At 64.6% G+C, this 55789-nt stretch carries 50 protein-coding genes; 24 read left to right on the plus strand and 26 right to left on the minus strand.

Features of this window, described 5'->3' with window-relative positions; translation table 11 throughout:
- Window positions 1-158 precede the first annotated feature (158 nt).
- The 3 genes from VSX60_RS14990 to VSX60_RS15000 all read right to left on the minus strand — a co-directional run bounded on the left by VSX60_RS14990 (window position 159) and on the right by VSX60_RS15000 (window position 2844).
- Complete coding sequence (locus VSX60_RS14990; protein WP_327625050.1) at window positions 159-1469, minus strand: MFS transporter; 1311 nt, start codon at window positions 1467-1469, stop codon at window positions 159-161.
- Window positions 1470-1549: 80 nt separating this feature from the next.
- The gene (locus tag VSX60_RS14995; protein WP_327625051.1) at window positions 1550-2449 is read right to left on the minus strand and encodes a uracil-DNA glycosylase; all 900 of its coding nucleotides are present in this window, start codon (window positions 2447-2449) and stop codon (window positions 1550-1552) included.
- A gap of 65 nt (window positions 2450-2514) precedes the next feature.
- The gene (locus VSX60_RS15000; protein ID WP_327625052.1) at window positions 2515-2844 is read right to left on the minus strand and encodes a DMT family transporter; all 330 of its coding nucleotides are present in this window, start codon (window positions 2842-2844) and stop codon (window positions 2515-2517) included.
- Window positions 2845-3064: 220 nt separating this feature from the next.
- On the opposite strand from VSX60_RS15000, the gene VSX60_RS15005 reads away from it, so the two are divergent.
- Window positions 3065-4726 carry an electron transfer flavoprotein-ubiquinone oxidoreductase gene (locus VSX60_RS15005; protein ID WP_327625053.1) on the plus strand — a complete coding sequence of 554 codons (1662 nt, stop codon included), beginning with the start codon at window positions 3065-3067 and terminating at the stop codon, window positions 4724-4726.
- Window positions 4727-4772: 46 nt separating this feature from the next.
- On the opposite strand, the gene VSX60_RS15010 is transcribed toward VSX60_RS15005, so the two are convergent.
- The 5 genes from VSX60_RS15010 to VSX60_RS15030 all read right to left on the minus strand — a co-directional run bounded on the left by VSX60_RS15010 (window position 4773) and on the right by VSX60_RS15030 (window position 8244).
- Window positions 4773-5111: a type II toxin-antitoxin system HicB family antitoxin gene (locus VSX60_RS15010; RefSeq protein WP_327625055.1), complete on the minus strand. Its 339-nt coding sequence runs from the start codon at window positions 5109-5111 to the stop codon at window positions 4773-4775.
- Window positions 5108-5362: a type II toxin-antitoxin system HicA family toxin gene (locus VSX60_RS15015; RefSeq protein WP_327625057.1), complete on the minus strand. Its 255-nt coding sequence runs from the start codon at window positions 5360-5362 to the stop codon at window positions 5108-5110. Before VSX60_RS15015 ends, VSX60_RS15010 begins: the two co-directional genes overlap by 4 nt.
- A gap of 98 nt (window positions 5363-5460) precedes the next feature.
- Entirely contained in the window at window positions 5461-6501 is a 1041-nt protein-coding gene (locus VSX60_RS15020) for an endonuclease/exonuclease/phosphatase family protein (RefSeq protein ID WP_327625058.1), read from the minus strand.
- Window positions 6502-6508: 7 nt separating this feature from the next.
- Window positions 6509-8011, minus strand: a complete 1503-nt coding sequence (locus tag VSX60_RS15025; protein ID WP_327625059.1) for an AMP nucleosidase — start codon at window positions 8009-8011, stop codon at window positions 6509-6511.
- A 44-nt stretch (window positions 8012-8055) separates the two neighbouring features.
- Window positions 8056-8244 (minus strand): hypothetical protein, encoded by a 189-nt coding sequence (locus VSX60_RS15030; protein ID WP_327625060.1) that lies wholly within the window; start codon window positions 8242-8244, stop codon window positions 8056-8058.
- A 183-nt stretch (window positions 8245-8427) separates the two neighbouring features.
- Here VSX60_RS15030 and VSX60_RS15035 point away from each other — a divergent pair, with 183 nt between their 5' ends.
- Window positions 8428-9141, plus strand: a complete 714-nt coding sequence (locus VSX60_RS15035) for a glutathione S-transferase N-terminal domain-containing protein (protein ID WP_327625061.1) — start codon at window positions 8428-8430, stop codon at window positions 9139-9141.
- 92 nt (window positions 9142-9233) lie between these two features.
- Here VSX60_RS15035 and VSX60_RS15040 read toward each other — a convergent pair whose 3' ends face one another.
- Window positions 9234-9572 (minus strand): DUF2147 domain-containing protein, encoded by a 339-nt coding sequence (locus tag VSX60_RS15040; protein ID WP_327625062.1) that lies wholly within the window; start codon window positions 9570-9572, stop codon window positions 9234-9236.
- A 133-nt stretch (window positions 9573-9705) separates the two neighbouring features.
- Entirely contained in the window at window positions 9706-10053 is a 348-nt protein-coding gene (locus tag VSX60_RS15045) for a DUF2147 domain-containing protein (protein ID WP_327625063.1), read from the minus strand.
- A 366-nt stretch (window positions 10054-10419) separates the two neighbouring features.
- Here VSX60_RS15045 and VSX60_RS15050 point away from each other — a divergent pair, with 366 nt between their 5' ends.
- Window positions 10420-10692, plus strand: coding sequence for a sel1 repeat family protein (locus tag VSX60_RS15050; protein ID WP_327625064.1), 273 nt, complete (start codon window positions 10420-10422; stop codon window positions 10690-10692).
- Window positions 10693-10701: 9 nt separating this feature from the next.
- Here the strand turns inward: VSX60_RS15050 and VSX60_RS15055 are convergent, their stop codons facing one another.
- From VSX60_RS15055 to ku, 4 genes are all read right to left on the minus strand, one after another.
- A complete protein-coding gene (locus VSX60_RS15055) occupies window positions 10702-11817 on the minus strand; it encodes a pyridoxal phosphate-dependent aminotransferase (protein WP_327625065.1) in 1116 nt (371 codons plus the stop codon).
- Between the two features lie 124 nt (window positions 11818-11941).
- The gene (locus VSX60_RS15060; protein ID WP_327625066.1) at window positions 11942-12478 is read right to left on the minus strand and encodes a gamma carbonic anhydrase family protein; all 537 of its coding nucleotides are present in this window, start codon (window positions 12476-12478) and stop codon (window positions 11942-11944) included.
- Window positions 12479-12550: 72 nt separating this feature from the next.
- On the minus strand, window positions 12551-15136 hold the full coding sequence (ligD, locus tag VSX60_RS15065) for a DNA ligase D (RefSeq protein WP_327625067.1): 2586 nt from the start codon (window positions 15134-15136) through the stop codon (window positions 12551-12553).
- Between the two features lie 11 nt (window positions 15137-15147).
- On the minus strand, window positions 15148-16098 hold the full coding sequence (gene ku, locus VSX60_RS15070; protein ID WP_327625068.1) for a non-homologous end joining protein Ku: 951 nt from the start codon (window positions 16096-16098) through the stop codon (window positions 15148-15150).
- 207 nt (window positions 16099-16305) lie between these two features.
- Between ku and VSX60_RS15075 the strand changes: the two genes are divergently transcribed.
- From VSX60_RS15075 to VSX60_RS15085, 3 genes are all read left to right on the plus strand, one after another.
- Window positions 16306-17427: a metallophosphoesterase family protein gene (locus VSX60_RS15075; protein WP_327625069.1), complete on the plus strand. Its 1122-nt coding sequence runs from the start codon at window positions 16306-16308 to the stop codon at window positions 17425-17427.
- Between the two features lie 3 nt (window positions 17428-17430).
- A complete protein-coding gene (locus VSX60_RS15080; RefSeq protein WP_327625070.1) occupies window positions 17431-20073 on the plus strand; it encodes an AAA family ATPase in 2643 nt (880 codons plus the stop codon).
- 319 nt (window positions 20074-20392) lie between these two features.
- Window positions 20393-21640, plus strand: a complete 1248-nt coding sequence (locus tag VSX60_RS15085) for a porin (protein WP_327625071.1) — start codon at window positions 20393-20395, stop codon at window positions 21638-21640.
- Between the two features lie 722 nt (window positions 21641-22362).
- Here the strand turns inward: VSX60_RS15085 and VSX60_RS15090 are convergent.
- A complete protein-coding gene (locus VSX60_RS15090; protein ID WP_442873107.1) occupies window positions 22363-24417 on the minus strand; it encodes a lytic transglycosylase domain-containing protein in 2055 nt (684 codons plus the stop codon).
- A gap of 452 nt (window positions 24418-24869) precedes the next feature.
- Between VSX60_RS15090 and dapA the strand changes: the two genes are divergently transcribed.
- The 3 genes from dapA (at window position 24870) to VSX60_RS15105 (ending at window position 27044) form a co-directional block, all read left to right on the plus strand.
- Window positions 24870-25751, plus strand: coding sequence for a 4-hydroxy-tetrahydrodipicolinate synthase (gene dapA, locus VSX60_RS15095; RefSeq protein ID WP_327625109.1), 882 nt, complete (start codon window positions 24870-24872; stop codon window positions 25749-25751).
- An 88-nt stretch (window positions 25752-25839) separates the two neighbouring features.
- Window positions 25840-26313: an SsrA-binding protein SmpB gene (gene smpB, locus VSX60_RS15100; RefSeq protein ID WP_327625073.1), complete on the plus strand. Its 474-nt coding sequence runs from the start codon at window positions 25840-25842 to the stop codon at window positions 26311-26313.
- Between the two features lie 170 nt (window positions 26314-26483).
- Window positions 26484-27044, plus strand: coding sequence for a peroxiredoxin (locus VSX60_RS15105; RefSeq protein WP_327625074.1), 561 nt, complete (start codon window positions 26484-26486; stop codon window positions 27042-27044).
- Between the two features lie 37 nt (window positions 27045-27081).
- On the opposite strand, the gene VSX60_RS15110 is transcribed toward VSX60_RS15105, so the two are convergent.
- Together VSX60_RS15110 and VSX60_RS15115 are read right to left on the minus strand one after the other, a co-directional pair.
- Window positions 27082-27735, minus strand: coding sequence for a uracil-DNA glycosylase (locus tag VSX60_RS15110; protein ID WP_327625075.1), 654 nt, complete (start codon window positions 27733-27735; stop codon window positions 27082-27084).
- A gap of 35 nt (window positions 27736-27770) precedes the next feature.
- Window positions 27771-28367 carry a LabA-like NYN domain-containing protein gene (locus tag VSX60_RS15115; RefSeq protein WP_327625076.1) on the minus strand — a complete coding sequence of 199 codons (597 nt, stop codon included), beginning with the start codon at window positions 28365-28367 and terminating at the stop codon, window positions 27771-27773.
- Window positions 28368-28623: 256 nt separating this feature from the next.
- Between VSX60_RS15115 and rpoZ the strand changes: the two genes are divergently transcribed.
- Both rpoZ and VSX60_RS15125 read left to right on the plus strand, forming a co-directional pair.
- Entirely contained in the window at window positions 28624-29034 is a 411-nt protein-coding gene (rpoZ, locus tag VSX60_RS15120) for a DNA-directed RNA polymerase subunit omega (RefSeq protein WP_327625078.1), read from the plus strand.
- A gap of 109 nt (window positions 29035-29143) precedes the next feature.
- On the plus strand, window positions 29144-31363 hold the full coding sequence (locus VSX60_RS15125; protein WP_327625080.1) for a RelA/SpoT family protein: 2220 nt from the start codon (window positions 29144-29146) through the stop codon (window positions 31361-31363).
- A 98-nt stretch (window positions 31364-31461) separates the two neighbouring features.
- Here the strand turns inward: VSX60_RS15125 and VSX60_RS15130 are convergent, their stop codons facing one another.
- Window positions 31462-32160 carry a CBS domain-containing protein gene (locus tag VSX60_RS15130; protein ID WP_327625082.1) on the minus strand — a complete coding sequence of 233 codons (699 nt, stop codon included), beginning with the start codon at window positions 32158-32160 and terminating at the stop codon, window positions 31462-31464.
- A gap of 436 nt (window positions 32161-32596) precedes the next feature.
- Between VSX60_RS15130 and VSX60_RS15135 the strand changes: the two genes are divergently transcribed.
- From VSX60_RS15135 to VSX60_RS15195, 13 genes are all read left to right on the plus strand, one after another.
- Window positions 32597-33322: a hypothetical protein gene (locus VSX60_RS15135; protein WP_327625083.1), complete on the plus strand. Its 726-nt coding sequence runs from the start codon at window positions 32597-32599 to the stop codon at window positions 33320-33322.
- Window positions 33312-33707 (plus strand): phage holin family protein, encoded by a 396-nt coding sequence (locus tag VSX60_RS15140; RefSeq protein WP_327625085.1) that lies wholly within the window; start codon window positions 33312-33314, stop codon window positions 33705-33707. Before VSX60_RS15135 ends, VSX60_RS15140 begins: the two co-directional genes overlap by 11 nt.
- Window positions 33704-34777 (plus strand): DUF3618 domain-containing protein, encoded by a 1074-nt coding sequence (locus VSX60_RS15145; RefSeq protein ID WP_327625087.1) that lies wholly within the window; start codon window positions 33704-33706, stop codon window positions 34775-34777. The genes VSX60_RS15140 and VSX60_RS15145 overlap by 4 nt, the downstream gene beginning before the upstream one ends.
- 171 nt (window positions 34778-34948) lie before the next feature.
- On the plus strand, window positions 34949-36385 hold the full coding sequence (locus VSX60_RS15150) for a coniferyl aldehyde dehydrogenase (RefSeq protein ID WP_327625089.1): 1437 nt from the start codon (window positions 34949-34951) through the stop codon (window positions 36383-36385).
- 132 nt (window positions 36386-36517) lie between these two features.
- Window positions 36518-37564: a histone deacetylase family protein gene (locus tag VSX60_RS15155; protein ID WP_327625091.1), complete on the plus strand. Its 1047-nt coding sequence runs from the start codon at window positions 36518-36520 to the stop codon at window positions 37562-37564.
- Between the two features lie 219 nt (window positions 37565-37783).
- Window positions 37784-39220, plus strand: coding sequence for a UbiA family prenyltransferase (locus tag VSX60_RS15160; RefSeq protein WP_327625092.1), 1437 nt, complete (start codon window positions 37784-37786; stop codon window positions 39218-39220).
- A complete protein-coding gene (locus tag VSX60_RS15165; RefSeq protein ID WP_327625093.1) occupies window positions 39213-40529 on the plus strand; it encodes an FAD-binding oxidoreductase in 1317 nt (438 codons plus the stop codon). Before VSX60_RS15160 ends, VSX60_RS15165 begins: the two co-directional genes overlap by 8 nt.
- Window positions 40530-40710: 181 nt before the next feature.
- Window positions 40711-41148 (plus strand): transporter, encoded by a 438-nt coding sequence (locus tag VSX60_RS15170; RefSeq protein ID WP_327625094.1) that lies wholly within the window; start codon window positions 40711-40713, stop codon window positions 41146-41148.
- Window positions 41145-42158 (plus strand): NAD-dependent epimerase/dehydratase family protein, encoded by a 1014-nt coding sequence (locus VSX60_RS15175; RefSeq protein ID WP_327625096.1) that lies wholly within the window; start codon window positions 41145-41147, stop codon window positions 42156-42158. Before VSX60_RS15170 ends, VSX60_RS15175 begins: the two co-directional genes overlap by 4 nt.
- A 17-nt stretch (window positions 42159-42175) precedes the next feature.
- Complete coding sequence (locus VSX60_RS15180; RefSeq protein WP_327625097.1) at window positions 42176-43630, plus strand: aspartate aminotransferase family protein; 1455 nt, start codon at window positions 42176-42178, stop codon at window positions 43628-43630.
- A 64-nt stretch (window positions 43631-43694) separates the two neighbouring features.
- Window positions 43695-44915, plus strand: coding sequence for a hypothetical protein (locus VSX60_RS15185; RefSeq protein ID WP_327625098.1), 1221 nt, complete (start codon window positions 43695-43697; stop codon window positions 44913-44915).
- An 80-nt stretch (window positions 44916-44995) separates the two neighbouring features.
- Window positions 44996-47509, plus strand: coding sequence for a GcvT family protein (locus VSX60_RS15190; protein ID WP_327625099.1), 2514 nt, complete (start codon window positions 44996-44998; stop codon window positions 47507-47509).
- A gap of 110 nt (window positions 47510-47619) precedes the next feature.
- Window positions 47620-48516, plus strand: coding sequence for a DUF1194 domain-containing protein (locus VSX60_RS15195; RefSeq protein WP_327625100.1), 897 nt, complete (start codon window positions 47620-47622; stop codon window positions 48514-48516).
- 26 nt (window positions 48517-48542) lie between these two features.
- On the opposite strand, the gene VSX60_RS15200 is transcribed toward VSX60_RS15195, so the two are convergent.
- From VSX60_RS15200 to VSX60_RS15235, 8 genes are all read right to left on the minus strand, one after another.
- Entirely contained in the window at window positions 48543-49538 is a 996-nt protein-coding gene (locus VSX60_RS15200) for a GlxA family transcriptional regulator (RefSeq protein WP_327625101.1), read from the minus strand.
- Window positions 49539-49770: 232 nt separating this feature from the next.
- Window positions 49771-50103 (minus strand): hypothetical protein, encoded by a 333-nt coding sequence (locus VSX60_RS15205; RefSeq protein WP_327625102.1) that lies wholly within the window; start codon window positions 50101-50103, stop codon window positions 49771-49773.
- 21 nt (window positions 50104-50124) lie between these two features.
- Entirely contained in the window at window positions 50125-50493 is a 369-nt protein-coding gene (locus VSX60_RS15210; protein ID WP_327625103.1) for a DUF6481 family protein, read from the minus strand.
- Between the two features lie 106 nt (window positions 50494-50599).
- Window positions 50600-52669 (minus strand): ASKHA domain-containing protein, encoded by a 2070-nt coding sequence (locus tag VSX60_RS15215; RefSeq protein ID WP_327625104.1) that lies wholly within the window; start codon window positions 52667-52669, stop codon window positions 50600-50602.
- A gap of 111 nt (window positions 52670-52780) precedes the next feature.
- Entirely contained in the window at window positions 52781-53140 is a 360-nt protein-coding gene (locus VSX60_RS15220; RefSeq protein ID WP_327625105.1) for a hypothetical protein, read from the minus strand.
- 175 nt (window positions 53141-53315) lie between these two features.
- Window positions 53316-54269 (minus strand): methyltetrahydrofolate cobalamin methyltransferase, encoded by a 954-nt coding sequence (locus VSX60_RS15225; RefSeq protein ID WP_327625106.1) that lies wholly within the window; start codon window positions 54267-54269, stop codon window positions 53316-53318.
- Between the two features lie 52 nt (window positions 54270-54321).
- A complete protein-coding gene (locus VSX60_RS15230) occupies window positions 54322-55221 on the minus strand; it encodes a methylenetetrahydrofolate reductase (protein ID WP_327625107.1) in 900 nt (299 codons plus the stop codon).
- Window positions 55218-55517 carry a virulence factor gene (locus tag VSX60_RS15235; RefSeq protein ID WP_327625108.1) on the minus strand — a complete coding sequence of 100 codons (300 nt, stop codon included), beginning with the start codon at window positions 55515-55517 and terminating at the stop codon, window positions 55218-55220. The genes VSX60_RS15230 and VSX60_RS15235 overlap by 4 nt, the downstream gene beginning before the upstream one ends.
- Window positions 55518-55789: the final 272 nt, after the last annotated feature.

A 55789-nucleotide genomic window follows, 5' to 3' on the forward strand; every position in this document is an offset into this window, starting at 1 on the left:
AAATCTGATGAAACAGCCTTTCCCATGAAGCACCTCCTGCTCACAGAGAATCAAACCGAACATCAAATGGGAACCCGTCGATTCAAATTATTCGCCGGATGCTCTAATCGCGTATTTCGCCAAGGTTGAATGGGGGCGGCTCGCAGGGGCCGCCCTTTTCATTTGACGGGCAAGGGCTCGGCTTCGTCGAATTCCTGTGGCGCCTCGGCGCGCGGGTCGAGCGCAAAGCTCGTCGGAGTCTGCGTGCGGGCGAGCGGCGTCGTCTGGAAGTCGGCCCGCTCGTCGGCCGGCAGCGAGACCCGCCGGAAAGTGCGATAGAACGCATAGGCGGCATAGAGTGCCGCAGCCGTTCCGATCGACTGGAAGATGCCCCGCGGGCCGAAGGTCTCCATGAGATAGGCGGCGTAGAGCGGTCCGATCATCGTCCCGATCCCATAGAGGATGAGCAGGCCACTGGAGATCTTCACGAAGTCCTCGTCGGCGGCGTAGTCGTTGGCGTGGGCAACGGCGAGCGAATAGGTCGGGTAGATGATGCCGCCGAGGACGAAGGCGACGACGAAAAGCGCGATGGCCCCGGCGTCTGCGACGTACACGCCCGCCGTTGCACCCGCGACGCCGATCAGCCCGGCGGCGGACATGACATAACGCCGGTCGACCATGTCCGAGATACGTCCGAGCGGCACCTGGAACACGATGCCGCCAGCCATCGCCGCGACGACGAGAGTGGCGATCTCCGTCGTGGAAAGACCGGCCTTCTGGCCGAACACCGGCGCCATATTGTTCCATGCGCCGGAAAGAACGCCAGCCAATAACACACCGATGAAAGCCACCGGCGAATTGCGGAAGATCAGACGCAGATCGATTTTCACGGTGGTCAGTGGCTTCGGGGAGGGGGCCTGCGACATGGCCGTCGGGATCACCGCCAGTGCGAACAAAATGGCGCAGAGCATGAAAGGAATGGCGAGTTCGGGTCGGCTCAATGGCATGACGTATTGACCGCCCATCATCGCCGCCATGGTGACGATCATATAGACCGAAAAGATCGTCCCTCGGGTCTCGTTGGTGACGCGCTCGTTAAGCCAGCTTTCGACGACCATGTAGGTGCCGGCCAAGGCAAAGCCGGCGAGGGCGCGAAAGAAGATCCAGGCGATTGGATCGAGGAAGATTGCGCATAAGAGTACCGAGATCGCCAGCAACGCGGCGAGACTCGAGAAGGTCCGCACATGCCCGGCCCGGCGCACGATCAGCGGCATCACGAAGCAGCCGAGCGTGAAGGCGATGGCGTAACTGGTGCCGAAAGCGCCGATTTGATAGCTCGACCAGCCCTCGATCGAGCCGCGAACCGGCAGGAGGATGCCCATCAAACCCGCGCCCGCCATCAGAAAGAAGGTCGAGAGAAGCAGCGAGACGATCGGCAGGATCTGGACGGGCACGGGCATGGGATTGGCCTTGGCTTTGCGTGTCGGCACGGCGTCGCGCTTTGGCCGGACAGCTAGGCTTCTGGAGGTGATTTGGCGAGTGCCATTTGCGACATTTGTCCAACTGGCGTTCACCCCGCCCCGCGTTCCTCCGCAAGCCGGGTTTTCAGCGTCAGCAAGTCACGCCAGCTCAGTCGCTTTTGCGCGGGCTGGCGCAGCAGATAGGCGGGGTGAAGCATCGCCGTCGCGTCGATGGCCTGGTCGGCCTCGACTCCGAAACTATAGCGCGTCCATTGTCCACGGATGCGCAGAATACCCTCCTGCGAGCCAAGGAGCGCCTTGGAGGCGGGCGAACCGAGGCAGACGAGGATCTTCGGTTGCACCAACTCGATATGGCGCTGCACGAATGGCAGGCAGATCAGCGTCTCGGCGGGTGTCGGTGGCCGATTGCCGGGCGGGCGCCAAGGCACGGTATTGGTCACCCGGACGGCTTCCCGCTCCAGTCCGATCGCCGCCAGCATCCGATTGAGCAGCTGGCCCGAGCGGCCAACGAAGGGGACACCCGCCGCGTCCTCCTCCCGGCCGGGGGCCTCTCCGACAAACATCACGTCGGCGGTCTCGCTGCCGTCGCCGAAGACGGTCGACTTCGCGGTGATACGCAGATTGCAGCCGTCGAAGGCCTCGAGCGCGACCTGCAGCTCGGCGAGGTCGGCGGCCGAGCGCGCGCGTTCCCGGGCGTCGGCAACGGCGACATCGTCCGGCACGGCGACCCGCGGGGTTGGAAACGCGGCGCTGTCCGACGGGCTCGCGACGGGCTTCGCGATGGCCGCCGGCGTGCGAGCGGGGCCGGCGGATTCGGGCCGGGTCTGTGGACTTGCGTTGCGCGCGCGTCTCGCTTCGATCTCGACTTGGGTCTCGGCGAAACGGTCGCGCGGCCGCTCGTCCAGAACGACGTCGATCCCGGCCGCGCGATACCATTCGAGCAGGGCGATGGCCGCGTGGTTGTCGGTCGATTGAATCTCGGCGCTCATGGCGTCTTCCTAGCCCATTCGGGCACGCGGCGCGACGGCTTGCCCGGGAACTTGCGCGCGTGCTCTCAATGGCCGACGGTCTGCGAAAACACGTTGATGACGATGACGCCCGCGAGGATCAGGGCCACACCGGCGAAGCCGGCGAAATCGATCGACAGCCGGAACCAGAACAGGTCGATGAGCGCCAGAAGCACGATTCCGGTGCCCGACCAGATGGCATAGACGATGCCAACCGGCAGGGTGCGAAGCGGCAGCGACAGGAAATAGAAGGCCAGCACATAGGCGCCGACCGTTACCAGCGACGGCACGAGGCGGGTGAAGCCAAAGGAAGACTTCAGCGCGGTCGTTCCGATGATTTCGCAAACGATCGCAACACTCAGATAGAGAAAATTCAAATCCGCCCCCCGCGCGATCGACACCGCTGTCTAGCACCGCCACGCGCGCTGCGGTCAAGCGGGACGGAGCCCAATAGAGCTTCGCATCACCGGATTGACGTCAAGGGCGATCACGATAGAACTCGTCCGGACACGCGGGAGCGCTAGTGTAGGGCGATCGGTGCGGTCGCTGGCCATGCAGCCGCAGCGATCGGCGGGAACCGGGACAAGGGATGAGACGATGAGTGAAGCCGAAACTCTGCCCGAACGCGAATCGATGGACTTCGACGTGGTCATCGTGGGAGCCGGTCCGGCCGGATTGGCGGCTGCCATTCGCCTGAAGCAGCTCGATCCCGAACTGACGGTGGTGGTCCTGGAAAAGGGCGCGGAAGTTGGCGCTCACATTCTGTCCGGCAACGTTCTCGACCCGTCGGCGCTGGATCGTCTGTTGCCGGAATGGCGACTGGAAGAGACGCCGATCAAGACCGAAGTAACCGACGACCGATTCTATTTCTACGGCCCGCAAGGCTCGATCCGCCTGCCGAACTTCCTGATGCCGAAGCTGATGGGCAATCACGGCAATTTCGTCGTTTCGCTCGGCCTCGTCTGCAAATGGATGGCGGAAAAGGCCGAGGCGCTCGGCGTCGAGATCTATCCTGGCTTCGCCGCGTCCGAGATTCTTTATGACGAGTCGAACGCGGTGATTGGCGTCGCGACCGGCGACATGGGCGTGACACGCGAGGGTCAGCCCGGACCAAGCTACCAGCGCGGCATGGCGCTGATGGGCAAATACGTGATGATCGGCGAAGGCGTCCGCGGCTCGCTCGCCAAGCAGCTGATCAAGGCCTATGGGCTCGACGAGGGACGCGAACCGCAAAAGTTCGGCATCGGCTTGAAAGAGCTCTGGGAGATCGAGCCGTCGAAGTCGAAGCCTGGCCTCGTCCAGCACTCCTTCGGCTGGCCGCTCGACGGCGGCACCGGCGGCGGATCGTTCCTCTACCATCTCGGCGACAATCAGGTTTACGTCGGCTTCGTCATGCACCTGAACTACAAGAACCCGTATCTCTCGCCTTTCGACGAATTCCAGCGGTTCAAGACCCACGCCGACGTGGCCAAGCTGCTCGAGGGCGGCAAGCGCATCGCCTATGGCGCCCGCGCGATTACCGAGGGCGGGTGGCAGTCGGTGCCGAAGTTGGTGTTCCCAGGTGGCGCGCTGATCGGTTGCTCGGCCGGCTTCGTCAACGTGCCGCGCATCAAGGGCGCCCACAACGCCATGACATCCGGCATGCTGGCGGCGGAAAAGGCGGCCGAGGCGATCAAGGCCGGCCGTTCGCACGATCGGCTGGCTGCGTATGAAGACGAGTGGCGCACGTCCCCGATCGGCGACGACCTGAAGCCGGTCCGCAACGTCAAGCCGCTCTGGTCGAAATACGGCACGATGCTCGGCATCGCGCTCGGCGGCCTCGATATGTGGACCAATTCGCTGTTCGGATTTTCCTTCTTCGGCACGCAAAAGCACGGCAAGCCGGATTACGCCTGCCTGGAGCCGGCGGACAAGCACGAAAAGATCGCATACCCGAAACCCGATGGCGTCTTGACCTTCGACAAGGTCTCGTCGGTCTATCTGTCCAACACCAATCACGAGGAGGACCAGCCGGTCCACCTGCAGGTGAAGGATCCGGCGCTGCAGCATTCGTCCGAATGGGCGGTCTATGCCGGCCCGTCGCAGCGCTATTGTCCGGCCGGCGTCTATGAATGGGTCGAGGAGAACGGCGCCGAGACGTTCGTGATCAACGCCCAGAACTGCGTCCACTGCAAGACCTGCGACATCAAGGATCCCAACCAGAACATCAACTGGGTTCCGCCCCAGGGCGGCGAGGGGCCGGTCTATCAGGTGATGTGAGGCGAGGCTGACCTGGTCGCGATCCTGCGGCTACTTTTCTGGTCGATCAGGCGGCAATTTCCGAGGCTCTGCGCAAGACCTCTTCCGCCCACTGGTTGAGGCTCTTGCCGGAAAGCTCCGCGGCACGCGCCGCCTTGGCGTGGATCTCCGGCGATATGCGGAACATCACGCGACCCGAATAGGGCTTTTGCGGCGCCTTTCCGATTTTCGCGCAAGTTTCGACATAGTCATCCACGGCATCGTGGAAAGCCGCCTTGAGTTCTGGAACGGTGTCGGCGTGAAACGTCACACCGTCATCGATCCCGGCGATGCGGCCGAAGAAAATCTCGTCCGCATCGTCGTATTCGACACGGGCCGCGTAGCCTTTGTAGGACATCGTGTTCATGGCTCGATTCCAATCTTGATGAGGTAATCGCGGGCCGCTCGTATCTGGTAACGTTTGGCTTCCTTGGCGGGGTGCGGCCGATGAAATGTTGCGACGGCGCCGTCGGAGTTGAACCGCACGCGCGACCCGGAACCTTCAACCAACTCACATCCGACGGACATGAGAAGCGCTTCGATGGACGCCCAATCCAGGGAACCGGAAACGGGCTCCGCGAAGATGGCGACCAGCGTCCTGCGATGCTTGCTATTCATGCAAGCAATATCGTGCTCGGTGCGATGGAATGCAAGCGGAAAATGCTAGCATGAAAGGGGAGGGCATACCGCGCAAATGCGACGTCGACGAGGCCGGATCAATCATCCAGAGCGCGTCGTTCCACTATCGATCGCTGCGGTTCGACAATGCCGGGCAGGGCGCTGTCGACACCGAAGGTCACCAGCAGCGGGAGATGGTCTGAGCCGGTCGCCGGTTGCCGCGCGACGTCGAGAATGTCGATGCCGGGCGAAGCGAGAATATTGTCGATCGGCAGTCCCGCATAGGGCGCGAGCCGTCTGGTGAAGGGCTGGAAGAACCAACTTGGCCCGACATTCGGCACGATGTCCGTGCCGCTCGCGGCGGCGTAGGTCCTGAGCGCAGCGCTCCAGGGGGCGGCGTTGAAGTCGCCGGCAATGAGGACGGGCGTCCCGAGCCGGCGAAGTCGCCGGAGACGGTCTTGAAGCTGCCCGAGCTGGCGCCACTGCTTTCCCGGCCAGGGCCAGGTCAAATGTTGGGTGGCAATGGTGAGCGCTTGTCCGTTGAAATCGACGGTTCGGCTGGCGAATGTCCCGGGACGATCGCAATCCCCCGGATCGTCGCTCGCGAAGGGCCGACGCGACAGGATGACGACGTCGAAATAGGCGCGGGGGCCGGTGCAATCGAACCGGTAGGGATATCGCGCGGAGAGGGATTGCAGCAGCGGCCGCCACTCTTTCCGCGCCTCCTGCAGGGTCACGACGTCGGGTGAAAGCTCCCCAATGAGCCGAATTGCCGCTGTGCGATCGGTGGCGCTCCAGCGCAGATTCATTTGCAAAAGCGTGTAGCGAGCCGTGCCGCCGGGCGCCGACGCCAATGAGGCGGCGGGCAGCATGGTCGGATAAACCGAGAAAAGACCGAACGCGCCGAGAATGATCGCCGCCAGACCCGCCGTGACAGGTCGGATGACAAGCAGCGCGAGCCCGGCGAGCAACAAGAGCACGGCGAGATGCGCGCGAAAATGGGCCAGCGTATCGAAGAACGGGACGATGTCGCCGAAATAGCCGCTGGCGAACGCCAAAGCCGCGGCAAGCGCGAGCGCCTGGGCAAGGGCGCGGCTGACGCGGCGCCGGTCGGAGGGGCGGGGGCGAGCGGCCGACATGAGGCGCCTACTGGAACGCGGTCTCGAAGAACGAGCGGAGCTTGCGCGAATGCACCCGCTCGGAAGGCACCTCCGACATCAGCTCGAGGGCGCGCATGCCGATCCGCAAATGCTGTGAGACCTGCCGCTTGTAGAATTCCGTCGCCATCCCCGGCAATTTCAACTCGCCATGCAGCGGCTTGTCGGAGACGCAGAGCAGGGTGCCGTAGGGAACGCGGAAACGAAAACCGTTCGCCGCGATCGTCGCCGATTCCATGTCGAGGGCGATGGCCCGAGACTGCGACAGGCGTTCCACCGGCTCCTTGTGATCGCGCAATTCCCAATTGCGGTTGTCGATCGTCGCGACGGTGCCGGTCCGCATGATCTTCTTCAATTCGTAGCCCGACAGGCCGGTGATTTCCTCAACCGCTTGCTCCAGCGCCACCTGCACCTCGGCCAGCGCCGGGATCGGCACCCACAGCGGCAGGTCGGCGTCGAGAACATGGTCCTCACGCACATAGGCATGGGCAAGTACGTAGTCGCCGAGCTCCTGGCTGTTGCGAAGTCCCGCGCAGTGTCCGAGCATCAGCCAGGCATGCGGCCGCAGCACCGCGATATGGTCGGTGATCGTCTTGGCGTTGGAGGGGCCGACGCCGATATTGACCATGGTAATGCCGTGGCCGTCATCGCGTTTCAGATGATAGGCGGGCATCTGCGGCAACCGAAGCGGCGCCATGCCTTCGGCCGGCTCGCGCGTGCCGGCCGGGGTGACGACGTTGCCAGGCTCGACGAAGGCGGTATAGCCGCCGCCGCCCTCCGCCATCATTTCGCGCGCCAGCATGCAGAACTCGTCGACATAGAACTGGTAGTTGGTGAACAGGACGAAGTTCTGAAAATGCTCCGGTCGGGTCGCGGTGTAATGCGACAGCCGGTGCAGCGAATAGTCGACCCGTTGCGCAGTAAATGGGGCGAGCGGCAGCGCTTCGCCGTCGCGCGGCTCGAAATTGCCGTTGACGATCCGGTCGTCAGTCGCCTCCAGGTCGGGCACGTCGAAGATATCGCGCAAAGGGCGATCGAGTTTCTCGGCCAACCCTCCGTCGACGTAGGATCCTTCCCCGAAGGCGAAATGCAGCGGGATCGGCGTGGTCGAATCGCTAACCGTGACGGGCTGACCGTGATTGCGGATCAAGAGATCGATCTGCTCGATGAGATAGTGGTGGAAGAGGTCGGGTCGCGTGATCGTTGCGGCATAGCGGCCGGGTCGCGCGACGTGCCCGAAGGCGAGGCGCGAATCGACCTTGGCGTGGGTCGCCGTCGTCAGCGAGATCTCGGGGTAGTAGGCGCGGTAGCGCTTGCCCCCGAGGCCCTTCTCCAGAACGCCATCGAATGTGTCGGACAGGAAGGCGACCGACCGGTCGTAAAGCCGGGTGAGTTCGGCCACGGCCTCCTCCGCGTCGTTAAAGGGCCGTGGCGGCGCTGGCTCGGGGCTCTGGTAGTTGGGATCGGCCGGCAAGGGAAAGGGCTTGGTCATGCCTTGGTTTAGCCGGCTGGCGTGGCGCGGAGAAGACGAGCGACCTAAAATTTCGCCCGCGTCGTCGTTGGATCGCGTTCGAGCGGACAGACGATACCGATCCGGTAGCCGCAATCGCTTCCCGCAACCGAGGCAAAGGCGCTGCCGGGGCGGTTGACGGAGTTCTGGGCCAGAAAACTGAAGCTCACCCCAAAGAGTGCGATCAGCGCGGTGATGATTGTCAATCGCGTCATCATGGCGTCGTCCTAAACGATTTTCCTCATGTTTGCACGGGTTGCCTGAACCGAAGCTGAAGCGGTGTCGCCGGCCGGATGCCGATGATGAACGCAGCGTCCGGCGAAATACGGCTTTGCGCTTCGCCGTCGTGGCGCTAGGTCGGTGGGTAACGCCAACCCGGGATGACAGGAATTTTTGCGATGCCGACGCAGACCGATCCGATCAAGCTGTATTACTGGCCGACGCCGAACGGCTGGAAAATCTCCATCATGCTGGAGGAACTCGGCGTTCCTTACGATATCGAATACGTCAATATCGGCGCGGGCGACCAGTTCAAACCGGACTTCCTGGCGATTTCCCCGAACAACCGGATGCCGGCGATCGTCGATCCGGAGGGGCCGCGCGGCGCGCCGATCTCGGTGTTCGAGTCAGGCGCAATCCTGCAATATCTCGGGCGCAAGTTCGGCCAATTCTATCCGACCGAGGAGCGGGCCCGGGTCGCTGTCGAAGAATGGCTGTTCTGGCAGATCGGCGGCCTCGGCCCGATGGCGGGCCAAGCCCATCACTTCCGCAATTACGCGCCGGAGCAGATCGCCTATGGCATCGACCGTTATACGAATGAGGTGAACCGGCTCTACGGGGTCATGAACCGACGCCTGAAGGACAACGACTATCTCGGCGGCGCCGACTACTCTGTCGCCGACATGGCGGCGATCGGTTGGGTGGTGCCGTACAAGAACCAGGGTCAGGATCTGGAGGAGTTCCCGAATCTGCGGCGGTGGTTCGATGTCGTCAAATCGCGCCCGGCGGTGTCCAAGGGTTTGGACATCGGCAAAGAGGAGCGCGAGAAAATGAACCTGGCCACCGACAGCAACGCCCAGAGCGTCCTGTTCGGCCAGCGCGCCCGCGCCTGACTACAAAGGCGGGCCGCGTTCGTCGCGGTCAGCCAGAGATGCCGGCCCGCAAACTGCGGCGGGTCGGTTCACGAAAAGTCGCGCCGGCGGTCTCAGACGCGGACCCAGATTTGCGTCTTGCAGAAGATTTTCAAGGCGCAGCCGGTCAGCTTCAGCTGTCCACCTTCCACGCGCGCGCTGCCGTTATAGGTCCGGTCCTCGCGCGGATCGGTGACGGTGCCGATATATTCCACGCCGGCCCCCGACATCTGCCCGACCGACTTGCCCTTGTGCTCGCCGGTAATGACCTTGGCGCAATAGGCGTCGCCGCATGACGTCACCCTGACGATGCCGCCTTCCGGCGCGCGCCATTTGCCGACGATCGGCTCGGCCGACAGCGTCGGCGACGTGATAGCCGCGATAGCCGTGACGGCGAGAAGTAGCTGGCGCATGCTCTGTTCCTGTTCGCTGGGACGTCCCCAGGCGAACAGTATTGGCGGATTTGGGCAGCACGGTGGCCCGGCTCGGGAGTGCCGGCATTACGCGACCGAGCGCATCGTGAGAGTTTCCAGTAGTCGGCCGCCGTCAGAGACGGTTGAGGCTCTGCGATCGGCAGAACAGGCCGCCGAGCACACAGCCCGAGATCGACAGCGTGTTGCCGGAGAGGCTGCCCTTGCCGGAATATTGCTTGCCGCCCTTGGTGTAGTCGGTCACCGAGCCGGCATATTGACCGCCGCCCTTGGGCTGCATCTGGCCGAAGGTTTTGCCCTTGTAGGGGCCGTTCGTATAGGTCAGGCAAAAGGCGCCGCCGCAGGGCGCGATCTTGGCGTCATAGCCGGACGGCATCCGCCATTTGCCCTCGATCGGATCGGCGTGGGCCGCTCCGGCCATGGCAAGGCTGAAGCACGCGGCCGCAAGGAATACTCGTCTCATTTCTTCCTCCCACGGAAACAACCGGGCGACAGGCTGCCGTCCGCCATATTCCCTTGACGTAAGCGTAATTGAATCGCGGAAAATCGCAAGTGACCCGGAGCGGGGCAAAGAGCCGGAAACGCCGCGCCGGGCGCTGGCCCTTGTGGAAACGCGGTTAGCGTTCGGTAAAGCCAAGAACCGACTGATTGGAGTTGATTTTCGGAATAACCTATTTGTCTCATACTGTTACGCAATATGACGGAAGCTTTTCCGTCGGCGATGTTTAAGTCTAATTAAGCTCGAACTTTAATCGCCTTTTCAGTCGTGCCGGTCATTCTGACGCTATCGGACAGCAGCCCGATCAATAGCGACAGGGACGCAAAGACAATGGCTCGCATCGACTTCCAGAACTATTCCGAACCGACGGTCAACGGCGCCGCATTCGTCGACGCCGACATCCTCCTCGACCTTGGTATGCGGGCGGCCTCGGGCCGCGATGGCGCGGTGAATTTCATCGCCGCCCACATGTATTTCAATCTTGCCGACCGCAAGGGCGCCGAGGATGCGGCCTTCCATCGCCAGGATATCGCCGGACAGATGTCGAAGTCGGAGATCGCGGCGGCGCTACGCGCCGCTCGCGAATGGCTGACCCTTCACTGAGCGTCGACGTCACCCGGCCTTGGGCGCGCCGACTTCATCGATCGCGCCGGCAAGCGCGGTCTCGAACAGGGCGAGATCCTCGTCCCGTCCGACCGTGACGCGGATCATCCGATCGAGCGGAGCCACACCCGGCATCCGAATGAAGACGCCGCGGCGGATCACCGCCTCGAGCAGCGCGCGGGCATAATCGCCATCGCCGCCGCAATCCATGGCGACGAAATTCGCCGCCGAGGGCAGGGGCGTCAGCCCGGCCCGCAGGGCGATAGCGGCCAGCCGATCCCTCGCCGCCACGATCCTCGCCACCGCCGCGCGCAGATAATCCTGATCCTTCAACGCCGCCAATGCCCCGGCTTGCGCCACGCGCGACACGCCGAAATGATTGCGCACCTTGTCGAACTGAACGACGGTGTCGGCCTCTCCGATCGCATAGGCGATCCGCATGCCGGCCATGCCGTAGGCTTTGGAGAAGGTGCGAAACCGCAGGAGATTGGGCCGCATCAGAGTGATGGGCGGCAGCGCCGACGCCGGCGCCAGATCGCTATAGGCCTCGTCGAGAACGAGAATCGCCTCCTCCGGAATTTCGTCGATCAGGCGCTCGACTGCCCTCGCCTCGTGCCAGGAGCCGGTCGGATTGTCCGGGTTGGCGAAATAGACGAGTTTCGGACGCAGTTCCCTGGCCCGCTCGATCAGACCATCGATATCCTCATGATCGTCCGACCGGTAGGGGACGAAGTCGACGGACGCCCCATAGCCGGCCGCGTGATAGTTGAAGGTCGGATAGGCGCCGCGTGACGTCACCACGACGTCGCCCGGCGTGCAGGTGAGCCGCACCAGATAGCCGAGCAGCCCGTCGATGCCTTCCCCGACCGTTACATTGTCGAAGCCGATGCCGAGATGGTCGGCGAGCGCCTGTTTCAGCTCGAAATTCTCCGGGTCGCCATAGGCCCAGCTTCCGCGCGCCGCCTCGGCCATGGCCCCGACGGCGTTCGGCGACGGGCCGAAGACGCTTTCGTTGGCGCCGAGCCGCGCCTTGAACGGCACCCCGGTGCGGCGCTCGATCGCCTCCGGGCCGACGAAGGGGATAGTGGCGGGAAGTGACCGGGCGAGGCTGGTGAAGAGTGTCATGGCGATCCGGATCAAGGGCTAAGCGCACAAAGCGGAATCAATTGGCTACGAGGAGTCGCTGTGATTTCGATTCAACGCGGCGGTCGCCTGTCGATCCGTCTGGCGTGACGACGACGTCCCCGTATCATTCCCGATCAATCCGCTCGAGCCCCTGGGCGAAGCGTCGCGCGTTGGCGACATAGTGCTCGGCCGCGGCCTTGAGCCCGGCGACCGCCGCGTCATCGAGTGTGCGCGCTACCTTGGCCGGTGCGCCGACGATCAGCGAATTATCCGGAAACTCCTTGCCCTCGGTCACCAGTGCATTGGCGCCGACGATCGAGTTCTTGCCGATCCGGGCGCCGTTGAGGACCGTCGCGCCCATGCCGATCAGCGAATTTTCGCCGATGGTGCAGCCATGGACGATGGCGCCGTGGCCGATCGTGCAGCCGGCGCCGATGGTCAGCGGGAAACCGGGGTCGCTGTGCAGGGTGCAATTGTCCTGGATGTTGGTGTTCTCGCCGATCGTCATCCATTCATTGTCGCCGCGCAGCACCGAGCCGAACCAGATATTGGCGTTCTTGCCGAGGCGCACCCGCCCAATAACATGGGCGCCGGGCGCGACGAAGACCTCGCTGTGGGGCGAGGTTTCGGGTCGGTCGCCGTCGAGCGCATATAGGGGCATCAGCAAATTCCTTCGGTTGCGGCGGCGAAATTGCGTCAGGCGCGGGCCGGAATCAAGCGCTCTGACGATCCGTCAGCCGGCGACGGTCGACAGCATCGTCTTGGTGATCGATTGACGCACGGAGCCGTAATCCGCCCATGGGTCGGCGTCCTGTAGCCGCTGCAGCACCGCATCAATGTCGAAGCCATTGGCTGCGTCGAGCGTCGCCAGTTCGTCCCAGCCGACCGGCGTTGCCACGGGCGCGCTCGCGCGCGAGCGCGTGGAGTATGGAGTGATGGCGGTCGCGCCGCGCTCGTTGCGCAGCCAGTCGATGAAGATTCGGCCCTTCCGCTTGGCCTTGGACATGGTGGCGACGAAACGCTCCGGCTCGGTGTCGGCTTGCCTCGCGGCAAAGCCCTTGGCGAAGGCCTTCAACTCCGTCCAGCCCTGCCGCCGTTCGAGCGGCACGACCACATGCACGCCCTTGCCGCCGGTGACCATGGCAAAGCTCTGGAGGCCGAGATCGGCGAGACGGTCGCGGAGATCGACGGCCGCCGTCTGCACGTCGGCAAAGCCCAGGCCTTCGTCCGGATCGAGGTCGAAGACCAGCCGGTCGGGCTTTTCCAACCGATCGTTGCGTGCGCCCCAGATGTGGAATTCCAGCGTGCTCATCTGCACCGCCCCGACGAGGGCAGCAGAATCGGGCATGGTCAGATAATCGGCGGTGCCGCCGTCTTTTTCCGGCACGGCCACCGTCTTCACGGCGTCAGGGAAGCCACCGGTGTCGTGCTTCTGGAAGAAGCAGTGCTTGTTTCGCCCCTGCGGGCAGCGCACCAGTGAGACCGGGCGGTTGCCGGCATGCTCCAGCATGCGCGCGGCCACTGCTTCATAGTAATGCGCCAGATCGAGCTTGGTGACGCCCTGACTGTCGTAAACCACGCGATCCGGGCTGGTGAGCCTGACACCGGCGACGGTGGTGGGCGCGCTGCCGGAGCGACGCGAGGCGGAGGCGTTGCCATCGGGCACACGTTTTGGGCGCGTGGCTTGCATCGGCTGCGGCCGCTCGTCCGTCACGGCTTCGGCCGCCTTGTCTTCGCGCAGCCCCTTGAACACGCCGTGGCGGATATGGCCGTCGGCGGTGAACTCGGCGAAATCGATCTCCGCAACGAGCTTCAGGGTGACGAAATGGGCACCGCGCTCGACATCATTCGGAATCGCATCGAAGGGCGAGGTCTGGCGGGAGAGGTCGTCGAAGCGCTCCGCGAGGTCCTCCAGCGTCTGTTGATCGAAACCGGAGCCGACCCGGCCGCGATAGCGCAGGCGTCCGTCCTCCATGACTCCAACAAGGATCGAGGAGAAGGCGCGGCCCTTCTTTTCCGACGGTGACCAGCCGCCAATGACGAATTCCTGTCGCCTTGTGCATTTGACCTTCAGCCAGGACTTGCTACGCCCGGACCGGTAGGGTGCATCGGCGCGCTTGGCGATAATGCCCTCGTGACCCGCTCCGCAAATCTTCTCAAACACCGCCGGGCCGCTGCCCAAAATGTGCTCGCTATAAAGAAGCAGATCGGAGGGCGTGCGATCCAGGAGCGCCTTCAGCGCGATCTTGCGCTCGGTCAGCGGCCGTTTGGTCAGATCCTTGCCGTCCAGATGCAGCACGTCGAAGCAGAAACAGGCGAGGGGGCCGCCCTCGCCGAGATGCCGCTGCAGTGTCGAGAAGTCGGTCTTGCCTTTGGCGTCGAAGGCGACGATCTCGCCGTCGATCAGGGCATTGCCGCAATCGAGCTCCCTCGCGGCCTCGGCGACCGGCCCGAACTTGTCGGTCCAGTCCTTTTCGTTGCGGGTCCAACACCGCACCTGCCCTTTGCCGACCGCGATGATGACGCGGTAGCCATCATATTTCATCTCGTGCAGCCAGTCGCCGCCGTCGGGAGCGGCGTCGACCAGCGTGGCCAGCTGTGGCGCATGGAATCGCGGGAGCGGCAGGGAGGGGGAGGACTTTGCTTCCGTCTTCGTCTCGGCCGCCTGCTTGGCGCCGGTTCGGCTGGACCTGGCTGCGGGCTCGCCGGGGCGCCGGGTCTCGGCCCAGCTTTCGTCGCCCTTGGCGATCGCCGCCATAGTGCGGCCGGTCTTGATGCTGGTGTCGGCGCTGAGGAGGTTGCGACGCCGGTCCACCGCCTCGTCCTTTTCCTTGATCAGCAGCCAGTTCTCGCGCGTCTCCTTTTCGCGTGGCTTCATGCGCACCAGCGCCCAGTTGCCCCGCATCCGCTCGCCGGACAGGCGCATCTTCAGGCTGCCTTTCTCGAAACCCTTTTCCGGGTCTTCCAGCGGCTCCCAGGAACCCCGGTCCCAGAGCATGACCGTGCCGCCGCCATATTGGCCCTTCGGAATGGTGCCCTCGAAGGTCCCGTAATCCATCGGGTGGTCCTCGGTCCTGACCGCCAGGCGCTTGGCGGCCGGATCGAGGCTGGGGCCCTTGGTCACCGCCCAGCTTTTCAGAACGCCGTCCCATTCGATGCGGAAGTCGTAATGAAGCCGGGTCGCGGCGTGCTTCTGGACGCAGAAGAACAAGGCGCCATCGCCGGGAGGCGGATTTGCCGATCCCGAGGGTTCACGGGTCTTGGAGAAATCCCGTTTCTCACGGTAGGTGCCGAGGAGCTCGTCGCCCTTTGCTGCCATCGCGCCGATCCTCAGGCGCTTTTGCGCCGGCTGGACGGACTCTTCGTGGCCGGTTTCGCGGACTTCGCGGATTTGCCCGAGGCGGCGGCGGGCGACTTTGTCGCCCGTGCTTTGGCGGGTGGCTTCCGATCCCTCGCTGCCGCAGCCTTCACCCCGGCGGAACCGCCGTCGCCTTCCAGGCTCTTCTTCAACGTCGCCATCAGGTCGACCACGTTGCTGCCTCGGTCGGATGGTGCCGGTTCGTCTTCCTCGATGGCGATCGTCGCCTTGCCACCCTTCTTGCGCTTCTCGGCGATCAGTTTCTTCAGCGCGTCGGTGTAGTGGTTCTTGAAAGCGGATGCGTCGAAGGGCGCGGATTTCTTGGCGATGAGCTGGGTGGCGACGTCGAGCAGGTCTTCGTCGGTCTCCGCATCGGAGATGTCGGAGAAGATCGAATCCGATTTGCGGACCTCGTCCTCATAGTGCAGCGTCTCGAGCAGGAGGCCGTTGCCGCACGGGCGCAGCGCAATGAGATACTCCTTGCCGCGTAGCGAGAGCTGGCCAAGGCCGGTCTTCTGCGACTGGCGTAACGCGTCGCGCACCACCCGGAACGCATCCTCGGCAAGTTCGTCCTGGGGCACGACGTAATAGGGTTTGTCGAAATACAGCGGCGGGATGGAGCAGGTATCGACGAACTGGACGAGTTCCAGCGTCTTTTTCGTCTCCAGCTTGACGTCCTCGATCTCCTCGTCGGTCAGGAGAACATATTCGTCCTTGCTGATTTCGTAGCCCTTGACGATCTCGTCCTTGTCGACCGGACCGATCCCCTCGACGACCTTGTCGTAATGAATGCGCTTGCCGCTCTCCCGGTGGATCTGGCGGAAGCTGATCGACGCACCGGTCTGGGTGGCCGAGAACATTTCGACGGGAATCGAGACAAGCGACAGGCGAATCTGCCCTTTCCAGATGGGACGTGGCGCCATTTTTTTAACTCCGGACACGATGACTGCCGCTACGGGAGACAGAACGGCGTGAAGGCCCGACTCGTTCCGGCGAGCCGTGAGCATTCCCGCGCCGCCCGGCAGGCGTCCCGGGGGGCCTGAAAAATCGAGGCGCGCTTCGTCCCCTCTTGCCAAGGGCAGGTGCGCGGTTAAGCAGAGACAATCGATGAATCAGCCAAGGCGCTGCCCTTGATCCGAATCCTTCACACCGCAGACTGGCAGATCGGCAAGCCGTTCGGCAATTTCGAGCCCGACCGCCGGGGCGAACTGCGCGCCGAGCGTTTCGCCGCCGTCGCCCGCATCGCCGCGCTGGCCGAGGAGCGCGGTTGCGACGCCGTGCTCGTAGCCGGCGACGCCTTCGACGACAATACCGTGCCGGATCGTGACCTCAACCGCACGCTCGACGCCATGGCCGGTTTCGGTGGCCCATGGATCATGCTGCCCGGCAATCACGACGCCGCGCTGAGCGTTTCGGTCTGGACCCGCCTCCGCCGGCTAACGACCAGGGCGACGATCATGATCGCGGATCGCCCCGAGCCGGTGGTTCTGAAGGACGGGGCGCTCGTCATCCTCCCGGCGCCGCTGACTCGCCGCCGCGAGGGGGCCGATCTCACCGAATGGTTCGATCACGCGGCAACGCCCTCCCATGCGGTGCGCGTCGGCCTTGCCCATGGCGCGGTGCTCAATCGGCTGCCGGAGAAGGCCGAAGCCGGCAATCCGATCGCCGACGATCGCGCCGACAGGGCGAAACTCGACTATCTCGCGCTCGGCGATTGGCATGGCTTCGTCGAGATCGCGCCGCGCACCGTCTATTCCGGGACCCCTGAGCCGGACCGCTATCCCGCCAATGCGCCGGGTCACGTCGCGATCGTGGAGATCGACGCGCCCGGCGTCGCGCCGCGGATCGAGCGAGTCCGCATCGCGCGTTTCGATTGGCGGTCGATGGATGTGCGACTGGACGGCGGCATCGGCGCGCTCGAAGATGCGCTTGCGGCGTTGACGCGTCCGGGCGAGACGCTGCTCGACCTGACGCTGTCCGGCAGCCTGTCGCTGCGCGAGCGGGTTCGGCTCGATGAAGCGCTCGCAGGCTGGCAGGCGCGCCTGTTCGATCTGCGCTTGTCGGACGAAGGCCTTCTGGACGAGCCGGACGAGGAGGATCTCGACCATATCGACGTTGGCGGATTCGTGCGCGTCGCGATCGAACGGCTGCGGGCGAAGGCCGCCGATCCGCAAGACCCCGAGCGCGCGGCGGCCCAGCTGGCCCTGCGGATGGCCTATGTCGAACATCGGCGCCTCTCGGGGAGCGATTAGCCGATGTACCTGAAATCGCTCCAACTGACGGATTTCGCCGGTGTCGGCTCGGTCGATCTGCCGCGCTTCGAGCCCGGGCTCAACGTCGTGGTCGGCGACAACGAAGCCGGCAAATCGACGCTGTTGACCGCGCTCAGGGCGGCCTTCTTCCAGAAGCATCGCGCCGGCGGTGAGGCCGTGAAGATGCTGGCGCCCTACAATCGTCAGGCGCGGCCGGAAGTCGCGGTGGAATTCGATATCGACGGCACCGCCTATACGCTCCGCAAGGCATTCGTTCAGCGTCCGTCGGCCGACCTGTCCTGGCCGGGCGGAAGCCTGTCCGGCGACGCGGTGGAAGAGCGGCTGGCCGAGCTGTTCCGTTTTTCCCATCCCGGCCGCGGCGATTCCAAGCTCAGCGAGCATCAGGGTGCGTTCGGCTTGTTGTGGGTCGAGCAAGGGCGCTCGACCGGCGGCCTCGATATCGGCGTCGGCAAGGACGCCGTTACCGCCTCGCTGGAGGGGGAGGTCGGCCAGATCCTCGGCGGTGAGCGCGGCCGGTCGCTGGTCGCCGCCACAAAGGCGCTGCAGGATCGCTTCTTTACCGACACGTTGCGCGTGGCCTCGGCCTCGCCGATCCGCCAGGCGGAAGAGCGGCGCGAGGCACTGCGCACGGAGCTCCAGGCGAAGCTGGCTCTTCGCGCCGACTATGACGAGAAGCTCGACCGGCTGCGGCGCCGGCGCGAAACGCTTCTGTCCTACGAGCGCGACGACGCGGTCGCCAAGGCGGAAGCCGCGGTCGAGGCGGCGGAGGCCGCGTCCCGGGCCGCCGAGAGTCTCGACCGGGAACGCGGCGAGGCCGAACGGGAGCTTCGCCACGCGCTTGCCAAGCGCGACGGCGCCGCCGAAATCCTGCGCCAGCGCGACAAACTCATCGAGACAAGAGGACGCGCGACGCAGGCGGCGGAGGCAATCGCCGCATCCCTCGATGCGTTCCGCGCGCGGGCGGTCGAGGAGCGCTCGGAGGTCGCGCGGCTCGAAGCGCGGCGGGCCGAAGCCAAGGCCGCCGCCGATCAGGCGGAGGCGGCGGACGAGGCGATTCAGCTTCGGGCCGAACTGTCCCGCAAGCAGGACGAGCTGGCCAAGGCTCGCCAACGCATCGAAGCCGCGCGCGGGATCGAGGAGGAGTTGGCCGAGTTGCGCCGCGCCGCGAGCGGGGCCGGCCTCGATCAAAAGGCGCTGGCGGCGATCGAGGCGGCGGAGCAATCGCGCCGCGAGGCTGCGATCAGACTCTCTGTCGCCGCGCCAAAGCTTCGGTTTGAACCGTCGGCCGGTCAGGCCGTGCGGGACGCGGCTGGCGAGGCGGTGGCGACGGAGGGATCAGTCGATATCACCGGCCGCAGCGTTTTCGATCTGGAAGGCTTCGGCCGGATCGTCATCGAGCCCGGCGCCGACGCGGGGGCTGTGGCCCGCGATGCCGCGACGGCGGAGGCCGCATGCGCCGGGCTGTTCTCCCGGCACGGGGTTGCCTCGCTGGAGGAGGCGCGCCGGCGCGTTCAGGCCGCCGAGGAGAGGCGGATCGCGGCGGACACCTTGAAGGCACGGCTCGGTGCCATCCTGCCCGAAGGCCTGTCCGAGGCTGCCGCCGCGCTCGAGCTTCGCGAAGGCGAGATCGCCGAGCGCAGCGCGACGATGGGGGCGCCCACCGAGGAAAACGAGACGAAGGCCGACCCATCGGACAGTCGAGCCGCGCGCCGGACCGCAAGGGCCCTGCTGGAGGCCGCGGATGCCGAACTCGACGGTATGCGCCGCAGGGCGGCCGAATCTTCCGCCCAATTGGCGACGGCTGAGGGCGAAGCGGGGTTTCGCCAGGCGGAGGCCGAGCGGCTGCGGCGCGAGCATCTGGAGGCCGAAGCGAAGCGGAGCCGGGCGGCGCTGGCCGAAGACCTGGCCGCCGCGGAAGTCGAGCGGACCGCCAAGGCCGTGGTTCTCGATCAGCGTCAGCGCGAACTGGCGGGCGTCGATCCCGAGACTGTCGCCTTGACCCTTCAATCCAAGCGCCGGGCACTGGTCGAGATTCGCCGCCAGGTCGTGGCCCTGCGCGAGGAAGCGGCCGCGCTGGAAGGTGAACTCGGCGGCCACGGGCTGACGGCGCTTGGCGAGGACATCGACCGGATCGAGGGCGAGGTCACCGTCCTCGAACGACGCCTGGGCCGTCTCAACGTTGAGGCCGAGGCGTCGAAGCTGCTGCATTCGACGCTGCTCGCCGCCCAGCGCGAGGCGCGCGAACATTGGCTGGGACCGATCAAGACGCAGGTGGCTCCCTATCTGCGGCTGATTCATCCAGGAACCGAGATCGAGCTCGACGAGACGACGCTGGAAATTAGGGGGCTGCATCGCGCCGGGGTCGAGGAACATTTCCAACGCCTTTCAGCCGGCGCGCGCGAGCAGGTGGCCGTGGTCACACGAATCGCGCTGGCGCAGGTTCTGAAGAAGGGCGGCCATCCGGCGACGGTGATTCTCGACGATGCGCTGGTCAATACGGACGAAAAGCGCCTCGAGCGCATGCATCTGGTGCTGCAAAAGGCGGCCGAAGACCTGCAAATTATCGTCCTGACCTGTCGGGAACGGGATTTTCGCGGACTTGGGGCGCCGTTGTTCAGAATCTGAAGGCGGCGAGCCGAGCCGATTCGGCCCCCACGCCGTTTTTCGGGGCTATTTGGCGCTCATTTTGGCTGTTTTCGCCAATTCCTTAACGGCGGGTAAACGAAAAAGTGGCATCGCCGCAACAGGGGTGTGTCCAAAGCGTCCCATCCGACCCATTGTGGCAATTAGGCGATTGCATCCGATCCGGCGCTGGATAATGTCGCGTCAGAAAGATCGCGGGGACAAAACGCTTCGGACTTTCGCAGAAGGGGATGGGGCAGGGAAGGCTGTCCTTCATAAACAAGGCCCAACCCTAACCTATAATTTGACTGGAGGTCAGAACATGAACATTAAGAGCCTTCTTCTCGGCTCCGCTGCGGCACTCGTCGCAGTCTCCGGCGCCCGCGCTGCGGACGTTATCGTACCGGTCGCCGCCGAGCCTGCTGACTACGTCCGCGTCTGCGACGTTTACGGCACCGGCTTCTACTACATCCCGGGCACCGAGACGTGCCTGTCGGTCAGCGGTTACGTCCGCTTCAAGTACAGCGTGCAGGATCTCGACCTGTCGAACAGCACGCTCCCGGCCTACATCGACCGCACTAACGCCGAAGGCGACGACTACGCTGCCTACAGCTCGGTTCGTGGTCGTCTGAACTTCGACGCTCGCGAAGAGACCGAACTCGGCACCCTGCGCGGCTTCCTCCGCGTTCAGGCTACCAACATGGCCGATGGCGACGCCAGCTTCGACATGGACCTGGGCTACATCCAGCTCGGTGGCCTCACCATGGGTTACCTCGACTCGCTGTGGTCCGAGGGTGACGGTCTCTTGACCGACACAGACTCCTCGATCGGCGACCTCACGGTCAACCGGGTGTCCTACACCTACGCCGCGAACGGCTTCTCGGCCGCGGTTTCGCTCGAAGACGACGCAACCGGCGATTTCGCTCCGGACGTGGTCGGCAAGCTGGCCTATTCGGGCGGCTGGGGCTCGATCTACATCGCCGGTTCGTATGACGAGGAGGTGCTTCTGCCCTCCCCGCTCGTCTTCGGTCGGGTCGGTCTGCGCGGCCATCTCGCCAACATCGATGTGTCCGAAATGGACGGGTTGATCGTCAACGACGGTGAGGGTGCATTCGCGGTCAAGGGCGGCCTGTCGCTCAAGGACCTCGTAATGACCGACTCCGAGCTCAAGATCGAAGGCAGCTACGCCTTTGATCCGTCGGCTTACTCGACCCTCAGCGTGTTCTCGGGTCCGTTCGGCGTGACGCTTCCTGTCGAGTGGTCGGCTGGCGCCGGTTATGCTCAGTCGTTCGGCAAGCTCGGCGTGGCCGTGTCCGGCCTCTACGGCGAGACCTTCGATCTGTCGACCGGCAACACGGCGTTCGCCTATGGCGCTCCGCTCCCGGGCAACGCGCAGTTCTACCAGATCGTCGGCAACGTCGGTTACGAGATCACCAACAACTTCGACATGCTGGCTGAAATCTCGTACACGGATCTCGAGTTCGACAACTCGCCGCGTGCGATTGCCACTTTCGGTACGGACAACGTCAGCCAGACGGCTGGTTTCCTGCAGTTCATCCGCTCCTTCTAATCGATCGAGCATTGCAGATAAGGGAGCCCGGCGTTCGCGCCGGGCTCTTTTTTGTGTCGATTTTTGCGCGGATAGATGCCTCCGCCGGACCTGTTGCCGGGCGAACCGCGGCTGCTAGACTATGGAATGGCCATGCCGCCTGCGCGGAGCGCCAAACCCATCGGTTCTCGTCAGGAAGCTCCTCCTCCTTGTGACGGGAGCGCTGGGGTTCGGTGCCATTGCCGCGGGCAAGGCCCGGCCGGGCGATGGTCTCGCGAGACAGGGCAGCCAGACTGAGACAGCGCCGATACGGGGATGACGGAGCCAGGGCACTCCGGGCGTGAGGACGTCGATCCCTCCGCAACCACGTCTCCTCTCAAGCCAAAAGATAGAAAACCGAAATTCCGTTCGCCTGCTGCTCAAGCGGGCAGGGTATGTTGCCGAGTCGCGAGGGCCATGCCGGCCAAGCCTTTGGCGAGAGACGGTGCTGCTTCCACGAAAGGTGCGGTGTAGAAACCGGAGACCGGCAGTCGAGCGATCGCTGCTGGAGCACGGCAGCTGTCATTTCGATCAGATTACCGGCTGGGGCGCATCCGAATCGCGCTGGATCGCGCAAACGGTCGGCTTTGCCGGAACCGGTCGGGCGCGATGGGGGAGCAAGCTGGCGCGGGAGTTCGCAGGCGATCAGAGACAGCCGGCGCCGTGGGACCCGTCACTGATGCAACGGGTCCCTGGAGCCAGGATCAACCGGTCCGCCCGAAACGCAGATCGCGTTCGACGTCGACGCTCGCGCCGAGCCGCATCTTGTAGACCTGATAGTTCTCGATGATGCGCTGGACGTAGTTCCGCGTCTCGGTGAAGGGGATGCGCTCGACCCAGTCGATTACCGCGTCCAAGGACTTGCCGCGGGGATCGCCGAAGCGCTCGATCCACTCGCGTGCCCGCCGTGGCCCGGCATTGTAGGCGACGAAGGTGAGGACATAGGAGCCGCCGAAATCGGCGATCTGCTCGCCAAGGAAACGCGCGCCGAGCGTGGCGTTGTAACCCGGGTCGCTGGTCAGCCGCTCGGGGGAATAGGGTAGACCGGCCTTGCGCGCGACGCTCTTGGCCGTTCCCGGCATCAGCTGCAACAGGCCAAGCGCGCCGGCGGGCGAGCGTGCCTTTGGATTGAACGCGCTCTCCTGACGGGCGATCGCGTAGGCGAGGGCCTTGCCGGCGGAGGAAATGTTGGCGCTCGCCGGGATGACGCCGATCGGAAAGGCCAGGGCCGGCGCGTCGACGCCGCCCCGATTGGCGAGTTTGCCGACCTGGAGAACCAGGGCGTGATCGCCGCGTCGTTCGGCCATGACCGACAGCAGCGCGAGTTCGCCGGGGCTGTCGAGTTCGCCGGCGAGGGCGCGATAGAGGCTGTCGGTCCGCCAATCCGATCCGATCTGCTGCAGCCGCTGGATGGCGCGCACGGCACGGCGCTGCTCGAAGCGGCGGCGATCGGCGTCGCTCGGGCGCGGGAATGCAATGGCCGCCGGTTGCCGTCCGAGCCGGGCGGCGGCAAGCTGACCATAATAGGTGGAGCCGTAGCGTGCTGCTGTGGCGTAATGGTTTGCCGCGTTGCCTCCTGCGCCCTCCTCCGCGGCGCGACCCAGCCAGTAATAGCCGCGCGAGAGCGACAGCGGCTTGTTCGACAATTGCGCGATGCGCGCGAAATGCTGGGATGCCGTGCGCGGATCGTTCAAGAACCTGAGCGCGATCCAGCCGGCGTGGAATTCGGCCTCGACCGCCTCGCTGGGGCTCTCGGCGGAATGACTGCTCGCCACCCGATAGGCGAGTTTCGGCTGGCCGAGATCGAGGAGGTCGCGGGCGACGATGCGCCGCTCGTTCCACCAGGCATCCGGATCGACCAGCGAGGCGGTGTCTCGTGGCGCTCCCACCAGAAGATCGGCCGCCTCGTCGATCTTGCCTTTCTTGCGATTGTATTCGACCAGCGCGAAACGATAGCCCGGATCGCCGCGCTGGGCGTTCGGAACCGCGCCGAGCAGTTTTCCCGCATTCCCGTCGCCGCGGACCACGGCGGCGCGAGCGGCGTAGAGTTCCTTGGCTCCGGCGAGTCCCGCGACACGGCCCGCGTCGGTCACACGGTCGCTATAGAGCAGCTTGTCCATGCGATATTTGTGGTCGGCGCGCGACAGCAGTGTCTGGAAGTCGGCCAGCAGCGCGCGTTCAATGTCCTTGTCGAGCCGCTCCTCGCGCCAGATCGTCGCGATAAGAGCCCTCGCTCTGCCCGCGTCACCGGCGGCGATATAGGCTCTGGCCAAGGCCATGGCGCCCTCGGGGCTCTCCGGCTGGCCACCGGCGAAAGCGCGGATCACGTCGCCAGCCGGCGGCCGCTCGCGATAGAGCGCCTTTTCGCTGTTGATGCGAAGCGTGATCATGCCGGGCCAGTCGGCGAGATCGGTCGCCGTGCGGGCGATTTCGACCGCGGGGACGTCCTTGCCGCCTTGAAGGGCGATCGCCCAGGCCAGAATGTCCCTGTCCAGGGAGCCCGGCATCATACCCTCGCGAATGGCCCGTGCCTTGACCGGGTCGCGGTCGGACAGCGCCTGGAGACCGTCCTTGAGTTCGCCCTGCATGGGCCGAACCGAAGCGATCCGGGGCATTGCTGCGATCGACGCGGTGAAGGCGCCGGCGGCAACGGGCAGCGCCGGGGCTGCGGCCGATCGCAGAACCGGGTTCGGCATCGGAGCGCGAACGGCACCGCCGAAACGGGCGGGATCGATGGCGATGCCTGCGGCGCGTTCCATCGGGCGCATCGTCGGCTTGGGACCCGTCAGTGGCAGGATCGCCTCGTCGGCGAAGCTCGATACCGGCAGCATCGAGACGGCCAGAACGCTGATCAAAATTCGTCGGGTGGAAAGCTTTGCCGTCATGGCCAACCTTTTGGAGTCCTCGGCGCCAATGGTTCGGCGCCCAATCCGGTTCCGGCGGCTCGTCGGCTGGCCGGATTGGTTTGCAAATCTCTCACGGACACGATTAAAGCGCGGTTACCGAGGCAAGGTCGAGACGCTCTTGCAGGCCGCCCCCGGATCGGCTTGTTTCGCTGTCGGCGCTTCAATATGGTGCCGCGTTTGTAGCACCGCTCTGGGGCGGGATTGCGGTCGCTCGCTCTTGTCCGGACGAGGCGGGGGACTGACATCGGCGGGCTGTGCCGATACCACGCCAGCGCCGAGGGAAAATTGTGGGAGTGACGGAAAGCATGTTCAAGGGTTCGATGCCGGCGCTGATCACGCCTTTTGCCGCGGACGGCTCGCTCGACGAAGCGGCGTTCGGCGCCTTCGTCGACTGGCAGATCGCTGAAGGATCGAACGGCCTCGTGCCGGTCGGTACGACCGGCGAGAGCCCGACGCTGAGCCACGACGAACACAAGCGTGTGGTCGAAATCTGCGTCGAGGTGACGAAGGGCCGGGTTCCGGTCATCGCCGGAGCGGGGTCGAACAACACCGCAGAGTCGATCGACCTGGCGCAATTCGCCGAACAGGCTGGCGCCGATGGTCTTCTGGTGGTCACGCCCTATTACAACAAGCCAAACCAGAAGGGACTCTACGCGCATTTTTCGGCGGTTGCCGAGGCGGTGTCCCTGCCGATCCTGATCTACAACATTCCTGGCCGCTCGGTCATCGACATGACGCCGGAAACGATGGGCCGGCTCGCGGCGGACTATCCCAATATCGTCGGGGTCAAGGATGCGACGGCAAAGGTCGACCGCGTCTCCGAACAGCGCATCACCTGCGGCACGGAGTTCATCCAGCTCTCGGGCGAGGATTCCACCGCGCTCGGCTTCAATGCCCATGGCGGGCACGGCTGCATCTCGGTGACGGCCAATGTCGCGCCGCGCCTGTGCGCCGATTTCCAGGCGGCGTGCCAAGCGGGCGATTACGCGGCCGCCCTTGTCCTGCAGGATAGGCTGATGCCGCTGCACAAGGCGCTCTTCCTCGAGCCGAACCCGACGGGCGTGAAATACGCGCTATCGAAGCTCGGCAAGGTCGATAACCGGCTGCGATCGCCGCTCGTGCCGGTGGATCGCGAGACCGAGGAGGCCATCGATGCCGCCCTTCGCCATGCCGGGCTCTTGAACTGAATTTTCCGCCGTCCGTCGCGCCGTGGCGTTCCCGTGACTATATCGGCCGTGTGAGGGGCGCGCGCCTCGGGCGCGCGCGAGGTGGTTGATGGCCAAGAAGAAAAAGACGACGGGCTCGAATGTCGCGGCGGAAAACCGCAAGGCCCGCTACAATTACGAGATTCTGGATACGCTCGAGGCCGGCTTGGCACTGACTGGTACGGAAGTGAAGTCGCTGCGCGCCGGCCGGGCGTCGATCGCCGAGTCGTATGCCACCGAAGAAGGCGGCGAGTTGTGGCTGATCAACTCCAACCTGCCGGAATACCTCCAGGCCAACCGCTTCAATCACGAGCCGAAACGGCGTCGCAAGGTGCTGGTGCATCGCGCCGAGCTCAACCGGCTCGCCGGTGCGGTGCAAAAAGATGGCATGACGCTGGTGCCGCTGCGAATCTACTTCAACGATCGCGGGGTGGCCAAGCTTCAACTCGCTGTCGCCAAGGGCAAGAATGCACCGGACAAGCGCCAGACCATCAAGGAGCGCGACTGGAACCGGCAAAAGCAACGGATCTTGAAGGAAGGGTAGGGCCGGCCCCGAAGTGCGCAAGAACTCCGCCCCGGTCGATCCTACGAAGTTTCTGCAATAAGCGCCGACCTCCAGGCGTTCGACGGCCCGGTCCTGCGTTTCGGCGCAGGGCCGGGCCTTTTCCGTTTCATATGGTTTGATATCGCGTGGCTAGAGACCGGTGAGCTCAAATGACCGATTTCGCGCTGCTTCCCGACGATCTGACCCCACCCGCCGCCGACGGGGCGGCGGAGCATCTTGCCGGCATGGCGCTTCCCTCGGTAGCGCTCGAAGCGACCGATGGCCGGACGATCGATCTGTCGGCGATCGGCGGTCGCATCGTTCTCTATGTCTATCCGATGACGGGCACGCCCGGCGTCGACCTACCGCAAGGCTGGAACGAGATGCCCGGCGCGCGGGGCTGCACGCCACAGAGCTGCGCGTTTCGGGACCATTTCGCCGAATTGCGCTCCCTTGGCGTCGATGCCGTGTTCGGCCTGTCCGGCCAATCGTCCGACGACCAGCGGGAAGCCGCCGAGCGCCTGCATCTGCCCTTCGCGCTGTTGTCGGACGAAGAGGGTACCTTTCGCCGCGCGCTGCGACTCCCGGCCTTCGAACTTGGCGGGCGCGTCTACCTCAAGCGGACCACGCTGATCATTGACGAGGGGCGAATCGCGAAGGTTTTCTATCCGGTGTTCCCGCCCGACCGGAACGCCGCGGACGTGATCGCGTATCTTTCCGTCGGACGCTGACAGTCACCGACGAACAGATGCTATCCCGGCGTCGCCCTCAACCATCCAGATAATCCCGCACCCTTTGGAACACGGCGACGAACATGTCCTCGGTGAGGCGGCGCGTGTTGGTGTTGTAGCGTGAGCAGTGATAGCTCGAAAACAGCTGAATACCGCCGAGCTGGTGCTCGCCCCCGTGGCTAAATGGCGCGCTCGCCAGACGGCCGCCGAGCGCGCGAACCGTCGATTCGTGCGCGATCTTGCCGAGGGTCACGATGGCGCGAAGTTCGGGAAAGTCGGCGATGGTCGCGGTCAGGAACGGACGGCAGTGGTTGATCTCCGCGCCGACCGGCTTGTTCTGCGGCGGGACGCAGCGGACGGCGTTGGTGATCGCCGTCCCAAACAGCTCAAGCCCGTCGTCGGTGCGGGCGGCGAACTGGTCGTTGGCGAAGCCGAAGCGCGACAGCGTCGCGTAGAGCAGGTCGCCGGCATAGTCGCCGGTAAACGGGCGCCCGGTGCGGTTGGCGCCGCGCACCCCCGGCGCCAATCCGACAACGAGCAGGCGAACGGGCTTGGCTCCGGCAGCAGGCAGCAGCGTTTTCACCGGCGCGTTGTGCCAGGAGGGCTCGCTCGCGCGCAATTCGTGGCGGAAGGCGACCAGCCGCGGGCAGAGCGGACAATCGCGCGCCGGTTCCGATGGAAGGGTGGACATTGCGACGGGCTCTCTAGCGAGGGCGAGCGGCCAGCTCAATAGTCCTCGTCGGAAGCGTCGGCTTCGTCGACCTCGGTGCGACGGGATATCCGGTTTTCGCGCTCGGCCGGGTTGCGGCCGATTTCCGCCCGGAGGCTCGCCAGATCGATGAAATGGTCGGCCTGCCGGCGCAGATCGTCCGAGATCATCGGTGGGGAGGTGGTCAGGCTGGAGACCACCGAGACCTTGCGGCCCTTGCGCTGCAGCGCCTCGACCAGGGAGCGGAAATCGCCGTCGCCGGAAAACAGCACGAAGTGATCGACCGTATCGGCCAGCTCCATGGCATCGACCGCCAGCTCGATGTCCATATTGCCCTTGATCTTGCGCCGTCCCGCCGCGTCGGTGAACTCCTTGGCCGGTTTGGTCACGACGCGGTAGCCGTTGTAGTCGAGCCAGTCGATCAGCGGCCGGATCGACGAATATTCGCTGTCCTCGATCAGGGCCGTATAATAGTAGGCGCGCAAGAGGTAGCCGCGCTTCTGGAAGCTGACCAGCATCTTCTTGTAATCGATATCGAAGCCGAGGCTTCTGGAAGCGGCGTAGAGATTGGCGCCGTCGATGAGGAGGGCGATTTTTTCACGTTGGTCGAACATCGGGAATGCAGCTTTCGGTAGCGCTCAAATCGGTGATGGCAATTGTTCTGGCCGTCGGGACCCAGGGGCGCAATCGACGGTTATCGAGGCGTTTGACGAATTTCGCGCGACCATAATCGGCGCGTGCGAGCTGCACAACGGGCATTATCAGATTCGGAAAACCGCGACCGCGTTTCCATAAGCCCTTGTCCCGCGACGCCAAACGGTCTATGCAGGCCGCTTAATCTCATCGAATTCGTACAGCCAGGAGACAGGCATGGCCCGCGTCACCGTAGAGGATTGCGTCGATAAGGTCGAGAACCGCTTCGAGCTGGTTCTGCTCGCCAGCCACCGGGCGCGTCAGATCTCGCAGGGGCTGCCGATCACCATCGATCGCGACAACGACAAGAACCCCGTCGTCGCACTGCGCGAGATCGCAGACGAGACCTTGTCGCCCGGCGATCTCAAGGAAGATCTGATTCACTCGCTGCAAAAGCACGTCGAGGTGGACGAGCCCGAGCCTGCACCAGCACCGGAGCCGCGCGGCATTGCCGGCCAGCCGGCGGCAGCGCAGGCGACCGGCGCGCAGGAGGGCGACGATCAGGTCTCCTTCGATCACATGTCGGAAGAACAGCTTCTCGCCGGGATCGAGGGGCTCGTCCCGCCGGAGCGGACAGACGATTATTGAGTTTTGTTTGCGCCGCACTTTCGGCGGCGCCCGTAACAGTCCTATATTGAAGGACGCCTTCCCGATTGGGGAGGCGTCCTTTTCACATTAGGATCGTCGCCGTAGCCAAATGATGCGACAATATGAACTCGTCGAGAAGGTCGCGGCCTACAAGCCCGATGTCGACGAAGCGCTCCTCAACCGCGCCTATGTCTACGCTATGCAGAAGCATGGCGCGCAGACGCGCGCCAGCGGCGATCCGTACTTCTCGCATCCGCTCGAGGTCGCCGCGATCCTGACCGAGATGCACCTCGATGAGGCGACGGTCGCGGTGGCGCTGCTGCACGACACGATCGAGGACACAGACGCGACCCGCAAGGAGATCGACCAGCTCTTCGGACCGAAGATCGGCCAGCTCGTCGAAGGCCTGACCAAGCTGAAGCGGCTCGACCTCGTCTCGAAAAAGGCGGAGCAGGCCGAGAACCTGCGCAAGCTGCTGCTCGCCATCGCCGACGACATACGCGTCTTGCTCGTCAAGCTCGCCGACCGCCTGCACAACATGCGCACCCTCGGTCACATGGCGGCGGACAAGCGGGCCCGGATCGCCCAGGAGACGATGGACATCTATGCACCGCTTGCCGGGCGCATGGGCATGCAGGACATGCGCGAGGAACTGGAAAACCTCGCGTTCAAACACGTTAATCTCGAAGCCTATGAGACCATTACCGCGCGGCTGGACGAATTGCGGGATCGGCACGCAGAGCGCATCGCCAGCATCGAACAGGACCTGACCGCGCGCCTGAAGGACAGCGGCATCGAGGCGACCGTCACCGGCCGGCAGAAAAAGCCCTATTCGGTGTTCTCGAAAATGCAGCGAAAGGCGCTGTCGCTCGAGCAGCTCTCCGACATTTTCGGTTTCCGCGTGGTCGTGCCCACGGAAGAGGATTGCTACCGCACGCTCGGCATCGTGCATCGGACCTGGCCGATGGTGCCCGGTCGTTTCAAGGACTACATCTCGACGCCGAAGCAAAACGACTACCGCTCGATCCACACCACCATCGTCGGGCCGTCGCGTCAGCGTGTCGAGCTGCAGATCCGCACATCCTTGATGCACGAGATCGCGGAATTCGGCGTCGCGGCCCACTCGCTCTACAAGGATCTCGGCGAGGATGGCGACGCCAAGGTGCATCTGTCGAAGGATTCGAATGCCTATGGCTGGCTGCGCCGGACGATCCAGTTGCTCGCCGAGGGCGACAATCCGGAGGAGTTCCTGGAGCACACCAAGCTCGAGCTCTTCCAGGATCAGGTGTTCTGCTTCACGCCGAAGGGGCGGCTGATCGCATTGCCGCGCGGCGCCACCCCCATCGATTTCGCCTATGCCGTCCATACGGACGTCGGCGATACCTGCGTCGGCTGCAAGATCGATGGGCGGATCATGCCGGTGGTCACCGAACTCGCCAATGGCGACGAGGTCGAGATCATCCGGTCAAAGGCCGCGACGCCGCCGCAGGCCTGGGAGAACGTCGCGGTGACGGGCAAGGCGCGCTCGGCGATCCGGCGGGCGGCCCGAATCTCGATCCGCCGGCAATATTCCGGTCTCGGCCAGCAGATCCTCGAGCGGACCTTCGCCCGGTCGGGCAAGACGTTCAGCCGCGATATCCTGAAGCCGCTGCTCGGTAAGCTCGGCCAGCGCGAGATCGAGGACGCGCTCGCCGCGGTGGGCCGAGGCGAACTGAACTCCTCCGATGTCCTCAAGGCGGTTTTCCCGGACTTTCAGGACAGCCGCGTGACCAGACGCTCGCCGCGTCGGGAAGAGGAGGGCTGGTTCAACCTCAGAACCGCCGCCGGCATGATCTTCCGCATGCCGGGGCGTTCGAAGACGAAGCAGAAGAAGGACCGGAACGCTATCCCGATCCGCGGCGCGCGTGACGACATGCCAGTGCATTTCGGACCTGACGGTGCGGTGCCGGGCGACCGTATCGTCGGCATCATCGAGCCCGGCAAGGGTATCACCATCTATCCGATCCAGTCGCCGGCCCTGATGGACTATGATGACCAGTTGGACCGTTGGGTGGATGTCAGATGGGACATCGACGAGGCGCTGAACGAACGTTTTCCCGCCCGGATCATGATCTCCGCCATCAACGAGCCTGGCTCACTCGCCGAGATCGCCGAGACGGTCGCGGCCAACGACGCCAATATCCACAATCTGTCGATGGTGACGACGGCGCCCGATTTCACCAAGATGGTCATCGAGTTGGAGGTTTGGGATCTCAACCACCTCAATCAGACGCTGAACCAGCTTCGCGGCAAGCCCTGCGTGTCCGAGGTCGTGCGCGTCAACGGGTGACGCCGGGACATTCTTCCAGGCGGCTTCGAAGTCGACCAGGCGCTGGATGATGCTACGCTGCGCTCACGCTGCGGTCCGTTCCGGTCGGTTGGCGCGCGCTAGATGGCGCCGTAATAGACCTCGATCGGGATGCGATGGTCCTCGACCGAGCGGACACCCGGGGTGTTTTCAGCCAGAACGCGCGAGGCCTCCTGCTCTTCCTCGGTTCGGTATCGACCCCAGAAGGCGACGGTTCCGTCGGTGACGGTGACATCCCAGGCGCCGACTGAAGCCCAGGGCTGTTGGCGCAGTTTCTCCAGAATTTCCTCGCGTATGCCGCTGTCGCCGGCCGCGGTGGCGGCGAGCTGGCTGTCGCGCGCCGTCGCCAATGCCCGGATCAAATTGGCGCGACTGACGATTCCGACGAGCTTGCCTTCGTGAACGACCGGAACCCGCTTGATGCGCCGTTTTTCCAAAAGATCGGCAACCTCCGCCAGCGGCGTGTCTTCCTCGACCGTGATGACGTTTTTCGTCATCACGGCTACGACATGTCTGGCATGCGCCTTGGTGTAGTCGGCGGCCGTTGCCGCTGAGTCGGTGAAGATGTTCAGCCACCAGGAACGCGGGCGGGCGGCGGTGCCGAGCTCCTCGCGGCGCATGAGATCACCCTCGCTGACGATGCCGACCAGTTTGTCCCCATCGACCACGGGAAGGGCGCTCACGCCATGGTCGGTCAGTAGGGTCGCGACGTTGCGGACCGTATCGTCAGGCGCCACGGTGAATACCTTGGCGGTCATGACGTCCTTCGCCGTCAGCATGGGCAAGCTCTCCATCCTTCTCGTCATCGGCTGCGCTTTTCGCCGATCCCGTGGACGCGCCGCCTATTCTTCGGCGAGAAGCATCGGGATGAACGAAGCACCGTCAATATAGCGACCGGCGCCAGCGCTTGAGTTGTCCTGGATCAAACCAGGCATCCACGCGCCCGATTCCGCCTCGGCGACGAAGCGGGGATGTGGGGAGGGGCCAGACATGTCGGATTTCCGAAGCCAGCCACGGATCATGGAACCGAAACGTGGTTATCAAGCTTATCGCCACATGACTGGAACACGGGCACGTAAAGGCTTGACGCCGCCTTCGCGGCCGCCCCTCAGGAAGGAAACACCGTTGTCATGAACAGCATCATCTATCTTGTCGGGTTGATCGTCGTGGTCCTCGTCATCCTCTCCCTCCTCGGGCTTGCATAAGGATCTCCCAATGACATCCGATATCAACAAACCGTCGCTACCCGCCAAGGCGGAAGACGACAAGAACCGCGCAGCGGACGCGATCGATCGGGAGACGCGATCGGTGCGGGACGAGGCAGCGAAAGCCGGCCAAAGTATTCGCGACGAGGCGTCCGACCTTGCCGAGAAAGCCAAGCAGCGGGCGAGCGAGAGCGCCGACCAAGGCAAGGAAGCCGTGGCCGGGAGCATGGACGATTTCGCCGCCGCCGTGCGCAAGGCCTCCGACGAACTCGGCGGTCGCGATCAGTCGATGGCCGCGAAGGTCGTCCGCGAAGTCGCCTCCGGTCTTGAGGATGCGTCGCGCTCCCTGCATGGGCGTAGTGTCCAGGATCTCACCCGCTCTGTCGCCGGCTTTGCCCGACGTCAGCCGACGGCTTTTCTGGTTGGCGCCGCTTTAGCTGGGGTCGCTCTGGGACGGTTTGCCCGGGCCTCCAGCGAACATGAGCATGACGACGATCGCGGCGCGAACGACCGGGGTCCGGTCGGGCGGCCGGTTCCCACTGCTGTACGTCCGGCCGGTACAATGGGCGCGCGCCCGTCACCGTCCGCCTCCGCCGCGTCGGTCGGAGCTTCCGGCGTGACGGCCTCGTCTTCGGCCGGCGTCTCTTCCAGCACCGCACCGCTCGGCGGCACGCAGACCCGGACGCCGTCCGGCACGACATCCACCAACACCAGCGGAGGCAATCATGGCCGTTGAACCCAGAGACAACCGGTCCGTGCCTGAACTGCTGTCGGATCTGCTGCGCGAAACCACCGATCTCTTCAAGACCGAGGGAGAGCTGATCCGCTCGGAAATATCCGACAAGATCACCCAGGTGGAAATCGGTGGCGGCTCGATCGCAGCCGGGGCGATTTGCCTGCTCGTGGCGCTCTTCGTCCTCGCGCAAGCCCTCATCGTCGCGCTCGGCTCGTTCATGGGCGATGCCTGGGCCGCGCTGCTCGTTGGCGTGGTCATCGCCGGTATCGGCGTGGCGCTACTCTTCAAGGGGCGGAATGACCTCAGCCCCGCTAATCTTACGCCTGACCGCACGGCCCGCCAGCTGCGCAAGGATGGCCAGCTCGTGAAGGAGCAGACCCGATGAGCAACGATACCGATCGATTGGAACACGAAGCCGAAAGCCACCGCTCGCGGGTGGATTCGACCCTCGACGAATTGCGCGACCGATTCTCGGTCGGCCAGATTGTCGACGAGGTGTCGAGCTATCTGAAGGAAGGACAGGGTTCCGACATGGCGCGGAATTTGGGGCGCCAGGTGCGCGACAATCCGCTGGCCCTTGGCCTGATCGGCGCTGGCATCGCCTGGCTGTTTACCGGTGATAGTGCCCGAGCCGAGGGTCGCCATTTGAAGGGGCGCTACGATCAATGGCGCGACGACCGAGACTACGACGAACGCTTCGACGGGGCATTTTCGGGCGGTTCGCAGCCGGCCGGCGGCTACCGTGCGGGCACGTCGGAGCCATTGTCGCGGGGGACGTCATCGGGCTCGCCTCGACCGAATCCCTATCCGGTTACCGGGGGAGCTTCGCGGCCATCCGTAGGAGGCAGTGGCACCAGTGGATCGGACGGTCCGGGCATGACGGATAAGGCCAAAGCGGCGGCGTCCAGCGCGGGCGCAAGCGTCTCCGATGCCGCGAGCCGCGCCGGCTCGTCTATCTCCGATGCCGCCAGTTCGGCTCGCGATACGGCCGCTCGGCTTGGCCATGATGCGTCCGAGGCCGCCTGGAGGGCTGAGGAAGCCGCGGCCCGGCGCGCCCGCGAAGCAGGTCGCGGCATCTACCGTGCCGGTCGCAGCGCGCGGCGCACCTTCCTCGATACGCTCTACGAGGAGCCGCTGATCATGGGCGGCGTTGCCCTTGCGCTCGGCGCTGCAGTGGGTGCTGCGCTTCCCTCGACACGCCGAGAGGACGAGCTGATGGGCTCGGCCCGCGACAAAATGCGGGACGAGGCCTATGCCTACGGCCAGGACACGGTCGAGCGTGCCGGACATGTCGCGGAGAAGGCCTACGAGGCTGCCAGCAATGAGGCCGACAAGAAGGGCCTGATGCCGAAAGGCGGCGCTGCCGGTGAGACATTGGCCGAGAAAGCCTCCGGCATCGCCAAGGCCGCGGCTGACGCAGCCAAGAGCGAAGCGAAGAAGGAAGGCCTGTCCTGATCGCTATATCGGGCTGCCAAGAAGGCTGCTGATGCCGATACCGGCCACGTCCTTGCGACGTGGCCGGTCGCGTCTTGTGCACAGGGCCGCCGGTCTATGGTAGCGGTTGGCGCTTTGCCTTTCCCGTTATAAAACCGGGAGCAACCGCGACCGGAACACGCTGGACCCGCCATGTCACAGGATGCCGAAGCAACCGCCGACGGGGCCGTTCCCGACCGTGACTTGGACGCTGTATTCCAACGTCAGCGTCAGGCATCCCGGCGGATAGCGGCCCCGGATTTGGAGGCGCGGCAGGAGTCGTTGGGTCGTCTGCGCGGCATGGTGACGGACAACCGGTCCGCGATCGCAGAAGCGATTTCGCAGGATTTCGGCAATCGGTCGCGCGACGAAACCGACATGCTCGAGGTCGTTCCCACCCTGGGGGCCATTCGGTATGCCCGACGCAAGCTCGCCGGCTGGATGAAGCTGCAGCGTCGGCATGTCGATCTGGCGTTCCAACCGGCCAGCGCCTGGGTGCGGCATGAGCCGCTGGGTGTCGTCGGCATTATCGCGCCATGGAATTATCCCCTGCTGCTGGCCCTATCGCCGCTCGTCGACGCTCTGGCGGCGGGCAATCGCGTCATGGTGAAGCCGTCGGAACTGGCGCCGCGCTTTGCCGATCTTTTGCAGCGCCTTATCGCCGAACGTTTCTACCCCGAGCAAGTCGCCGTGGTGATCGGCGGCGTCGAGGCGGCGCAGCGCTTTTCGAGCCTGCCCTTCGATCACCTCCTGTTCACCGGCTCCACCGCCGTCGGACGAAAGGTCATGCAGGCGGCGGCGGAAAACCTGACGCCGGTGACACTCGAACTCGGCGGCAAGTCGCCCGCGATCGTCTGCCCGGACTATCCGCTCGACAAGGCCGCCAGCAGCATCGCCTTCGGCAAGTTCCTCAACGCCGGACAAACCTGCATCGCGCCCGACTATGCGCTTGTCCCGAACGACAAGATCGCTGCCTTCGCGGAGGCCGTCATGGCCTCGGCGCGCCGCGCCTATCCGGCGATCGCGGGCAATGACGACTATTCGGCGATCATCGGCGACCGGCATTACCAACGGCTTCGCGATGCCGTCGAGACAGTCCGCTCCGAGGGCGCCACCGTGCTGTCGCACGAGGACACCGGCGCGGATTCCGGCCGCAAGATTGGTCCCACCGTGGTCTTCGGCGCGGCGCCGGAGAGCCTGCTGATGACAGAGGAGATCTTCGGTCCTGTGTTGCCGATCGTCGGCTACGACAGCCTGGACGACGCCATCCGCTACGTTGCCGCACGGGATCGCCCATTGGCACTCTACTGTTTCAGCGACGACAAATCCGCGCAGGCGAAGGTGCTCGACGGTACGATGTCGGGCGGGGTGACGCTCAACGGCACGCTGCTGCATGTTGCACAGGACAGCCTACCCTTCGGGGGTGTCGGGACGAGTGGGATGGGCGCCTATCATGGCTTTGACGGGTTTCGCCGCCTGAGCCACGTCCGATCGGTTTACAAGGTCGGCGCTTTCAACGTGTTCGAACGTCTCGGCCCCCCTTGGGGGAAACTCGCCGGGATGGCGTCACGGCTGTTGAGCCGGCGCTGACGTTCCGACATCCTGATCCGCGCGATGGGCACTCGGGTTTCTGTACGGTAAGGACCCGCGCCTGCTCGCTTCGAGATTTTCAATCTGTCGTAGCTTGGTATTAGGTCTCACCGCAAATCCCGGATTCGCCCCATGCGCCTGTTCTTCACCCCCGATCAGCTTGGCCACAAGCCGACCCAGTACGGCGTTCACGGGCGGCTGGTGCGCCCGCTCGAAAACCCCGAACGCGGCGAGACGCTGATCGTCTCGTTGCGCACCCTCGGGACCGAGGCGGAGGCGCCGGGCGATTGCGGTCTCGATCCGGTGCTTGCCGTTCACGCGGATCACTATGTGAGCTTCCTCGAAGGCGCCTTCGCGCGATTTCAGGCGCTGCCGAATGCCGGGCCGGAAGTCCTGCCCAACGTGCATCCCTATTTCTCGGGCGCCACCCGGCTGGGAGCGCGGCCAGCACCGAGGACCACGGGCATCCTGGGACAGACCGGCTGGTATATCGGCGATCTGTCCTGCGCGATGACCGCGCGAAGTTTCGACGCCGCGCTGGCATCGGCGAGGAGCGCGGTCGCAGCCGCCCGGGCTGTCGCCGATGGGGAGTCCGCCGCCTATGCGCTGTGCCGGCCGCCCGGCCACCACGCCTATCCGGACCGGGCGAACGGGTTCTGCTTCTTCAACAACGCGGCGATCGCCGCGCAGGAGCTGCGGCAACGCTACGCCAAGGTCGCGATCCTCGACTTCGATACCCATCATGGCGATGGTACCCAGGCGATCTTCTACGCCCGCGACGATGTCTTCGTCGGCTCTGTCCACACCGACCCGTCGGCCTATTATCCGCATTTCTTCGGCTATGCGGACGAGCACGGCGAGGGACCCGGCGAGGGCTTCAACCTGAACCTGCCATTGCCGTTCGGCGCCGGCGATGCGGCTTTCGTCGCGGCGGTCGAGCGCATGGCCGAGGCGGCGGACCGGTTCGGGGCGCAGGCGCTGGTCATCTCCGCCGGCTGGGACGCCCATCGCGACGACCCGCTGTCGAAGCTGGATGTCTCGACGGACGCCTATCCGGCGATCGGCTCCGTCCTTGGTCGCCTGAAGCTGCCTTCCGTGATCGTCCAGGAGGGCGGCTACTCGCTCGCGGCGGTGGCCGAGGCGGCGCCTGCCTTCGTGGCGGCGTTTGTAGCGGCATAACCGATCGCGGCAGCCGTTAGGCTGGGCCGCGACGGGGGCATCAAACGCGGCTTGCCTCTGCGGTATGGCCTTGAATTGTTGTTTACCGTCTTCGCAAGTTCTTCTTGGTAACTGGCGGCGCATCCCCAAGAATTCACCGCGTTGAAACCGCGGCCGCGCATAACGGTCCCGTGAACGTCGCGCATCTTGTCCGCGTGGCGCGGCAGGAGGGCTGGATCGTTGGACGCCAGAGCACCGCAGACGGACAATACGATCTTCGTCGATCTCGACGGAACGCTGATCCGCAGCGATCTGCTTTGGGAAACCCTCTTTCTCGCGCTACGTCAAAGGCCGCAGATCCTTTATCGCCTCCCGCGCTGGTTGGCCGCCGGCAAGGCGCGTCTCAAGGCCGAACTTGCCGCAGCGGTGGATTTCGACGCGGCACTGCTTCCCTATCGTGAAGATGTCGTCGCGCAACTTCGTCAGGCGCGGGCGGAGGGCCGGCGCATTGTTTTGGCGACCGGCGCGAACGAAAAGCTCGCCCATGCGGTCGCCGACCATCTGGGGGTGTTCGACGCGGTCATGGCCTCCGACGCGACGATCAATCTCACGGCGGAACGCAAGCTCGACCGCATCATGAGCGAGTGCGGCGAGGGCCGCTTCGATTACCTCGGCAATTCCCATGAAGATATCTGCCTGCTCGACAAGGCGGATGAAGCGACCGTGGTCGCGCCCGATCGGGCGGCCGATCGCTGGCAGAAGCGCAGCGGCGCGCATCGCATCGACGAAGACGGCGGCTGGCTGAGGCCCGCTATCAAGGCGCTGCGCCCGCATCAGTGGATGAAGAACCTTTTGATCTTCGTTCCGATGGCCCTGTCGCAGGAATTCTTCAATCTGCAGATGTTGGCCGGGGCTATCCTGGCCTTCGTCAGCTTCTCGCTTGCAGCGTCGGCAGTCTATATCGGCAACGACCTCGTCGATCTCACCGCCGACCGCAAGCACAAGTCCAAGCGGCACCGGCCGTTCGCCAGCGGGGCGTTGCCGATCCCCACCGGACTGAAGCTGGCGGCGGGGCTGTTGGTCACGTCGTTGGCGATCGCCTGGATTTTGCCGGAGCATTTTCTCGCCGTCCTGGGCATCTATCTGGTGACGACGACCGCCTATTCACTGTTCATCAAGCGCATGTTGCTGATCGATGTCCTGGTCTTGGCGGGGCTCTATACGCTTCGTATCATCGCCGGATCGGAAGCCTCGGGCGTCGAGGCGTCGTTCTGGCTTCTGGCCTTTTCCCTGTTCTTCTTCCTGTCGCTCGCTTTGGTGAAGCGCTTCACCGAGCTTCAGGATTTCGGCTCCGGCGCGCACCGCTCCAAAACTGGCCGCGGCTACGTCGATGCCGATCTGGAAACGCTGGCTCAGGCCGGTCTCGCATCCGGCTTCGCCTCCGTCCTGGTCCTGGCGCTTTATGTGGACAGCGCGGAGGTCCGGCGGCAATTCACCGAGCCCTATCTGGCCTGGGCGCTCTGTCCGCTGGTTCTCTACATCATCGTGCGGATCTGGATTCTTGCCCGCCGCGATGAGATGCACGAGGACCCGGTCGTCTTCATCCTGCGGGATTGGCGCAGTCAGTTGATGATCGGGCTCGGCGCGATCATGTTCCTGGCCGCCGCCTATGTCTGATGTCGCTTACGAAAGCTGGGGCAGGCTGCGGCCGACAAAGCGCCTTGCCGTCGACGCGGCGAAATTGCCGGGCCTTCCGGCCCGCGGCGACGGCGGGGGCTTCCTGCCGTTCGGCAACGGTCGGTCTTATGGTGACAGCTGCCATAATGATCGCGGAACGCTGATCGACAGCCGCCCGGCGAGCCGCATCCAGTCCTTCGACCCGATCGCCGGCCTGCTGACGGCCGATGCCGGCGTGCTGCTGTGCGAGATTACCAGGCATGTGGCGCCGCAAGGTTGGTTCCTGCCGGTGACGCCGGGAACGCAGTTCGTCACCCTCGGCGGCGCCATCGCCAACGACATTCACGGCAAGAACCACCATCGCCGGGGCACATTCGGCCAATGGGTGGAGGCCTTCGATCTCGATCGCTCGGACGACGGTCGCATCGTGTGCAGCAAGACCAGCAACCCGCGCCTGTTCGCCGCGACCATCTCCGGCATGGGCCTGACCGGCCTGATCCGGCGCGCGACGATCCGGTTGCTCAAGGTTCCTTCGCTGTCGATCGTCCAGACGACGACGCGCTTCGATCGACTGGACGACTATTTCGAGATCGCCGAGGACGCCGACAGGCGGCACGAATACGCCGTCGCCTGGATCGACTCGCTCGCCAGCGGCGCCTCGCTCGGCCGCGGTCATTTGATCGCCGGCAACCATGCGGCGGAGGGTGATATGACCGGGATCGCCCGCGGACCGTTGGCGGGCGTCCCGTTCACGCCACCGTTCAGTCCGCTTCGGGGGCTGGCTCTGCGCGCTTTCAACGAAGCCTATTTCCGCAAGGCCGGGAAGGGGACGACCGAGCAGATCGTACCGTTCGATCAGTTCTTCTATCCACTTGACCGGATCGGCGGGTGGAACCGGCTTTATGGTCCGGGCGGGCTGCATCAGCACCAGAGTGTCGTGCCGCCGGATACAGGCCGCGACGCCGTCCGTGCGCTGATCGAATGCGCCCGTCGCCACGATCACGGCTCGTTCCTCACGGTGCTCAAGCGCTTCGGCGAGCAGGTCAGTCCTGGGCTGATCAGCTTTCCGCGCGCAGGCTACACGCTCACCCTCGACTTTCCCCATCGCGGCGAGCGAACGCTGCGTCTGTTGGCGGAGCTCGACCGGATCACCGTCGACGCCGGCGGCGCTGTCAATCCCTATAAGGACGCGCGCATGTCGCCGGAAACCTTCGCGGCCGGCTTTCCCCGTTGGCGCGAACTCGAAGCGCTCCGCGATCAAGCGATGGTTTCGGACTTCTGGAGGCGAGCTGCCCTAGGGGACGGCTGACCGGTCAACAAAAATATAAAATTACACCGACAGTATCAATAAAATATTTACCGTAAAAATCGCGAATTTCCACAAAATACGCCTGATTCAAGCCAGTTTAACCCATATCTCACAGATTTATACTATGAAGCATTCTAGCGGCGGCGTTGAAGACGTGGCTCATTCCGAGAAGGCGGCATCGATGGCGAAGTTTCTTCCCTTTATCCTGTTCACGGTGTTCACCAACGCCGCGGCGCAGGTGATGCTGAAATACGGCATGATCCAGCTCGGCACCCTATCGTTCGCCGGCGTCAATCCGGTGATCAAGATCCTGCAGATCGTCTTCAGCCCCTGGGTCTTCCTCGGGCTTTGCACCTTCGTCATATCGATGGCCTCGCATCTCTTCGTCCTGTCCAAGGTCGAGCTGTCCTATGCCTATCCGTTCCTGTCGCTCGCCTATGTTGTGGTGGCCGTCTTCGCTTATTTCGTCTTTCGCGAAGACCTCAACGCCATGCGCGTCGGCGGCATCGCCCTGATCTGCCTCGGCACGGTGTTCATCGCCCAGGGCGGCTCCAAGATCCACGGCGAGGACGACATCGCCGCACTTTCCACAGACTCCGCACACGAGGTTTCCCGATGAAGCATATCCTGTTCGGCGGCGACGGTTTCGTCGGCCGTCACCTGGCCGAAAAGCTCGTGCAGGACGGCGAAGAGGTCGTCGTCGCCGACATCAACAAGAGCGACCTGGCGCACTATCGCCACTGCACCTTCATTGCGATCGATGTGACAGATCCGGAGGCGGTCCGGCGCGTGCCGATCGGCACCGACGACATGGTCTACAATCTGTCGGCCAAGATGCTGTCGCCGATCATGCCGCGGGCCAAGCGCTACGACTTTTTCTATCCGGTAAACTTCTTCGGCACCAAGCACATCATCGAGGCCATGCACGCCGCCGACGCGCCGAACCTCGTGCATTTCACCACCGACATGATCTACGGCCACACGGTCACCCACCCGATGACCGAGGAGCATCCGGTTGTCCCGCTCGGCGAATACGGCCAGTCGAAGCTCGATACCGAGTATCTGGCGGCTGAATGGCGCGGGCGCGGCATGAATATTACCCTGTTCCGCCCGCGGCTGATCATCGGGCCGGGCCGGCTCGGCATTCTGGAAAAGCTGTTCAAGCTGATCGACCGCAACCTGCCGGTGCCGATGATCGGATCGGGCAAGAATCCCTATCAGTTCATCTCGGTGTTCGACTGCGCCGAAGCGGCGCGACTGGCCTGGAAGGCCGGCGTGCCCAACGAGGCCTACAATCTCGGTTCGCTCAACCCGCCGCCAGTTCGGCGTCTGCTCGGCGATCTGGTCAAGCACGCCGGCTCGAAGTCTCTTCTCGTGCCGACGCCAGGCTTTGCGGTCAAGCGGACGCTCGACCTGCTCGACCTGTTGAACGTGCCGTTGATGGATCCGGAACAGTATCTCATCGCCGACGAGCTCTGCGTCCTCGACGTGTCGAAGGGCGAGCGCGATCTCGGCTGGATTCCGCAATATCGCGACGAGGACATGCTCATCGCCGCCTATTCGGAATACCGGGCCAAGTTCGAGGGCCGTCAGACCGCTTCCACCGCTTTCACCCAAGCCGCCGAATAAGAACCAGGAGAGCCGATATGCTCGATCGCCCCACGGTCACCGCTCCCGCGCTCGACGATAATTTTCGGCGCGGACCGGCCAAACCCGATCTCATGACCGTCGAAGAGGCCAAGGCGCTCGACGTGCAGACGATGGCCGACCTCTTCAAGGATCACATCAATCCCGGCCAGTTCCATTTCATGAAACTGCTCGGCTTCAACAAGGTGAAGGTCGAAAGCGCCGAGGGGATGTATTACATCGACCAGAACGGCCGGAAGATCCTCGATTTCTTCGGCGGTTTCGGCTCGCTCGCCTTCGGTCACAACCATCCGCGCATTCTGGCGGCGCGGCAGCGCTTCCAGAACGAAAAGCGCCACGAGATCGCGATCGCGTTTCTCTCTCAATATGCGGCGGCGCTCGCCAAGAACCTCGCCGCCTGTTCGCCCGGCGACCTCGACATGGTGTTCCTCGGCTCGTCCGGGTCGGAAGCGATGGAGGCGGCGATCAAGGTCGCCGAGCGCGCCTCGGGCCGCAAGAACTGCAAAGTCGTCCATGCCGAGAATTCCTTCCACGGCAAGACCAAGGGCGTCCTCTCGCTGACGGATTCGCCGCTCTACCAGGGTGAGTTCAAGCTGGTCGGCAACACCTGCAAAGTCCCGTTCGGCGATCTCGAGGCGCTGACCAACGCCATTCGCAGCGATCCCGACATCGGCGTCGTCGTACTGGAAACGGTGCAGGGTGGCGGCGGCATCATCGGCGCCCCGACCGCCTATTGGCAGGGCGTGCGGGCGCTGTGCGACAAGCACAACGTCCTGTGGGTCGCCGACGAGGTACAGTGTGGCTACGGGCGCACCGGTCGCTTCTACGCCTTCGAGCATCACGGCGTGGTGCCGGACGTCACCGCCCTTGCCAAGTCGCTCGGCGCCGGCAAGGCGGCGGTGGGCGCGATGATCGCCAGGCGCGAGGTCTATATGAAGGCCTATGGTTCGCCGAAGACGGCGATGATCCACGCCCAGGCCACCTTCGGCGGCATCGGCGAAGCCTGCGTCACCGCGATCGAGGGCCTCAATGTCCTCTACGATGACGATTTGATCGGCAATGCCGACGAGGTCGGGGCGCATCTGCTGGCCCGCCTCAAGGAGATCAAGTCGCGTTACCCCTCGATCATCAAGGACGTGCGGGGCCAGGGGTTGATGGTCGGCCTGGAGTTCCATGATTTTTCGCGCACGTTGCCGCTGGCACTGCGTCCGATGGTGGCGATCCTCGACGAAAAGCTCAAAGGCTCGCTGTCGGGCTTCATCGGAGCATTGCTCCTGCGCGACTACGATGTGCTGGTCGCCTTCACCGAATACAACCGCAACGTCATCCGGCTGGAGCCACCGCTGATTTGCGGCGAGGAGCATGTCGACCAGTTCTGCGACGCGCTCGATGCGCTGCTGGCACGCGGCATCGTCGCGATCGTCAAGGACTTCATCAAGTCGCAAATGACCTGACCAGCCGACGCCGCGCTCGCGCGGCGTCGCCATCTTCGTTTCAGCACCCGCGAGGGATTGAGCCATGAGCCTTGCCGAGAACATCGCGACGCCGGTCGATTGGCAACCCGTGCGCCATCTCGGCTCGAGATTGCGCGCCATGCTGTCGCCGCGCGTCGTCGGGGCCGCGGCAATCGCGGTGTTCGCGCTGGTCGTGCTGGCCACGGCCGTCTTCGCGCTGGTCAAGCCCGAATACAATTGGGACATGGCACCCTACATCGCAGTCTCGCTTGAGGACCGCATCAGTGATCCGGTCGAACTTCACCGCGAGGCCTGGGCCGGCATCAAGGCGCGGGCGTCCGAGGGGCAGTGGTACGAACTGAGCGAAGGCAACGCCTACAATGCCGACCTGTGGCAGAACCCCGACCACTTCGTCTCGCAACTGCCGATGTACCGGGTGAAGATCGGCTATCTGCAGACGATCCGCTTGCTCGATCGCGTCATCGATCCGGTTTTTGCCACGATCCTGGTCAGTTCCCTTTCCGCCCTTGCCGTCGGTCTCGTCCTCCTGTTCTGGATGGTTCGGCATGGATTTTCCGAATCCGGCCTGCTGCTTGCTCCGATCCTGCTGCTGGCCGGCTATTTCGACATGGGTCTGCTGGCGACACCGGACATGTACATGGCTGCGTTCGGACTGGTCGGCATCTATCTCATGGTCAAGAATCGGCCCTGGGCCTCGGTACCGTTTCTCGTCGCCATGTACCTCGTGCGACCGGACGGGATCATCTTCCTGTTCGCGCTGCTGCTGGCGGCCCTGGCCTTCGGCTACGCGCGGCTGCCGGCACTTGCCGCCTTCGCCGTGGCGGTCGTCGCCTATCCGCTGATCGCGCAAGCCGCGGGCCACCCCGGCTGGTGGCCGCATTTCTATTTTTCCAACGTGGCGCTGCAAAACGACATGACGGGTTTTTCGCCGGCGTTCAGCGTCATCGACTATCTGCGCGGCGTCGTGCGCGGGATCAGCGTCGCATTGCGTATGAACAACTGGCCGGCGATCATGGCTTTGCTGCTCTTGGGATGGCTGATGCTCGTCCTCAACGGCCGTGCGCCGGAGCGCCGCGCTGCCATGATGCTGACGGCGATCGTCCTGTGCTTCCTCGGCAAGTTCGTCACCTTCCCGCTGCCGGACGATCGGGTCTACTTCATGTTCGTTGCGGCCTTCGCGATCATCCTGCTCGAAGCGTGGAAACCGCGCCTGTCAGAGTTGCCCCCGCCGCGCGCGGCATCGCGGATGTCGCAAAGAGGCTGAAACCGCCCGGAGCATTCCGCTAGGGTTGGTCCCGAGAGGCGGTGTGTCCGCCGGTGAGGGTTAAGCTCGGAGCGGCAGGCATGAATTCACGGGCGTGCGCGGTGGTGATCGGCGGCGGGGTGGTCGGGGTCTCGACGCTCTATCACCTGGCGAAAAAGGGCTGGACCGACAGCGTCCTGATCGAACGCAAGGAATTGACCTCGGGCTCGACCTGGCACGCGGCCGGGCTCCTGCCGCTGTTCAATATGAGCTATTCGGTTGGCCAGCTGCACAAATATTCGGTGCGCTTCTACCGCGAGCTTCAGGAGGAGACCGGCATGAATGTCGGCTTCTCCAATGTGAGCAACATCCGTCTCGCCCGCACCAAGGACCGCTGGGACGAGTATATGTATTATGCCGGGGTTGCCGAGACGCTCGGCGTGCCGGTGAAACTGCTCAGCCCCGACGAGTTGAAGGAAGTCTGGCCGCTCTGCGAGACCGATGGCATCCTCGGAGCGCTACAGCATCCCGAAGACGGCTATATCCAGCCGGCGGACCTGACCCAGGCGCTGGCCAAGGGCGCCCGCGATTTCGGCGCCACCATCCACCGCAACACCGCCGTCACAGCCATCGAACAACTCGCCTCCGGCGAGTGGAAGATCACCACCGACAAGGGCGAGATCGTCGCCGAACACGTCATCTCGGCGACCGGAAACTTTGCCCGGCGGACCGGCGCGATGGTCGGGCTCGCCGTGCCGGTCATCCCGGTCGAGCACCAATACATCGTCACCGAGCCGCATCCCGCCATCGTCGAGCGCAAGCGCCAGGGCCTGCCGGAGATGGGAGTCCTGCGTGAGAGCGATTCCTCCTGGTACATGCGCGAGGAGAACGGCGGCCTCATTCTCGGCCCCTACGAGGTCGGCGCGCCCTGCTGCTATCTCGACGGACCCGACAAGGAGAGCGAGTACGAACTGTTCCAGGAGGATCTGGACCGCCTGATGCCGCATATCGAGACCGCGATCGCGCGTGTGCCGGCGTTTGGCGAGGTCGGTATCAAGAAGGTCTATAACGGCGCCATCGCCTATACGCCCGACGGCTCGCCCATCGTCGGCCCGGCGCCGGGCCTGAAGAACTTCTGGCTCAACGAGGGCCATTCCTTCGGCATCACCGCGGCCGGCGGAGCCGGCTGGCAGATCGCCGAATGGATCGTCGACGGCGAACCGACCGTCGACATGATCGGCGTCGATCCGCGCCGTTTCGGACCTTACGCGGGCGAGGGCTATCTCCGCGCCAAGAACGAGGAGGCCTATGCCAACGTCTTCTCCGTCCACTACCCCGATGAGGAACGCGCCGCCGCGCGGCCGTTGAAGACCTCGCCTTCCTATGAGCGTCAGAAGGCGCTCGGCGCGGTGTTCGGGTCGGTCTATGGCTGGGAGCGGGCGAACTGGTTCGCGCCGGACGGCTACGCGGTGCCGGAGGCCGAACTCGACGTCGGCGCCGATGTCCTGATGAAGCACAACCACGCGCCGGTCGATCACACCGGTCGGATTCGCGAACGCTGGTCGTTCCGCCGCTCGAACTATTTCGAGCCGGTCGGCGACGAGGTGAGGGCGGTGCATGAGGGAGTGGGCCTGCTCGACATGACGCCCTTCGCCAAGGCCGTCGTCACCGGGCCGGGCGCCGCGAGTTGGCTCGACGGCCTTCTCGCCAACCGCATCCCGAAAAAGACGGGCCGCATCGCGCTGTGCCATCTGCTGACGCCGGCAGGCGGCGTGCGCTCGGAGTTCACCGTCTTCAAGGCCGGTGAGCAGAGCTATTATCTCGTATCCGGCGGCGGTTATGAATCCATCGACCACGACATCCTGCAAAAGGCGCTGCCGGACGACGGCAGCGTTCAGATGTATCCGGCCACGACACGCCTCGGCGTCCTGGTGATCGCCGGGCCGCGCTCGCGCGATGTTCTCGCCAAGCTGACGCGCACGGATCTCACCAACGCGGCGTTTCCCTGGCTGACCGGCCAACGCATCTCGGTCGGGCCGGTTCGCCTCGACGCGCTGCGGGTCAATTTCGTCGGCGAGCTTGGCTGGGAGTTGCACCACCCGATCGAAATGCAGAACGCGCTCTACGACATGTTGTTGGAGGCCGGCGCGGAGTTCGGAATCCGGCCCTTCGGCATCCGGGCGATGGGCAGCATGGCGCTGGAAAAATCCTATCGCCAATTGCCGCGCGAACTCTCCATCGAATACAATGCGTTCGAGTCCGGTCTTGAGAGATTCGTTCATCCAAACAAGGGCGACTTCATCGGCCGTGACGCGGTGGTCAAGGCGCGCGAGGCCGGTCTGCGCTGGCAGTTCGCGACGCTTGAAGTCCATGACGTCGGCGACGCGGACGCGCGCGGCTCGGAGCCGATCTACGCCGACGGGGAACTGGTCGGCCGGGCGACGAATGGCGGCTACGGCTGGCGGGTTGGCAAGAGCCTGGCGCTGGCCATGCTGAAGCCGGAACACGCGGGCGAGGGGACGCGGCTCCAGATCAAGATCCTCGGTACGCTGCATGACGCGACCGTGGTCGGCGAGAGCCCGTTCGATCCGAACAATGAGCGGCTGCGCGGATAAGCACAGGCACTCTCGCGGTCGGACCGGATAGTCCGGCAGGTGCACAGGTCGGGCGGATCGTGACAATTTTTTGTCTTGCGCGATGGCGCAATTGGCGTGACGATTTCGTCATGCGCTGCCGACTCGTCGCCTTCGTCGCTGTCTTCCTCCTCGCGGTCATCGCGGGGATAGATGGCTTTGCGTCGGCGACGGCGCAACTGCGTAGCCTTGGCGACTTGGGTACAAACGACCAACGGGCACCACAAGAAGGCCAGAAAGTTGACGTCGAACTCGTCCTCGCGGTCGATGTCTCATGGTCGATGGATCATGGCGAGCAGGAGATCCAGCGGGAAGGATATGCCGCGGCATTCCGTAGCGAGCCGGTCCAGCGAGCGATCATGGAAGGCGGCTACGGCCGGGTCGCGGTTACCTATATAGAGTGGGCCGGGATGTTCTCCCAATCGATCCTCGTGCCGTGGACGCTGATCGATTCCAAGGCGAGCGCTGAAGCGTTCGCCTATCGTCTGGCAAGCGAGGAGCCGGAGCGCCAGCGGCGAACCTCCATCGCATCCGCGCTCGATTTCATCGCGCCACTGTTCGATCGCAACGGCTTCGATGGTCGCCGGCGTGTCGTCGACATTTCCGGCGATGGACCGAACAATCAGGGGCGCATGGTCACCGCCGCGCGCGATGCGGCGGTCGCCCGCGGCATCACGATCAACGGCCTGCCGCTGATGACGTCAGGCGGCGGCTTCGGCTGGAGTTCGATCCCCGATCTCGACCGCTATTATACGAACTGTGTGATCGGGGGACCCTCGGCCTTCATCATCCCGGTCAACGATTGGTCGCAGTTTCCCGAGGCGGTGCGCCGTAAACTGGTGCTCGAACTCGCCGGCAACTGGCCCGACGATCAAGCGAATGACCCAGCAACCGTTATTCCAGCGCAGAACGCCTCGGCCGCCGACTGTCTGATCGGCGAACGGCTGTGGCAACAGCGCCAGCAACGTTGGATCGAGGATTTCCAGTAGGGCAGGGCCGGGGGAGGCGCCCCCGATCAGGCCGGAGATGGCGCGGCGCGTCCGGCCCGTTCCTGCTGCGGCGAGCGCGAATAGAGTTCGCGGTAGCATTTGGAAAAATGCGACGCGGAGACGAAACCGCTGGCGACGGCGATCTCGACGATCGGCAGTTGCGATTGCATCAGCAGGTGCCGGGCTCGATCGAGCCGAATCTCCAGATAGTAACGCGCTGGCGAGCGGCCCATCTCCTTGTCGAAGAGACGCTCGACCTGCCGGCGGGAGAGGCCGACGGCGCGGGCGATCTCGACCAGCGACAGCGGATCGGAGAGATTGGCTTCCATGATTTCGATCACCCGCAGAACCTTGGCATGTTGAACGCCGAGCCGCGCGCGCAGCGGCAGTCGCTGCCGGTCCTGCGGGCCGCGCACTCTGTCGGTCAGCGCCTGCTCGCAGACCCGGTTGACCACGTCCTCGCCTTGGTCCTCGCCGATCAGGGCGAGCATCATGTCGAGTGAGGCCGTGCCGCCGGCGCAAGTGTAGATGTTGTGGTCGATCTCGAAGAGATCGGCATAGACGTCGGCGCGCGGGAAGGCTTCGGCAAAGCCCGGCATGTTCTCCCAATGGATGGCGCAGCGGCGGTCGGCGAGGAGACCCGCCCGCGCGAGAATCCAGGCGGCGGTGCACAGGCCGCCGACAGAGATGCCGCGCTGATGGGCCTCGCGCAGATAGGAGAAGGCCGCCTTGTCGGAGAAATCCTCGACCAATACGCCGGAGCAGGCGAAGACCATGGATGGCCGTCTTTCGCCGGGCAGCGCCCGGCGCTCAGCCTCCACGGAACTTGTCACCGCCACTTCGACGCCGTTCGACGCGCGCACCGGCGCGCCGTCGGTCGAGGCGAGGCGCCAGCGATAAATCTCGCGGTCAACGATGCGGTTGGCGATCCGCAGCGGCTCGATCGCGGTCGCGAAGGCGATCATGGAGAAATTCGGAACGAGCAGAAACACGATGGTCCGCTTGGGCGCGGCCTCGCTCATCGTATCGTCAATTCTGGTCGTTTGGCCGCTCCCAAAGCGCGGCTGACCAGTCGGGGCTGACGCGATCCTCATCGGCAAATGCCTCCGACCCTAACGCGACCGGCGATGGTCTCGCTTCCACGACATTGCGACCACGCGGTCGAATCGCGCGAGATTGCGCGGGATTGTTTCCGCGCGCAAGCGACGTCTTTCACTTTCAGGCCGGAGCATAGCCAAATTGTCGGTGGGCTGATTATCCCGGCAGATCGTCTTCGGGATTGCCGCTGTCATATTCGAGCAGCAGTCGGTCGGCGCGGCCTTGGGCATCGACGCCGAGGCGTCGCCTGACACATCTGCTGCGAAAGGCGGCGTCCATGAGCTCGGATTCGCTCATTCCCAGATGAGCCACGAGATGCAGGAGCGTACGTTTGCCCTGACCGCCGCCAGCCGTCTTTTCGTCGCGCTGATACTGCTCGAGGCGCAGACGCTTCTGACGGCGTTCCCACACGTATCGACCAAAAGCCCATACCGCGACCGTCGCCGTGAGGATTGCCGCGATATTCGACAATGCTCCCAGCAGGGTCATGGCAAAAGCCTCATCGCTACTCTACTTCTTGCGGGCCTTGCGAGCGGCGTATTTGGCGTCGCGGGCCGCCTTGCGGGCGGCTTCGTCGGCGACCATCTGCGCCATCGGCCGGTTTTTCTCGGCCTTGGCGGCTTCTTCCGCGGCCAGGCGCTCGGCTTCCTTCTCGGCCTTGCGAGCGGCTGCCTCGCGGGCTTTGGCTTCGGCCTCGGCGCGCTTCTTGGCCTGACGCTCCTCGCGAGCCGCGACGATGGCGGCGCGCTCGGCGCGGCGGGCTTCGGCGGCGGGGTCGTTCTGCTTCGCCTTCATCTTTTCGAGAAGGGCGGCTTTCGCTTCTTGCGCGGCTGTGCGGCGTTCGACGAAATCCGCACCCTTGGGTTTCAAAACTGACATGGACCAATCGTAATTCGTGGAAAAGGGTTCGCTCGCTCGTTTTTCGGGCGTCGACGCCTTGGGGGATAAGCCGCCAGCGGCGCCGCGTCAATCGCAACGGTCTGGTTCAGCGGGGAGGGCGACCGCCGCGACGGCGCCGGGGCGCGTCACCTTCGGCTTCGCCGGAGCGCCGGATCGGCCGGCCCTCGGCATCGCGGTTGGGCAGCCTCTGCACCTTGACCAGTTCGGGATAGGCGTCGCGCTTGTTCGGAAACGCCATGGCGGCGACGAAATGATCCTGGAAGGCGGGCTCCAGCGCGGTCTCGACCTTCTGGATGCGCTTGACCACCGCCTCGATCTCGCGGCGATAGGACCGGTTCAACAGCGCCATGCGCGCGCCGGCGCCTGCCGCATTGCCCACCGAGCCACATTTTTCCACGTTACAATCGGGCACCAGACCCAGGACCATGGCGTATTTCGGCTCGATGAAGGAACCGAAGGCGCCGGCCAGCGCGATGCGGTCGATCGTGCCGGACTCACCAGCAGCGCCGAACTTGTCGATCAGCAGCTTGATGCCGGCGTAAAGCGCCGCCTTGGCGAGCTGGATGGCGCGCACGTCGGTTTGCAGGATGCTGATCGTCCGTCCGGGCATTGCGTGGAGGACATAGGCGAAGGTGCGCCCCTCCGGGACAATGCGGGACGAGCGGGCGGCAAGCGATCCGTCGATGATTCCGTCTTCGGTGATGATGCCGGCGAGAAACATTTCCGCGATCACCTCGATGATACCGGAGCCGCAAATGCCAGTGACGCCGGTCGATTGCGCGGCGGCGGCAAAGCCCGGATCGTCGGACCAGCCATCCACCCCGATGATCTTGAAGCGGGGCTCCAGCGTCTCCGGATCAATGCGAACGCGCTCGATGGCGCCCGGCGCGGCACGCTGCCCGGAGGAAATTTCTGCGCCTTCGAAGGCCGGACCGGTCGGCGAGGAAGCGGCCAGAAGCCGCTGCCGGTTGCCGAGCACGATTTCGGCATTGGTGCCGACATCGACGACGAGCATCGTCTCGTCCTGGCGATGCGGGCCTTCCGAGAGCGTGACGGCCGCCGCGTCCGCGCCGACATGGCCGGCAATGCAGGGCAGGAGATAGGCGCGGGCCGCCGGATGCAGGCTGAGATCGAGGTCGCTGGCCGGCACGGCCAGAGCGCCCGACACGGCCAGCGCGAAGGGCGCCTGGCCGAGTTCGGTGGGATCGATGCCGAGGAAGAGATGATGCATGATCGGATTGCCGACGAAGACGCAATCCATGATGTCGGCCGTGTCTACGTTGGTTTCGGTCGCGACCTCCTCGACCAGCCTCTGGATCGCCTCGCGCACCGCCTTGGTCATTTCCGGCCGGCCACCGGGGTTCATCATCACATAGGAGACGCGGCTCATCAGATCCTCGCCGAAGCGGATCTGCGGGTTGGGCGTGCCGGCCGAGGCAATGGTCGCGCCCGACAAGAGCGACGACAGATGCAGCGCGATCGTCGTCGAGCCGATATCGACGGCGATGCCGTAGGCCTCGTTCTTGAGACCGGAATAGAGTCCCATCAGGCGTGGGCGTTCGTCGTCGCGATCCTGGGCGATTGCGCAGGTGACCTTCCAGGCGCCGTCGCGCAGCGTCTTCTGGACATGGGGAAGAATCCCCGGATCGACGATCGGCGCCGAGATGCCCCAATCCTTTTCCAGCGCCACGAAAATGCGATCGAGATCGCCCAGCGGCGCGTGCATGTCGGGCTCGACGACCTCGACGTAAAGCAGCCTGATCGCCGGGTCGCGCGGAAATTCGCGCGTGTCGACCGCCTTGCGGACCACCGCCGCGTTGACCGCCATGTCGGACGGCAGGTCGATTACGAGGTCGCCTTCGATTGTGGTGGAGCAGGAGAGCCGGCGGCCGGGCTTCAGGCCGCGTTTGGCGGCATAGCGCTCTTCCTTGGCCGACCAGGCCGAGAGGTGATCGGCCGCCGAGGTGATCTTGTGCTTGGCGAAGATACCCTCGGCGACCTCGATCTGGCAGCGGCCGCAAATGCCGCGCCCCCCGCAGACGCTCTCGACATAGACGCCGAGCGAACGCGCCGCCTCGATGACCAGCGTGCCTTTCGCGAAGCGGCCGCGCTGGCCGGACGGCATGAACAGGACGAGGGGATCTTGCTGGGTCATCGTGCCGCCATCAGCCTGGAACCGTGCTGGCCCTCGCCCTTCGAGGCTCGCTGCGCTCGCGCCTCAGGATGAGGGCGCTGTCGGCCGCGGCTTTGCAAAGCGCCTCATGGGTCACTTCGACAATCTCTTGCGATTGGCGCGCACGCGCTTGGCATAGGGTTTCAGGCCGGCGGACAGGATCGCGTCGCCATGGTTGGAATGGCTGCCGCGTCCCGTTACGGCGCCGAGCGTGGCCTCGGTGACGGCTGCCATCGCGGCCATATTCATGGCGACGAGCGATTCGCCCGCCGCTTGCATCTTCTCGCCGACCATGCGCGACATCTCATCGCGGTCCGTGGCCGTCGGGGAAGCGGCCGACATCCAGAATTGCATCATGCGGTTGCCGATCACGAAGGGTGACAGCATCATCAGCGTCGACATTTCGGAGCTGCTCTTGGGAGCAACGGAAAGCGACAGGCGGCGGCGGGTCATCAAGCGAATTCCTTTCGGGGTGTCCCATCGGTTGGGACTGTCCCGCGAGAAACGTTCGGCGACACCAAACAGTCGCAGCGGCGGCCAAGTTTATTTCGCACTTGCGAAAAGAATGGCGCCGGTCGCGGACGATCCGTGTCCGTCGACGCGGTGCTAGCCGGGCCGCCGGCCTCCATCAGGACTGCGCCATCCGGGCTTCCCGACCGCCGCGCCGCCGGCCGCTGCCGGATGGCGTGGCCGCGGAACTGGCTGCGACCATCGTCGCGGCTGGCTGGACATCGCGGTAGCTGCGAATCCAGGTTCCGCAGGACGGATCGTTGCCCATCAAAACGTTGGCGGCGCGAACCGCCTCCATCTCCTGCGGCCGGCAGGGGTTCATGATCGCCGAAGTCATGCCGGCGGCAATCGCCATCGGCAAGAAGGCGGCGTTGATGCCGTGGCGGTGCGGCAGGCCGAACGAGATATTGGAGGCGCCGCAACTGGTGTTTACGCCGAGCTCCTCGCGCAGGCGACGCACCAGCGCGAAGACCTGCCGGCCCGCCGTGCCCATCGCGCCGATCGGCATGACCAGCGGGTCGACGACGATGTCGCACGGCTTGATGCCGTAGTCGGCGGCATGCCGGACGATTTTCCTGGCCACCTCAAAACGCACGTCCGGATCTTCGGAAATGCCGGTTTCGTCGTTGGAGATGGCGACGACCGGCACGTCGTATTTCTTGATCAGGGGCAGGATCGCCTCGAGCTTTTCCAGCTCCCCGGTGACGGAATTGACCAAGGGCCGCCCCTCGGCGACCTCCAGCGCTGCCCGGATGGCGGAGGACACCGAGGAATCGATCGAGATCGGCAGATCGGTGAGGCTTTGGACGAGGCGGATGGTCTGAACCAGCAGCGGCGGCTCTGAGACATTCGGGTCGACAGCGGTGACCCCGGCATTCACGTCGAGCATGGTCGCGCCCGCGGCAACCTGTTCCAGCACGTCCCTGGTGACGGTGTCGAAATTGCCGGCGACCATTTCGGCGGCGAGCTTCTTGCGCCCGGTCGGATTGATCCGCTCGCCGATGACGCAGAATGGTTCGTCGAAGCCGATCACGATCTCCCTCTTGGCGGAGGCGACGACGGTACGGGTCATGGGCGGTCTTTCCGGTGAAGGGGGCTGAAGGAGGATTCGGTTCGGCTGGCGCTCAGCCGTGCTGGCGCTTGATGTCGCGGCTGAAGGACGAGGCCTGGTTTGGCCAGGAGGCGCGTTCGGTCAGCCACTCGGCGGATTTCACCAGACCGCCGAAGGGAAAGACATGAATCTGCCGGACGGGCGAGTCCAGCGTCGCCTGCCAATGCCGCTCGATCGGCCCGACCACAGCTTCCGGCGAATGGGTCGTGGCGAGCGCGGTCAGCGCCAACGCCCGTTTCTTCAGGAAGGCGACGGAGTTGCCGACACCGCACATCGCGGCGTATTTGATCAGCGTGGTGATCTTGGCGGGTCCGGCGACGCCCAAATGGATCGGCAGGCCGATGCCAGCTTCCTTGATGGCCAGCGACCAGTTGATGAACTCGTCCGCATCGAAACCGAACTGGGTAACGATGCGCATATGCGCCCCGGTGCGCTCGCCGAAATCGCGTTTGAGCCGCAACGCCTCTTCGGCGGTCGCGGCCGAGAAGTCGGGCGAGCCCTCGGGATGGCCGGCGACACCGACATCGCGGATTCCGTAGCGGTCGAAGAGGCCGCTCTCCAGAATCTCCATGGTCGAGGTGAACGGTCCGGCCGGACGATCGAGGCCGCCACCGATCACCAGCATGTCGTCGACGCCGGCCTCTTCGGCATAGGCCCGGATACGGGTCTCCAATTCGTCGCGACTGCGGATGCGGCGCGCCGGAATATGCGGGACCGGCGCATAGCCGAGGTCGGAAATTCGTTTTACCGCGCGGATGAAATCCTTGACGGAGTCGACGCCGACATCGGTCAGATAGACCTTGGTTCCGGCGGGAAACAGATCGGGCAGCTCGCGCGAATCCAGCGCCTGCTTGGGAGCGACTTCGATCGAGGCGGGGATATGATGCCGCGGCAACGGCAGATCCTGTATCATGGCTCGCGCCCCTCGTTTGCGACCAGCGCCGCGAGGCGGTCCCGGTCGTAGCGTTGATCGAGTTCGGACAATCTGTTCGTGGCCTCGGCTTCGAGGTCGTCCGCTTCGCAGGCCGCGCTTTCGCGCCGCCATTCGGCGAGATAGGCCTCGGAATCCTGGGCGCCGACGCGCATGGCGCAGCGGTCGATCGCCTCGATGAAGCGTATCGGCAATTCGCGACGCGCCGCCTTGCGTCCCTGGCGGACGATCACCTGGGCGGGAATATCCCGCCAATAGACGATTTGCGTTTCGGCCATGCCGCATCTCCCACGCCCGGCAATGTGCCGGGAGACGCTGTCGGAGGATATGCCGGACGCGACGACGCGCGGCGGCTTTGCGACATTCGGCGCCTGACGGGCGATCTGGAGAATTTTTTGAGGATCGGGAGCGATCGTTCGACCGCATCGACGCATCCGCTGCTTAGAGCGTCAGGCGATTAATCTGCAACATAGCCAGCGGCCTTGAGGTAGTTCCAACATTCTTCGGGCTCGAACAGGTCGCAGATGTTGCCGACTGCACGCCAGAGATC

The sequence above is a fragment of the Aurantimonas sp. A3-2-R12 genome (assembly GCF_036016755.1).
GTDB lineage: Bacteria > Pseudomonadota > Alphaproteobacteria > Rhizobiales > Rhizobiaceae > Aurantimonas > Aurantimonas coralicida_A.

Coding starts and splice junctions, on each gene's coding strand:
- VSX60_RS15040 (WP_327625062.1), bottom strand. CDS start 9,572: ATGCGCCAGCTACTTCTCGCCGTCACGGCTATCGCGGCTATCACGTCG.
- VSX60_RS15235 (WP_327625108.1), bottom strand. CDS start 55,517: ATGGCCGAAACGCAAATCGTCTATTGGCGGGATATTCCCGCCCAGGTG.
- VSX60_RS15180 (WP_327625097.1), top strand. CDS start 42,176: ATGCTCGATCGCCCCACGGTCACCGCTCCCGCGCTCGACGATAATTTT.
- VSX60_RS15035 (WP_327625061.1), top strand. CDS start 8,428: ATGCCGACGCAGACCGATCCGATCAAGCTGTATTACTGGCCGACGCCG.
- VSX60_RS15195 (WP_327625100.1), top strand. CDS start 47,620: ATGCGCTGCCGACTCGTCGCCTTCGTCGCTGTCTTCCTCCTCGCGGTC.
- VSX60_RS15200 (WP_327625101.1), bottom strand. CDS start 49,538: ATGAGCGAGGCCGCGCCCAAGCGGACCATCGTGTTTCTGCTCGTTCCG.
- VSX60_RS15205 (WP_327625102.1), bottom strand. CDS start 50,103: ATGACCCTGCTGGGAGCATTGTCGAATATCGCGGCAATCCTCACGGCG.
- VSX60_RS15105 (WP_327625074.1), top strand. CDS start 26,484: ATGACCGATTTCGCGCTGCTTCCCGACGATCTGACCCCACCCGCCGCC.
- VSX60_RS15215 (WP_327625104.1), bottom strand. CDS start 52,669: ATGACCCAGCAAGATCCCCTCGTCCTGTTCATGCCGTCCGGCCAGCGC.
- VSX60_RS15225 (WP_327625106.1), bottom strand. CDS start 54,269: ATGACCCGTACCGTCGTCGCCTCCGCCAAGAGGGAGATCGTGATCGGC.
- VSX60_RS15220 (WP_327625105.1), bottom strand. CDS start 53,140: ATGACCCGCCGCCGCCTGTCGCTTTCCGTTGCTCCCAAGAGCAGCTCC.
- VSX60_RS15060 (WP_327625066.1), bottom strand. CDS start 12,478: ATGCCCCTATATGCGCTCGACGGCGACCGACCCGAAACCTCGCCCCAC.
- VSX60_RS15135 (WP_327625083.1), top strand. CDS start 32,597: ATGACATCCGATATCAACAAACCGTCGCTACCCGCCAAGGCGGAAGAC.
- VSX60_RS15045 (WP_327625063.1), bottom strand. CDS start 10,053: ATGAGACGAGTATTCCTTGCGGCCGCGTGCTTCAGCCTTGCCATGGCC.
- VSX60_RS15085 (WP_327625071.1), top strand. CDS start 20,393: ATGAACATTAAGAGCCTTCTTCTCGGCTCCGCTGCGGCACTCGTCGCA.
- smpB (WP_327625073.1), top strand. CDS start 25,840: ATGGCCAAGAAGAAAAAGACGACGGGCTCGAATGTCGCGGCGGAAAAC.
- VSX60_RS15115 (WP_327625076.1), bottom strand. CDS start 28,367: ATGTTCGACCAACGTGAAAAAATCGCCCTCCTCATCGACGGCGCCAAT.
- VSX60_RS15030 (WP_327625060.1), bottom strand. CDS start 8,244: ATGACGCGATTGACAATCATCACCGCGCTGATCGCACTCTTTGGGGTG.
- VSX60_RS15130 (WP_327625082.1), bottom strand. CDS start 32,160: ATGCTGACGGCGAAGGACGTCATGACCGCCAAGGTATTCACCGTGGCG.
- VSX60_RS15050 (WP_327625064.1), top strand. CDS start 10,420: ATGGCTCGCATCGACTTCCAGAACTATTCCGAACCGACGGTCAACGGC.
- VSX60_RS15185 (WP_327625098.1), top strand. CDS start 43,695: ATGAGCCTTGCCGAGAACATCGCGACGCCGGTCGATTGGCAACCCGTG.
- VSX60_RS15175 (WP_327625096.1), top strand. CDS start 41,145: ATGAAGCATATCCTGTTCGGCGGCGACGGTTTCGTCGGCCGTCACCTG.
- VSX60_RS15155 (WP_327625091.1), top strand. CDS start 36,518: ATGCGCCTGTTCTTCACCCCCGATCAGCTTGGCCACAAGCCGACCCAG.
- VSX60_RS15165 (WP_327625093.1), top strand. CDS start 39,213: ATGTCTGATGTCGCTTACGAAAGCTGGGGCAGGCTGCGGCCGACAAAG.
- ligD (WP_327625067.1), bottom strand. CDS start 15,136: ATGGCAGCAAAGGGCGACGAGCTCCTCGGCACCTACCGTGAGAAACGG.
- dapA (WP_327625109.1), top strand. CDS start 24,870: ATGTTCAAGGGTTCGATGCCGGCGCTGATCACGCCTTTTGCCGCGGAC.
- VSX60_RS15020 (WP_327625058.1), bottom strand. CDS start 6,501: ATGTCGGCCGCTCGCCCCCGCCCCTCCGACCGGCGCCGCGTCAGCCGC.
- ku (WP_327625068.1), bottom strand. CDS start 16,098: ATGGCGCCACGTCCCATCTGGAAAGGGCAGATTCGCCTGTCGCTTGTC.
- VSX60_RS15090 (WP_442873107.1), bottom strand. CDS start 24,417: ATGGAACGCGCCGCAGGCATCGCCATCGATCCCGCCCGTTTCGGCGGT.
- VSX60_RS15125 (WP_327625080.1), top strand. CDS start 29,144: ATGATGCGACAATATGAACTCGTCGAGAAGGTCGCGGCCTACAAGCCC.
- VSX60_RS15140 (WP_327625085.1), top strand. CDS start 33,312: ATGGCCGTTGAACCCAGAGACAACCGGTCCGTGCCTGAACTGCTGTCG.
- VSX60_RS15025 (WP_327625059.1), bottom strand. CDS start 8,011: ATGACCAAGCCCTTTCCCTTGCCGGCCGATCCCAACTACCAGAGCCCC.
- VSX60_RS15145 (WP_327625087.1), top strand. CDS start 33,704: ATGAGCAACGATACCGATCGATTGGAACACGAAGCCGAAAGCCACCGC.
- VSX60_RS15210 (WP_327625103.1), bottom strand. CDS start 50,493: ATGTCAGTTTTGAAACCCAAGGGTGCGGATTTCGTCGAACGCCGCACA.
- rpoZ (WP_327625078.1), top strand. CDS start 28,624: ATGGCCCGCGTCACCGTAGAGGATTGCGTCGATAAGGTCGAGAACCGC.
- VSX60_RS15230 (WP_327625107.1), bottom strand. CDS start 55,221: ATGATACAGGATCTGCCGTTGCCGCGGCATCATATCCCCGCCTCGATC.
- VSX60_RS15110 (WP_327625075.1), bottom strand. CDS start 27,735: ATGTCCACCCTTCCATCGGAACCGGCGCGCGATTGTCCGCTCTGCCCG.
- VSX60_RS15170 (WP_327625094.1), top strand. CDS start 40,711: ATGGCGAAGTTTCTTCCCTTTATCCTGTTCACGGTGTTCACCAACGCC.
- VSX60_RS14995 (WP_327625051.1), bottom strand. CDS start 2,449: ATGAGCGCCGAGATTCAATCGACCGACAACCACGCGGCCATCGCCCTG.
- VSX60_RS15015 (WP_327625057.1), bottom strand. CDS start 5,362: ATGAATAGCAAGCATCGCAGGACGCTGGTCGCCATCTTCGCGGAGCCC.
- VSX60_RS15150 (WP_327625089.1), top strand. CDS start 34,949: ATGTCACAGGATGCCGAAGCAACCGCCGACGGGGCCGTTCCCGACCGT.
- VSX60_RS15010 (WP_327625055.1), bottom strand. CDS start 5,111: ATGAACACGATGTCCTACAAAGGCTACGCGGCCCGTGTCGAATACGAC.
- VSX60_RS15190 (WP_327625099.1), top strand. CDS start 44,996: ATGAATTCACGGGCGTGCGCGGTGGTGATCGGCGGCGGGGTGGTCGGG.
- VSX60_RS15080 (WP_327625070.1), top strand. CDS start 17,431: ATGTACCTGAAATCGCTCCAACTGACGGATTTCGCCGGTGTCGGCTCG.
- VSX60_RS15055 (WP_327625065.1), bottom strand. CDS start 11,817: ATGACACTCTTCACCAGCCTCGCCCGGTCACTTCCCGCCACTATCCCC.
- VSX60_RS15005 (WP_327625053.1), top strand. CDS start 3,065: ATGAGTGAAGCCGAAACTCTGCCCGAACGCGAATCGATGGACTTCGAC.